A 57,671-nucleotide genomic window follows, 5' to 3' on the forward strand; every position below is an offset into this window, starting at 1 on the left:
CCAGGTTGTTACTGTCTTGGAACTGCTTAAAAGCTGTCACCAAATCACCCTTGTAGCTTTCCCATAGCTGACGCGCTTCCTTAAACTCAGTAGCGTAATGTTCGGCTAAATAACGAAGATGCCCGTTATTGATATTATGTTCTACTTCTAGTTGTATAAGTTCTTCTAGTTGGGCTAAGTGTGCGTCATAGCGTTCTTGAAGCAGAGGATCACGAAGCATCGACACTAGAGGTGGTGTCATACTCATCGTGATTTTAAAGTCGATACCGTCTCGCTTTAAGCCTTCAAATACTTTCAATAAGGGGATGTAGGTTTCTGTGATGGCTTCATAGAGCCATTCTTCCTCCAGCACGTAGTCACTTTCCGGGTGACGAACGAAGGGCAGATGTGCGTGGAGTACAAGCGCGACGTAGCCGATAGCCATAGTGATTTTGGGGTGATACTTGTAAGTTGAAGGTCGAGAGGTTTGGCAGAAATCAACAATATTTTAAGACTTTATGGGGATCGTAAGAATAGTTTTCAATTGAGTTAAATACAGTGTTTATGGGGGTACAACAATGTTGTGCCCCCACCGCATGTTGTTGTTAACTAGTTTTGAATCTCTGTAAAACCTGCCTATTTGTTTATTGTATAATCCTGTAATTAAAATATTTACTCAGGTTCAATGCCTGCGGCTCGTAAGCGTTCTACCAATTTTTCAGCCCGTTGGCGTTCCTGTTCTAGTTGTTGGTTCGCTTGCTGTAACTGTTTTTTCTTCTTATGGCAACATTACTCAATGCCCATCTAGGGTAAAAAAGCGTAATTTATCAAACAAGATAGTTTTTCTGTTTGTATCTATCCATGCTATCGTGACAAACCTTTGCATAGAAGTGCGTAGGCGCAGCCCGTCGTAGACATCACACTTCTTATTCCTCATCCCGGTATAACTCCTGCAAGTCCTGTAATTGAGTCTTCCGGGAAATCCGGCGATATTTTTTACTTTCTAGCTTAGGTTCATATTGACTCTGCCCTTTGCCTTTGCTTTTTAACTTCATAGTAGATTCAGGATCAGCTTGTTGGTGCAGCTGAGTTTGACGGGCGATCGCAGCATCCAAAAATTCTAAATAATGTTCATATCGTTCCCAGTCTCCCCGCACTGCACACTCAGGCTCGTCTCGATGCAGACAATCACTAAACCGACAGCTAGCAACTGCTAACCGCTTTCTGGCTTCTGGGAAATAATGGATTAATTCTTCTGGGATACAATCCATGTCAGGCTGATTAAAGCCGGGGGTATCTGCAAGCATTCCACCGCTAGGCAACTCAAATAATTCTATATGGCGAGTAGTATGACGACCACGAGCTAGTTTGCCAGAAACTTCTCCCACTCGCAACTCAAGAGAGTTAATTAGCGTATTAATCAGGCTGGATTTCCCAACGCCGGAAGGCCCAGCAATTACAGTAATTTTATTGCTCAAATATCTGGCTGCTTGGTCGGTATTTATACCATTTTTGACGCTAATAAATATCGGTTGATAGCCCCAACCAATAAGGCGATCGCTAATTTGTTGCTGTTCTCGCTGTGAAATTAAATCACTTTTATTCAAACATAAAAGCACATCCAAGCCAGTAGACTCAGCTTTAATTAAAAACCGACTCAGTTGATAAGGTTCCAAAGGTGGATCAGCTACGGCAAATACCAATAGAATTTGGTTGACATTGGCGATCGCTGGACGATCTAACTGACTTTGGCGGGGTAAGACATCAGTGATCGCTCCCCGTCCCCCAGCCCAATCTGGCTCTTCTACTACAACGCGATCGCCTACCATCACCTGTTGTCCGATTTTTTTCAGGCGTGTTCTGCGAGTACAGAGGAGAAGGGGGGGATGAAGAAGATGAGGAGGATGAGGAGGATTTTGCTCCCTCATCTTTCCATCCTCTTGATCCAGCTGTACTCGGTAAAAATTAGCCTGTACAGCAAGCACCGTACCTAATAACTGTCCAGTTGCGGCAAAATTTTCCCCTGTCATTGGCCAGCAAATGGACGGCGCACTAACAGGGAAAAATAACTACTACAGTCTGTAATTTGTTCCACCTGATAACCTGCCATTGTCAGACTATCAGGAACCTGCTCAATCGGCTCACCCGGGTCTAGCCAGACTTCTAGCAAACCTCCCAATGGCATTTTCTCCAGACGTAGTTTTGTCCGCACGAAATTAATTGGGCAAGGGGTGCCGCGTAAATCTAGTTGAGCATCGGGAGTTGAAAGAGAAGAGGGCTTCATTACTTAAATAGATTTCCCAAGAATCCTTCTAGACCACCTTTACCAGTGCGATCTCCCTTAATTTTAGCCAGCTTCTCCAACAGTTCCCTCTCCTCTGGGGTAACTTTGTTGGGAATATCAATTAATACGTTCAGCATATGATCCCCACGACTTACGGGATTACCCAAGCGGGGTACGCCGCGATTTTCCAACTTCATCACCGTATTAGGCTGGGTTCCAGCTGGAATGATCAGTTCCACTGGCCCATCTACTGTATCTACCTCTAACCGACAACCTAAAATTGCTTGCAGGTAGCTAACTTTAATTTCCGAAAGAATATTAATGCCATCCCGTTGGAATTCCTCGTCCTCATTCACGAACAAGTAAACGTACAAATCCCCAGAAGGGCCATTACGTTGACCAGCATCTCCTTCACTAGAAATCCGCAAGCGTGTGCCATTATCCACCCCAGCTGGAATGGTAATTTTGAGTTTCTTCGTGACTTGATTTGCGCCCTTACCATCACAGGCATCACACTTATCTTCAATTACCATCCCTGTCCCATTACAAGTGGGGCAAGTTGAGACTTGAGTGAAACTGCCAAAGGGTGTTCTGGTGACACGGCGTACTTGACCCGATCCGCTACAAGTAGAACAAGTCCGAGGGCGGGTTCCAGGTTTAGCACCAGAACCGCTACAAACTTCACAATTTTCTAGATGCGAAATGCGAATTTCTTTTTCACCGCCAAATACCGCTTCCCGAAAATCTAACTTCAGGTCTAGTCGCAAGTCATCACCCCTGGCTGGCCCGTTGCGCCGTCTTTGTTGCGTGGGACTACCCATACCGCCAGCAAAGCCACTAAAAATGCTTTCAAAGATATCGGCAAAACCGCTCATATCGCCAACATCTTGGAAGCCTCCCCCAGCAGCACCTGAGACACCCTCTGGGCCAAAGCGATCATAACGAGCGCGGGTTTCTGGCTCTGAGAGTACCTCATAAGCGCGGTTAATTTCTTTAAAGCGATCCTCCGCCCCCGGTTCTTTGTTCACATCTGGGTGATACTTCCGGGCTAAACGGCGATAGGCTTGTTTGATTTCTTCTTTGTCGGTGTCACGAGAGACACCCAGGATTTCATAATAGTCGCGGGCCATATAGCAAAGGTAAAAGTTAGAAGGAAGAAAGCAGAGGTCAGTAGAACGTCACGGTCACTTGCTACCTTACGGAAAAGCGTTTTGTCTACAGAAATGGAAGAGCAACACAGTATCCGTTTAAAAGGCGGCTTGCCGGAGGTCAGGCAGAAGATAAAATTAATTTTTGTTAATAACTGATTTTACCCTTTACCTTTTACAAAAATCACCGACAAATCTTGAGCAACAGCTGCTTTCCTCGTGGGAGACGACAAAAGCTATAGAAGTTAGGAGCTGGTTGTAAGCCTCTGCTCAGACTTCTCACTGCCGAGTCGGCTGTCTCTTTTACAATTGTGCTACGTAGGAGAGGAAAACCCCGCCCATCAACCAGAGGGGCTAGCCGCACCATTAGGTGTGGAAAACCACCCATATGCAATGAAAGTGTATCTGAACTGGCACACTGCCTAGCTCAAAGTAATTTGCTTCTACAATCTAGCAAACCGCTGAGGTCTTGTGAAACTTCGCTAAATTTATAATCAATATATTTAGATATATTAAAGTGTCTTAATAAAAATCTGCAACTCAGGGATTGGGGATTGGGGATTGGGTACTGGGCACGGGGTTTGAAGAGTTACAGGTGTAGCGAAAGGGTTCACAGGGGAGGAATTTTCGCTTTGCTTCTCTGCTTCTTGCCCAATCCCTGGTACCCAGTCCCCAGTCCCCAACCCCTAATCTATCGCCTCATAATCAGCCTGTGCGGTACTTTCTTCGTCAAAATCAAAGTTGAATTGTGGTATTAGTGTGCCATTCATTGGTGAGTCTATTTCTGAGGTAAAAAGACTAGCTGAAGCCTCCTCAATCTCATCACTTTGGCTGTTAGCTCGATTGTAGACATCAGCACCAATTGCAAGCAGGGTTTGTTGGAAGTCGTCTAAGCGCTGCTTAAATTCCACTGTAGAGATGCTGGAGTCAATCAATGCAGCTTGGAGTTGTGAAACTTTTTCACTGGCCAAGGTTTTCATCTGCTCGCCGATAAAGTTGCCATTATCCTTGATGGTGGATTCGTAACTGAACAATAGATTATCTGCTTGGTTTTTGAGTTCAACCAGTTCTTTACGTTTTCTATCTTCTTCGGCAAACAGTTCAGCCTCTTGGCGCATCCGTTCGACTTCGTTGTTACTCAAGCCACCTGTATTGGTAATCCGAATACTCTGTTCTCTACCTGTACCTTTGTCTTGGGCAGAAACCTTCAGGATGCCGTTGACATCGATTTCAAAAGATACTTCAATTTGCGGTACACCACGGGGAGATGGGGGAATTCCTGCTAGCAGAAACTTGCCGAGACTCTTGTTATCTCGTGACATTGCCCGTTCACCTTGGAGGATGTGAATTTCTACCGAGGTTTGCCCATCAACTGCTGTGGAAAAAACTTGTGACTTACTAGTAGGAATTGTGGTGTTGCGTTCAATGATTTTGGTGAACACTTCACCCAAGGTTTCAATTCCCAAGGATAGAGGGGTGACATCCAATAGTAAGAGATTATCGACTTCCCCACCCAACACACCTGCTTGGATAGCCGCTCCCAATGCTACCGCTTCGTCAGGGTTGATAGAGCGATCAGGAGCTTTGCCATTGAAAAATTTAATCAGCGCGTTTTGGACTGCAGGAATGCGGGTAGAACCACCTACCAAAATAATCCGATCTATGGCTTGTGGTTTGAGATCCGCATCTTTGAGCGCTTGGCTCATCGGTTCGATGGTCGCTTCAATTAAATTAAGTGCGAGTTCTTCAAATTTAGAGCGGCTAAGTTCCATCTCCAGATGCTTTGGGCCAGTCTCATCAGCCGTGATAAACGGCAAGTTGATAGAGGTATTCACCATGCTGGAGAGTTCAATTTTTGCCTTTTCTGCTGCTTCCCGCAGGCGTTGCAGTGCCATCTTATCTTGGGAAAGGTTGATTTTTTCCTCTTGCTGGAAGCGTTGAATCATCCAAAGCACGATCGCATTATCAAAGTCGTCTCCACCTAGTTGATTGTTACCACTAGTCGCCTTAACTTCAAAAACGCCATCCCCTAGTTGCAGGATCGATACGTCGAAGGTGCCGCCTCCTAAGTCGAATACTAAAATTAGCTGCTCTTGGTCTTGCTTTTCCAATCCGAAAGCTAAAGCCGCAGCTGTTGGTTCATTGATGATTCGCAGAACTTCTAGTCCAGCAATAGTACCAGCATCTTTAGTTGCTTGTCTTTGGGCATCTGTAAAATATGCTGGTACGGTGATCACTGCCTGAGTGACCTCCTCACCCAAGAAGTTTTCCGCATCCTGCTTGAGTTTTTGCAGGATCATCGCGGATAGTTCTTGTGGCGTGTAGTTTTTTGAGCGAATTTGGACATCAACGGTATCGTCTCGACCTTTGACACAGTTGTAGGGTACGCGATCGCGTTCTGTTTCAGTGTCTTCCCAACGCCGCCCGATGAATCGTTTAATACTGTAAATTGTATTTTCAGCATTGGTTACGGCTTGGCGCTTTGCCAATTGACCAACCAAGCGATCGCCACTCTTCCCAAATCCCACAATACTTGGAGTAGTTCGTCCACCTTCAGAGTTGGAGATCACAAGTGGTTGACCGCCCTCCAAAACTGCGACGCAACTGTTAGTAGTGCCTAAGTCGATCCCAATAACCTTTCCCATATTTACCAGTATTTTTACTGAGTCTTTCTGCTGTAATATGTTGCGGACTAACTTTTTTGCTAAGAACAAAGGCTAGTGGATAACATCTGTGGAACCCCTGTTGCTGGTAGCAAGAAAGAAGTTGAAATACAGAGATTTATCCAAAGCCTTGTTTTTGTTTAGGTACGCGGTGCTCGTCCTTGCTATAACCCAGGCACTTGAGGTCAGCGAGGCAAGCAATTACAGCTTAACTGTTGGCTGAACTCGACTGATCTTCTGGTGCAAAAGGTGTATCTTCCTTGGGAGCAGCTACTTTGACCATTGCATGGCGTAGCACGCGATCGCCCAAGTAATATCCGCGCACTAACTCTTCTAACACTGTTCCTTCAGGATGTTCATCCGTAGGTTCCCGCATTACTGCTTCGTGCAGGTTAGGATCGAATTGTTGACCTTCGGGACGCATTGGTGATACACCCAAGCGCTTCAAGCTATCTACTAATTGTTTGTAAACGCCTTGGTAACTTTTGTGCATAGTCATTTCGCCATCAGATTGCGGTTTGAGGTGCGATCGCGCCCGCTCAAAATTATCGACCACTGGCAGCAATTCCAAAATCGTATTCCGCTTCACCTGCAACTCTAGGTCTTCTTTTTCTTTGCTAGTGCGTTTGCGGTAATTCTCAAAATCAGCGGCAATCCGCATATATTGAGTACTACGCTCTTCCAGTTGCGTTTTGAGAGATTCAATTTGTTGAGTCAGTTCTGCTGAAGCTGCCGTTTCCACTTCAGTTTTCTGGGTTGCAGCGACGTAATTTTCTGGATTGAGAGTAGCCGTATCCCCCGGTACATTGGTTTGGGCTGCCACTTGCTCTGTAACCTCGCTGTCAGATTCATTGAAATTAACTTGGGCTGGGGAGTCACTCTTCATTGCTTGCTTTACCTCTGTTGGTTCACCTAATTGCTGGCTTAGATTGTTTATCTGTTTATTTTCATCCATCATTGTCTACTCATTCCAGATGCTTTTTATGGCAGTGTATCTCCACAGCTTGCAACCGTCGTCATCCACGACTTGCCACTGAGGCTGATTTTATTGCCGACAGGTTCCTGAAAGTGATGTAACTGTCCTCTTATTGTGACAAATGGTGAACACGTTAGCCCAGACGCCATTAAGGCGGTAACCCGAACGAGTAGTCTACATCTAGGAGTAAGTAATTTGGAAGAGTGGCGCTGAATATAATTCGCCCCTCATCTTATTCATAAGTCAGTTTTTTAATGAATTACTACTTAAAATTTAACCATTTCTCAAAAATTGTCATTCCTTCAAAAGTGCTAAGTGTTGTTAGCGGTAGCGGGGCGTTTAGCCCGTGCTGAGTCAAATTTTTTGAATCTTGACTTTTTAGCTCATGTGGAAAAACTTGACAATTAGCTGAGATTTATAACTACAACAGCGATACAATTGCTGAAGCTGAATACTGACTGGGTTGGCTATCATTCTTTGTTAAAGTAAGAATTGCCTGCTAAGACTTGCCCTTTTTGTCTTTTAGCATCCAAACACTCAAGATAAGCGATTTATCGGCTTTAGCATCAATGCGTGTCCAGCCTGCTTGTTTAAATTGGGCTTCATAATGAGAAGCAAGGGCTTGACTATCTAGCTCAGTTTTCAACGTCGCCTTTGAAATCAAACTATCATTACCAACTCTAGACCCATAGGGGCTTACGCTTATGCTGGTTTTAGGTGGAGCGCTTAATAAAGGCATTGGTGCTATATCAAATCTTTCGGCTGCATTAAGGTTCAGTTGCCGGAATTTATCAGAACATGGGTTGTTTGCATTGTTGTAACTATGACCAGCACTTAAAATAAGAAAACTTTGAGCACGCACAACTTCATAATATTCCTACTATAGATAATAAAGCAATCGCCAAACACTTAGAGGCTTTATTAAGCACAGCAATTTTGGTTTAACAAAATTATTATAAACAGTTAGGATTACGAAATAGGATTCTGAATTTATCGTTAATGGTGGCAGCAGTATTAAGTTTATTGATTGAGCGAGTCTTTTTCACTGAGCATTTAGCAAGAACTTTCAGCGGCGGCTTGGGTGACTCAGAAGTTGGGTGACTCACGACTTTTTTAGTAAATGAGAATTCTGTCTCACAGTAGGGGAATACTTTAAGCAGAGGTTTCCCCTACTCAATTGCTCATTTATGACTTACTCGTCAGCACAACGGCGCAGTACCGCTCTAACTACCAGAACAGAGTTTTCGCCCTTCGGCAACAAGCTAGTGCAATCTGGCTATGTCAATACCGAACAGATGAGGCAGGCGCTAATTGAAAGCCGCAAATCTGGCAGACCCTTAACAGAAGTATTAGAGTCAATCACTGGTCAACAACTATCACCTGAGTTGCTCAGGCAATATAAAAAACAGCAGCTATTTGAACTGAAAATACTATACGGAGTTGAATTCCTCGATCCAGAAGTCAATTCCGTTGGCAACACGATGATGGGGAACCTGATTGAAACCCTTATCCCAGTGGATATCTGTCGTCGCCACCGCTTAGTACCACTATCGAAACACGAAGACCAAACCCCGCCCTCAGTTTTAGTGGCGATGGTTGCTCCAGATAATCTAGAGGCTTCTGATGACCTGAACCGCATCTTGCGCCCCCAAGGCTTGGCGTTACAGCGCATGGTTATTACACAGGAAGACTACCAGCAGCTAATCAACCAATACCTGGATGAAATGGCTGTTCGGCAAAAACACCTAGAACGAGAAAACTCTACAGATATTAGTCAAGATTTAGAAAATCTTGGAAATCTCGATCTTGCGGATGCTCCTGAAGAAATGGAGGCCGATCTAGGGGCAGCGATGAAGGGCGCAGAAGATGCCCCAGTTATCAATCTAGTTAATAGAATCCTAGCTAAAGCCTTACATGAAGGCGTTTCTGACATTCATATCGAACCGCAAGAGGAAAACTTACGCATTCGCTTTCGCAAAGATGGCGTACTGCGTGAAGCTTTCCCCCTAATGCCGAAAAAAATCATCCCGGCGGTGACAGCCCGATTTAAAATCATTTCCAATCTAGACATTGCTGAACGCCGTCTACCCCAAGATGGACGTATCCGTCGGCTGTTTGAGGGACGTAAAGTGGACTTCCGGGTGAATACCTTACCCAGTCGCTACGGGGAAAAGGTGGTGCTGCGGATTTTGGATAACTCCTCCACCCAACTGGGATTAGATAAGTTAATTACCGATCCAGAGACTTTGGATATTGTCAAAGATATGGTTAGCCGTCCCTTTGGGCTAATTTTGGTAACTGGGCCAACTGGTTCTGGGAAAACAACCTCGCTGTATTCTGCACTCTCAGAAAAGAACGATCCCGGAATTAATATCAGTACTGTGGAAGACCCAATTGAGTACAGTCTTCCAGGGATTACTCAAGTACAGGTGATTCGGGAAAAAGGGTTAGATTTTGCTACCGCATTGCGGGCTTTCTTGCGGCAAGATCCAGATGTGCTACTGGTGGGTGAAACACGGGATAAGGAAACGGCAAAAACAGCAATTGAGGCTGCCTTGACCGGTCACTTAGTATTAACTACTTTACACACCAATGATGCCCCAGGTGCGATCGCTCGTTTGGGGGAAATGGGGATTGAGCCTTTCATGGTTTCTAGTTCCTTAATTGGTGTTTTAGCTCAACGTTTGGTGCGGCGTGTATGTTCTGAATGTCGCATTGCCTACACTCCCACAACTGAGGAACTGGCTCGTTATGGTCTATCAGCTTCCTCTAATGTCGGAGTCACCTTCTATAAAGCTAACACCTTAACATTAGATGCGATCGCAGATGCCAAAACCAAAAATCAGCTTTGCCCAAAATGTAATGGGGTCGGCTACAAAGGGCGTTGTGGTGTTTATGAAGTCATGCGAGTCACCGAAAACTTGCAAACTCTGATCAACGAAGATGCACCCACGGAACGCATCAAGGAAGTGGCAATAGAAGAGGGGATGAAAACCTTGCTGGCTTATAGTTTGGACTTAGTGCGTGAAGGTTCCACCACTTTAGAAGAAGTAGAACGAGTGACGTTTACTGATACTGGCTTGGAAGCAGAGTTAAAAGCCAAACGCAAGACTGGTCTTACCTGTCGGAGTTGCGATGCCACATTGAAACAAGAATGGCTGGATTGTCCTTACTGTATGACACCTCGGTTTTAAGACTAGTCATTGGTCATTAGTCATTGGTCATTGGTCATTGGTCATTGGTCATTAGTTGATGCTTAGTAACTTTAAACGAATGACAAAGGACAAATGATAAATAACAAAATTAAAAGGAAGCAGAACTATGGAAATGATGATTGAAGATTTGATGGAGCAGTTGATTGAAATGGGTGGCTCGGATATGCATTTATCCGCAGGTTTGCCTCCCTACTTCCGCATTAGTGGCAAACTCACCCCCATAGGTGAGCATGTATTGACATCTGATCAATGTCAAAGGCTGATTTTTAGTATGCTCAACAATACCCAACGTAAAACCCTAGAGCAAACCTGGGAGTTGGATTGTTCTTATGGTGTCAAAGGTTTGGCTCGTTTTCGGGTCAATGTCTATAAAGAGCGTGGTGCTTATGCTGCTTGCTTACGAGCATTAAGTTCTAAGATTCCTAACTTTGAAAAATTGGGTCTGCCAGATATCGTGCGAGAAATGTGCGATAAGCCTAGAGGACTTATTCTGGTGACAGGCCCTACAGGTTCGGGGAAGACAACTACTCTAGCGGCAATGATTGACTTAATTAACCGCACCAAGGCAGAGCATATTTTAACGGTGGAAGACCCGATTGAATTTGTCTACGAACCAATTAAAAGCTTGGTTCACCAACGGCAACTGGGTGAAGATACCAAGAGCTTTGCTAATGCCTTGAAAGCAGCTTTGCGGGAAGATCCAGATATTATTCTGGTGGGGGAAATGCGCGATTTGGAAACGATTTCTTTGGCAATTTCCGCAGCGGAAACAGGACATTTAGTATTTGGTACGCTACACACCAGTTCCGCCGCCCAAACTGTTGACCGGATTATTGACGTTTTCCCCCATGAAAGACAAACCCAAGTGCGGGTGCAATTGTCTAACTCATTAGTAGGGGTATTTAGCCAAACCTTGGTGTCCAAGAAAAACCCTAAACCCGGTGAATATGGTCGGGTGATGGCTCAAGAAATTCTGATTGTCACTCCCGCTATTTCCAACTTGATTCGAGAAGGCAAAACATCTCAAATTTACTCAGCTATTCAAACTGGCGGCAAATTGGGGATGCAAACTCTGGAGAAGGTTTTAGCCGATTTTTACAAAGCAGGAACGATCTCCTTTGAAGCCGCGATGTCTAAGACTTCTAAGCCAGATGAAATTCAACGTCTCATCGGTGCTGCGACACCGCAGGCAGCAGGTGCAAAACCCGGTGCGGCTGCCAAAGCGCATTAAAAAAAAGGGTTAAGGGAGATGAAAGGGATGAAAAATCCTTGACAATTTTGAATTTTGAATTTTGAATTTATTTATGCCAACCTATATTGCCCGTGTTCGCGACTCCCAAGGAAAATCTCGAACAGAAAAAATTGTTGCCGAATCCTTAGTACAAGCTCGTACTAATCTTAGAGAGCAAGGTTTTGTAGTCCAAGAACTCAAACAATCTCAAGGATTTCAACCAAATTTTGACTTAAAAAAATTCCAGAATTCCTTAGTTAAGGTTTCTGTGAAAGACAAAGCCGTTTTTTCCCGTCAATTTGCCGTTTTGATGAATGCGGGAGTTGCGATCGTTAGAAGTCTGGGTGTACTTTCTGAACAGTGTAGTAACCCTAAACTGAAACAAGCTCTTGTGGAGATTAGCATCGATGTTCAAAGCGGAATGAATCTTTCAGAGTCAATGCGGAAGCATCCTGAGTGCTTTGATGGCTTATATGTGAGTATGATTCAAGCTGGCGAAGTTGGTGGTGTTCTAGACGAAGTATTGAATCGTTTAGCTAAGTTGTTAGAAGATGTTGCCCGCTTACAAAACCAAATTAAATCAGCATTGTCTTATCCAACGGTGGTGGGTTTTATAGCAGTTACTATCTTTCTCGGCATGACCATTTTTCTTATTCCCATTTTTGCCACGATTTTTATACAAATTGGAACTACATTACCACCTCTAACGCAATTTTTGATGGATACTAGTCTATTTTTGAGAAGTCCGAAGGCTTTCATCCTTATCGCTATTCTCGTAGGACTGAAAATTGCCTATACACGGTACTCTAAAACTCCTGTTGGTCGCATAACAATTGATCGTCTTTCCCTGAAGATGCCTTTGTTTGGTGACTTAATTCAAAAATCGTCGGTTGCCCGCTTTAGCAGGACTTTTGGGTCTTTGACTCGTTCAGGTGTACCCATTTTAACTTGCTTAGAAATTGTCCGAGATACATCAGGAAACCAAATAATTGCCAATGCCATAGATGCAGCCCGCTTAGAGATTCAACAAGGAGGTATGATTAGCATTGCTTTACAAAAAGATGCTGTTTTTCCGGCTATGGCAATTCAGATGATTAGTATCGGCGAAGAAACTGGAGAATTAGATGCAATGTTGATGAAAGTTGCCGATTTCTATGAAGATGAAGTTGAGCAGGCAGTAAAAGCAATGACCAGTATTTTGGAACCAGTGATGATTGTCGTTTTGGGGGGGATGGTTGGAACTATTTTGCTAGCGATGTATCTGCCTATGTTTAAGGTATTTGAAACATTGGGATAGGGGATTAAGAGTTAGGAGTTAGGAGTTTAAACTTTTTATTCCTAACTAATGAATTTTATCCTGAACTCCTTACTATTTAAGAAACGGAGTTAGGAGTTAGGAGATTAAACTTTTTATTCCTAACTAATGAATTTTATTCTGAACTGCTTACTCCTAACTCCTAACTAATTTATAAACTATGACTGTGCAAAAATCTCACTACGAAGCGAGTTTGGCAGAGTACAGCAATCATCTAGCTGCGATCGCCTTACTAAAACAACATCGGCCATACTTGGAGATGATTCCCAGTCTGCGCCGTCCAGATGAAAGTGTCATCACTATACCCTTGCCAATTGTCCGTCTTCGCAATACTGCTACAACAGCCCCACAAACGATTTGCTTACCTTGTGATGTGGCAATTTTGATGTGCGATCCAGAGTGGAAAATCAAAACTGGAGCAGAGATTTTGCTTTTTATTCATCGTCCCCATGAAGACTTTTCTGATTTGTTAGGACGTTGGCGACAAACCCAAGTTTGGTTAGACAATGATTATGAGTGGTTGATGCCTCTGTGCCACAGTCATATTTTGAGTGAGGGAGCTAATACTATATTTCCTCTGTTTGTCGTTTTTAGTGAGACTTTAGAACGCATCCAAAGAGGCCTTGTGGGAGCCGAACTCCCATTTATTATGCAAACACCAGATTTGCTCCTTGAGGAGAATTTAACAGATATTTTCTCTCCAGAAATTCCACCAGCTTAAAAAAGTTAGGAGTTAAAAAAGAGGAGTAAATAAGTTAGGAGTTAAAAGTGAGGAGTTAAGAGTTTAAAATTGCAAATTCTGAATAAAGTCAGAGATTTTTAAGTCTCAAGTTTAGGTTTTTAACTCTTAACTCCAAACTCCAAACTCCTAACTCCTAACTATTACCTGACAAATTGGGGCATAATTTCAGCAGCGGTGAATATTCCATAAATGCCGCGTTGGTACAATTGCCTACCAGCTTTGAGATAGCCAAAGGCAGGGCCGCAAACATTGGCTGCCATACTGGTTTCATCTCCCAGAGTAAAGGTATGGGTGGAAATCTTCCCTTCAAAGGTGCGCCCTGTTACCTTAACGTTGGTGCTGAGGGGCTTTTTGGGATTGCGAGTATCGACTACACCACCAACAGTAACGCGATCGCGCCCCACTATTCCCGCTACCTCTAGCATCACATCATCAGCGTGTTCCATATTCGTCAAGGTAAGCACGCCATTAGTTTTATCTAGTAGTGCTTCTACTTGTGCATCAGTCATCGCCCTGGCGGTTTCCACTGTGTAACCAGGCATATGTCCAATGTCTTCCCGAACAGTGGCGCGGTAAGCTTCCCAGTTAGCAATTCCCACCCCAAAGGTGATTTCGACTTGATGAATTTCGGCGTAGCTTTGGGCAGCTAAAGCTGCTGCGGCGGTTAACAGTCCTGGTGTAGCACCACATCCTGTCATATAAGTAATCCCGGCTGCTTCCAGTTCTTCTTTCATCGCCAGTAGTTGTTCTACAGCAGTGGTGCGCTTAATCGCATCCACTAGCACCCCACGCCAACCAGATTTGATAAACTGCTTGGCTACAGAAGGAATAAAGTCATTTGGCAAGTTGGGTAAAGCTAGAAAATACCCATCTACAGATTGAGCTATTTCAATTACATCCTGAATACTTTGATTTGTTAACGTACCAACTGGCTCTAAATGACCTACTGAATCTTGGGACTGGTAGGTGGCGATGCATTCTTGAGTATTTAAACCATCAGGAGCGTAAGCGTAGCCTTTATGATCTGCTGCTGCGACTAAAATCATTTCCTGTTTAGCAGCAAGTACCTTGGCGGCTGCTTGTCCGAGTCCGCCAAAACCTAGTACTCCTATGCGTATCGCTGGCGAAATATTTAGAGAATTTTTGACTTTTTCAGAATTCATAGTCAATTGGTTAAGTTGAATTAAAAGCCTTTAGCATTCGGCATCTCAGCTTCCGGCTTGTAACTGGTGGCTGATGGCTGATCGTTCAAAGCTATAAAGGTTAATTATGATTCATTATCCCGGGTTCTTTGGCTGACTGATGTTTTTTTATATAAGCTACTTGTACAATATCAAAAATTAATTTTCATCAACAAGCTGTAAAACCTGTTGTATAAAGGTTCAGCTACCCAGAATCCTGCTTGGTTAATTAAAGCATCTAACAGAGGTTTCACAGCAGAAATTAGCTTTTGACTTTTAGCTTCAACCAAGATTCCTAAAATCCCTGTGTAGCTGAGATTTACCCTAGCCGCAACCATGCAACCACGACGTTCATCAATCAAAACTTGATCTGCTTTCATTTCCAGTGCTAGAGCAATTGCTTCAGCTTCACCAATATCCAGTTCATTGCTGAATGCTTCAACCAGTATACGATTTTGAACTGGACGAGTTTGAATCCAGATAAAAGTTTGTACTTCAGTTGCACCTGCAACTGGAAAGTTGGGATCAGTTAGTTCTCGGTAGACAGCTTCAGGAATTAGGACTGTTCCATAAAGCTGTTGTAGTAAATGAAGATGGTTAATGGCGGCGAGGTTATTGATGGGGGAAGTATCACGACAACGATCACAGTCTACGCATCGTCCGCAAGTTTTCTATATCTTGTTCAAAATCCTCTATACCGTAATGTACTGAAATTTGACGGCTTGCGAGTAGATGCTGAAATGCTATACGATTCATTTCTGCAAACCGGCTGGCTTGAGCAAGGGTTAACTTTTCTTTTTGAAAGAGCATCACCGCAATTTCCTGCTTCATTTCGCCTTCAGTCATCCGAGTTGCGGCTAGTATTTCATTAGGAATGACGACGTTCATAATTACAATTCTCTCTATGTCTGGGTTGGACTACGAACATAGAATTTAACGCGATCGCCTGCTCATAGGTTGGCTTCATGCAAGAAAACCCAAAATTTGCTTATATTTAAACGTTTTTTAGATTCTGGCGATCGCAGTCTAAAAATCCGTTTACACCCTATCCCAAGTCAATTTACTTCTGCGTATACCCCACCATATTGCTGTAGGCTGACACCGCGCTACATACAATCTACCTGGAAAACCTTAAGAGAATAAGGTAAATCTAACGGTAATGATAAAGTTTTTCAATAAAATTTATATTTTTGTAAATTGCCTTGCTGGCTATATTACCTCTAATGCTTATCTTGAGGACTTTTGCCGCTTACTTGGCAAACTCAGTTATTACCTTGACTAATTGATGAGGTTAAGAGAAACTAACTAAATACTGATGTGTCTACTTATAAAATTAATAATTTTTGTAAAGATTTTGAGATATATATGTTGAAAGATGGAACATTATTTAACAAATGGCAAGTTTGTATCTAAAGTAAAAATGTTCCTACGGCTATATTTATAGCCTTCTGCTAAGGCAGTATAATTCAAGCGTACTTATCGTGGTTGGCCAAGAGCATGGAAACATTAGAGTTCATAATCTATCCAGACGGTCGGGTACAAGAAAAAGTCACTGGCATTGTGGGTAATTCTTGCGCTGAAGTTACAGCAGCAATAGAGGCCCAGCTGGGGCAAGTACTTAATCATGAGCCAACCTCAGAATTTTTCGCCGCTAAGGTGCAGCAATCTAATGTGGCGAATACACACACCACTTACAGCGATTGGTAAGTTTTCACAGTAGTTTAGTGTTATTAATTCAGAACCACCATGTCACACTTTAGCCAAATTAAGACTCAAATCCGTAACCTTGATTCTTTGAAAGATGCTCTGACTGAATTGGGCATAGACTGGAAACCCGGGCCACGAGAAGTACGCGGCTATCGCGGTCAAACCCATCCTGCGGAAGTTAGTATTGAGCAGGAAAATGGCTACGACATCGGCTTTAGATGGAATGGCAAAGAATATGAACTGGTGGCTGACTTGCAATATTGGCAGCAGAACCTGTCTGTAGACGGATTCTTGCGCCAGGTAACACAGCGCTATGCTTATCAAACGGTTATGAAAGAAACTGCTCGTGTTGGTTTTCAAGTCTCTGAACAACAAAAAAATGAAGATGGTTCAATTCGCCTGGTAGTACAGCGCTGGAGTGCGTAATGGCTGATTTTCTACCGTCGCCGGAAGAACAAGAAGACAACCGTTCCGGTTTGGAACCAGAATTAGGGGGTTTTTTACGAGATGCCCCAGAACGTTCTGGTTTAGAGCCGGAATTAGGCGGTATGCTACGCCAAAATGGTGTTTATGTTGACGAAATCACCTGTATTGGTTGCAAGCACTGCGCTCATGTAGCGCGTAACACCTTTTACATTGAACCAGATTACGGGCGATCGCGCGTGGTTCGGCAAGATGGGGACAATGAGGAAATTATCCAAGAAGCAATTGACACTTGTCCGGTTGATTGTATTCACTGGGTTGATTACACTCAATTGAAAAAGTTAGAACAAGAGCGCAAATATCAGGTAATTCCTGTAGTGGGTTATCCGGTAGAACATGCAGTTGTTGCTAGCGAACGTCGGCGTAAAAAGCAAAAGTTAAAGACGAAAAAATCCCGTTATTAAGATAAAAACGTTAAATCAATATAACAAAGGACTGGTATATCCAGTCCTTTCGTTTTTTGTCATATGATTAATTTATGATGTGTAGATTCTGACTTTTCACGGCATGTGGAAAAGGTTATTTTGAGGGTTTCTCAAGCCCTGATTTTTACGTTAGCTATTTTCATTAACTTATAACTATTGAGAATTAGGCTGTGGAAAAAGCCATGCTGTTTCGTGGTTTGAGGACTTACCGGGAAAAGTCAGGTGTAGATCACATCAAATGGGAAAAGGTAGTATTGTTTGATATTTCTGAAACGGCTTTTTCGTAAAGCCTTTTAATTCAAAATTGGCAATTGAAAATCCAAAATTGGTATGACTGCCTTCATTTTAAAATTAGAGGATCGTGTTGTAAAAGTAATTTTTCTACTTTCGCCTCGTCTAACCTAGCAGTTAATCTTCTAGTTTCGTGCAAGTCTCTAGTAGTTTTCGCCAAAGTAAAAGTTGAGCCAACAGAAAAAGCTAAACCCATACCCATAAACCCTTTCACCCAGCTATCCACAGGCAAATGTAGAATGCCAAAGGTGGTCATAGAAATAGAAAGCATAAAAGCTGCCCAAGTTTGAATAATCCAAGCTGCACTGTCTTTTTGAGTACCAATTGTTTGCATATTTCCTACCTTCGATATGGATAATTTATACCAATTCATCATGACGCTCGAACCCGAACAGCGTGTCGCAAACAAGACTCACTAACGTAATTCGTAATTAACAGGCGTCAGATTTCATCTCGGTTTCCAGACTTGTATCTGTAGTTTGATTTTGGAGAATTGGTGTTAACAGTGATTGTATTGATTGGTAGGTTTACTGGTATCAATAGTAAGACCAGTTTGGTAACTGGACTCCAAAAGGCAAGCTCAAGAGCAATTGGAGTAAATAGAAACTGGCACAAGGTTTGTACCAGTTTTACAAGTGGCATCAAACGGACTAGTTCATTTATTGATCTGGAAAAGTCTGTACCTTGCCATCAGGACTGAGAACAACTCGAATTCTGACATCTTGTCCGCGTGTATTAGCGGAAACAAAAGGTTTACCAACTTCAGGCATCCCAGCATTATCAATGAATTCTCTTGCTGCCTTATTAAGGGGAAAAATTCGTTCAATTGTGCCGTCAACACTAACTATCAAACTGTACTCTAATGTTTGTGCTAGTCCAGCGGGTGGTTGCCAACGCTTTCTTAGATATTCTCTAGCTTGTGCTACTTGAGGTGTATCAAATAATGTGCCAGTAGCCACTTCTGTGGATGTAGGGGTTTTGCGTCCATCCCCTAATTGATCGATAAAAGGATTATTTTCCGCAGTTCTAGAGGAGGGAAGTTGTGAAGCAGGTTTGTCTCCAGGAGAAGATTGCTGTAGGGAATTGATTCTTTGCTCTAGCTGTTGTGAGGTTAATGGGGAGGGTTGGGTAAGGTTGCCACCAGTATTATTGGGTATAGTGCCAAGAGAGGGGGAGACTGGTGAGATATTAGTTGGTAAGTTGCTTGCGTTAGAAGATAGCCTGGGTGGCAAATTCCGCAGCTGAGGGAGAGTACCAGCTTGGGGACTTAACCCTGTAGGGTTCTGTCCAAGGTTTGGTAATATGGCAATTTTCTGGCCTGGGATTTTGCTAGATGGTGCGTTAGCGTAGCTCGCCGGAGGCATCGCTCGATTGGTGGGAAGGGTTGAAGTCTTGCCCTGAGGCATTGTCAGTGCATTATTTGGAAATAGAGGTGGCGGTGTAGAGAAACTAGAACTAGGGGCTATTAGGGGTGCTTGGGGCAAAGCGGATGTAGGAAGTGGAGGAGTGGAACCTAGCAAATTATCTGATCGAGTGGTGAGTCCGGGTTGAGGCGTGGGAAAGTTTAGTGAGGATGAAGGTTCTAAAGCAGTCTTTACCGCTGCTGGATCGGCTGTTTTAGCTGTCTGCTGTTGCTTTTCTCTAATATTATTAGCATATTGCCAAGTCACTGGTAAAAAACCTACACCTATTACTAATACTGCGGCAACAGGCGCCCAAGCAGGAAACCTCAGACTCGAACTCGTGTTGTTGAGAGTTGGGAGTGCCATGACATCAGTTGAGTATTCATCTAAAGCACTTGCCAAATCAAATAGTTGCAGCAGACTGAGTTGAATTACGGGACCAGATGAGTGGTTGGCGAGAGAACCGAGAAATAAGTTGTGAGTTAAATAGCTGCTTGGTTCTAAGTATATATTTGCCCCTAGAAACCGGGTACTAAAGGAATTTAATGTTTTTGTTGAGGACTTTAACTCCGGCTCATCCAGTGCTGTGCTTGACTGCTGGGTAGCAAAGAAACTGACTCTAAAGCTTTCTGGAGACTGTTGGAGGAATTGCTGTATGTAGCTGCTGACTGCATCACATAAAGCTTCGAGTTGTTCGCGATCGCCCCGAATTGGAACTCTATTTTCTTCTGGTAGTCGGGGATCATCAAAATGTAGCTCAAAGCTTAGGTGCTTGAGGACAGTTTTCCCCATCCAACGAGACAGAGGTGAGCTTTGCGCGAATACTTCTAGTGTGCAAGTCGGGGGTGTGTAGCGACGAATGACAGAATTTGATAGAGGCATGGCAGGAACTGCGAGGAAGACTATTTGGGATTTTGCAAAAAGTTGAACCAGTTGCTTGCAAAGAAGAGTTGGAAGGGCGGATTCCTCCACTTAGACCTTTGTCAGGTTATTTCCGGGATGAAAACTGGTGTCTAAGGAAGAAGCAGTGCTGATAGTGCATCGCCCAAGAGCTAACGACCATTAAAAGGGTTTTCTGATCGAGCAAACTTTTATGAGCGAATTTTGGTTGAGGAATTTCAAATCTAAAATCTAAAATTTTGTCGAACGGTCTATAAGTGCTAGCCAGAGACGGCGATGCCCACCAGGGGCACTGTAAAAAAGTAAATCTACAAGCAGTTTTAGTGCCAGGTTGGTAAGTAAATCCGTTGAGATTTGCTCGTCCTCTTCCATCCGCTCTTGGTAAGTGTTGCAAAAAGCATCAATATAATCTCCAAGTAAGGCAGCCTGGTGAGGTTCCCGGTTATTTTCTGCCATTTGTTCCAACAGTCCGACAGCGCGGCGAATCAATTCCTGGTGCTGTTTGGCTAGGTAGCAGATGATCAAAACAAGCGATCGCGCTTCTTCGACATCTAGCTTTTTTCGCCCTCCTTGACCTTTGCGTAGGGGATTTGATTGGCGCAGTCGCCATAAAGCTACGCGGTCTGGCACTCTTGATTCTAAATTCAGATCAGTTGCCGCCGAAAGCATTGCCTCTGAACCAATCCCAGTTAAGGTTTCTAGCGCCAACAGCACCAAGTCTAATTGGGTTTTGATATTGTCCCATTGAACTGTGTTTGGGGCTGGAAGCTTGATTAAATCCTCCCACTGGGAATTTGGAGTGGCTGAGTTGGCGGCCGAGTGCATAACTTTTAGCATAGGTGATCAAGCTGATAGAGGATGTTGCTGTTACCCATTTTGAAACCAGACTCTCAAGCATCAAGCTTGGTTTCCCATTGCTATGAGCCAAAGGCTTCAGCTAGATTTTTATGTGGTAAACAGTAGGTATCTTTGTCCTACTCTAGATGAAAATTTATTTTGGACAAAGGAGAAAAGTATCAATTCTAGTTAAGGTTTACCCGACTTTCGCTGCTAGCTCCGTACAAGAGTATAAATAAACTATTGTTTTGAATGTTAACCGCTAATTATCGCTAAGTAATTATTTAGAATACCTCCTAATTTATTTGCAGTTTTAAATTTTGAAATTTCTTGATATTTATTACTTAGTTTTAATTCATACATATTTACTATATAAATCTTTTGCCTGTTTACTAAAGGTGCTTCTTACTGCTTTCCATCATCCCACCCCAGTTTCGTTTGTGTGCAGCCTGTTATTTCAGGACAGGCTGGGCAACATCAGGACGATTGATGCCTTCATGAAACAGATCACAAACTTAAAAATTTTATAAAGTCAGGATTTGAAGATATTGTCCAATTGATTTTTTCCAACTTGGTTGGTACTATAGCTCTAACCGCAAACCATGTACATATCAGAACTAATTTATAAACTTCATGGGTAGAGGTAATAGTTTAGACATTTACGAAAACCCATGCTTAAGTATGGGTTACAGATATTTCACTTAGTAGTAATAGCAACGCAATAATATAACAACTATGAAAAAGCATTTTTTTGCCTTTTCACTGATAGCTTGTGCTGTCGGTGTCACTCTACCAACTCAGGCATTCGCGGTTAAGCTATACGCTGCTGGTAGTTTGCGGGATAGCCTCACAGAAGTAGGTAAATCTTTTAATCAGAAATATGGGATTCCAGTAGAAACGCGATTTGGCCCGTCTGGTTTAACACGAGAATTTATAGAACAAGAATTCTCCAAAACCGGAAAATCCGCAGATGTTTTTGCCAGTGCAGATATTGATAACCCTCAAACACTGTTTGAAGAAGGTTTAAGTGAACCTGTAGTGAACTTCACTAGCAACCGCATGACTGCTGTTGTCAGATCAGGACTTGGTATCACATCAGATAATTTGTTGGACTTTTTGCTAAAACCCGAAATCAAGTTGGGAACTTCGACGCCTGTGGCAGATCCATCTGGTACCTATGCATGGCAGATATTTGACAAGGCCGATCAGGTTACACCTGGTAGCTCTCAAATTCTGAAGGATAAAGCTTTGCAGTTAGTAGGCGGTAATCCTAATGCTCCTATAGTTCCTAATGGCAAAAATAATTTAGTCTATTTTCTCGAAGAAACAAAACAAGCAGATATCTTTTTAGCTTATTACACCAGTGGGAAGACTGCCCAAGCAACAGAAGGTGGTGACAATCTGCAAATAATAGAGTTACCTGACTATTTAGCAACGAAAGCTAATTATGGATTGACTACATTGAAAAACGCCGATCCTGATGGTGAAAAATTAGCTGAATATATCCTCTCACAAAAAGGGCAAGAAATTTTGGCAAAGTATGGATTTAGCGCACCCTCTACCTCTGTTCCCGAACATCAGGGTGCAGGTGGAATTTTACTGGCTGTAGGTGTAGCTTTAATCCTGAATAAAAAACAAGCATTGGTCAAAAAGCAATTAGTAAAACTAGACCACCACAGGTAAAAAACTTATAAAAGTCAAAAGGGGAAATGCACAAGAAGTAGCCAGTCGTAGACAGTAATGTACCAACTTTTTAATAAGGAAACTTGCAAATAGTAAATGTTGGTGGTATTCTCTCTAAAGATTTTGAAGATTACCATTTGCAAGTAAACTTTATAAGGACAAATGGGACGAACTAGTACAGCGGGCGCGTAAATTCAGCTACATCTCAATTAACTAGACAATTGCTTGAGCAACTTGTTAAAGGTAGGCAAACTTTCGCCACGGTGTACTAGCAGCCTTAACATTTATTGCCCCTTTATTTTATGTGAGCGACGGTAACACCACTGCCGCCATCTGCTTGTTCTGCTGGTTCGTAGTTGTTCACTCTAGAATGCTGTTGCAAAAAGGCGTGAACTCCTTGTCGCAGCTTACCAGTGCCGTGTCCGTGAATAATCCAGACTGGGCCTGTCGTTTCCGAGATGGCTTTATCTAAAATGTATTCGGCATCAGCCACCCGTTTACCACGCAAATCTATGGTATTTTGGGAAGTCCGAATCTCTGGAACACTTTGCGGTGGTGGCGTTACTACTGCTGGAGCTGGTTTGGGTTTGACGACTGGTTCGGGTTTTTGACCATCTAAAGATTCTACGTCTTGCAACTTCACAGTCATCTTCATTAGTCCAAAGCGAACACTTAACTCGCCATCTTGATCCGGGGCGGTTATGACATCTGCTGTCTGTCCCAGTTTGGGAACACGGATGCGATCGCCTATTTTGGGCATAAACCCAACTTTTGGTTTTGCTGGCGTTACTGGCTGATATTGTTGACCAATCTGATTTAAAGCATTGGTTGCTTGCTGCGCTTCTTGGGCTGTGGGCGTACCTTTCTGTAAACGGTGGATAACTTGGGCAATTTCACCTTTTGCTTGGGCGATCGCTTGCTGCACTGCTACTTCCTGTGAAACCCGCAAACTGCTTTCCCTCTCCTCCAAACTTGCGGCTTTTGCGGATACTTCTTTGTATAAACGTTCCGCTTGCTGCAACAAATTTTGTGCTTCCGCAGCTTTGGTTTCCTGACGGCGGCGTTGCGCTTCTAACCCAGCAATTACCTGGTTGACTTCATCTGTGGCTTCTCCCACTTGAGTTTTCGCCTCTTCTACCACTTCTGGTTTCAATCCCAAGCGCAAGGCAATGGTTAAGGCGTTAGAACGTCCGGGTATGCCCCACAGCAGACGGTAAGTAGGCGAGAGAGTACTTTCATCAAATTCTACAGAGGCATTTTCAAACCGCTCATCTTCGTATTTCAGGGCTTTTAGTTCGCCAAAGTGAGTGGTAGCAATAGTTAGCTGGGCATGGTTGGCTAGATATTGCAACAAAGCGATCGCTAAGGCGCTACCTTCCACTGGATCAGTACCTGCGCCAACTTCATCAAGTAAAACAAGTGCTGAGTTAGAAATAGGAAGTTCCCCCTCTGCTTCTCCACTCCCCAATGCTTCTAAAATCCGACTAATCCGGCGGATGTGCCCAGAGAATGTGGATAAACTTTGCTGTAAGGATTGTTCATCGCCAATATCTGCCAGCACTTTATCAAACCAAGGTATTTCTACTGGTTCGCGGGCGGGGACAAATAAACCCACTTTGGCCATCAATGCTGCTAACCCCAAAGTTTTTAAGGTTACAGTTTTACCGCCAGTATTTGGCCCAGTAATCGTCACTACCCGAATTTGCGGACTAATCAGTAAATCTACAGGAATTACTGGTTGCCCTTGTTCATGCTGTTGCTGCCACACTAACAGAGGATGTCGTAACTTCCGCAAGGTAATGATTTCACGTTCTTGACGCTGGATAAATCGCGGGGGATTTGCTCCTAGCCAGTAACTATATCGTGATCTAGCGGTTGCCAGATCCAAAGTGGTAGCGATCGCTAACAATCTCTCTAAATCTGGTTTGACTGCGGCTACTTGTTCTGTCAAGGCACGGCGAATCGCTTCTTCTTCCGCTTGCTCTCTGCGGATGATCTGCCGCAGTTGGTTGCCTAGAGGCACTACTGAATTTGGTTCTACGTACAGCGTGGCACCGCTGGTAGAGGTATCGTGGACAATGCCGGGGATGGCATCTTTTTGGGGTGCTTTTACGGGGATGACAAAGCGATCGCTCCGTTGCGTAATCAGCTGTTCTTGAACTGCCCCAGATTTTGCCTGTAAGATATTTTGCAGCTTTTGAGTGATTTGGCTGCGTAATCGCCGCAAGTCTGTGCGAATTTCTCCCAGTTTTTGACTGGCGCGGTCAGTTACCTGGGCCCGTTCATCAATACAGCGGTGAATTTCCTGTTCTAGTTCTGGATAAGTCCGCAAATCGGCAACCAAATCAGTCAGTATCGGCAAACCTTCCTGATTGTCAATGACACGGCGCAAATTTCTGGCACCAGCGAGGGTGGTGGCGATCGCTAATAGTTCATCCCCTGTCAAAATTCCACTGCGTTCTGCTCGTTCTAAGGAATCGCCAATATCTTGAATTCCCTCAAATGACAGTCCCGTGGTGAGGCGACTTTCCAGTTGGTAGACTTCTTTGGTTTGCTCTAACAACTGTTCGCTTTGGGACTGAGAATCGGGTATTTTTAGATGACGCGCAGCTGTCGCCCCCAGCTTAGTTGCCGCAAAGGTGGCAAGGTGCTGGCAGAGGCGATGCCATTCTAATAGTTCTAAGGTTTCAGATTGGATCAAGGTTTCAACATCTAATCTGAAATTATCGTAACAATTCTAGCTCCTAGATGGATAAATCTTAAGGGGGAAAATTTTGCTTTAGTCAATTGTTGAGAGCTATTTTGCCCTTCATCTGCTTAAATTATTATGTATTCTTTGATACCTTTATCTCATTTTAGTTTTTTTCTTCAAAAAAAGTTAAACATTTTTGTTGACTCCATATAACCATATAATGCGGCTATATCTCTGAAAAAATAGAGATTTTTAGTAATAACTGATACAACAAACTATATGTCCTTAGAAACTATCTCAACACCAACTATCATCGAAAACAATACAGAAACTGATTAAGCAGCGACTATTTCCTGTACTAGAACGTAAGGCTGAACGATGAGGGTATGAAATCGCTTGTCGCGATCGCCATTCCATTCTCCCACCTGTACTGTCGTGGGTTTAGTAATCAATTGCTCATCAATCCACTGTTGCACCGATGGAATGTTATCACTGGCGATCGCTACTCCAACATCCAGCAAGTTTAGCTCAAGTGCCACCAAAATTACTGCATCTCGTTGTACATGAGGAATTAGCCACTCCCACTCTGCCTCATCCAAAATTTCTGTTAATTCTGCTCTTAAATCCGACATCATTTCCCAATTTGTCTTGGCTAACAACCTATTTTACATTAATTACAGACGCGATTAATCGCGTCTCTACTCCTAACTTTTGTACAGACGCGATTAATCGCGTCTCTAAACTTCTGATTTCATTTCATCAATTTCAAATAAAGACACAATTACTCCGGCGATTGGAATAGATATAAAAACACCTAATAATCCTGCTACTCTAGCGCCTAATAGTAAAGCAAAGAATACTACTACAGGATTAAGATTCAGCGCACCTTGCATAATTCGAGGCGCAATCAAGTTGTCTTGTATTTGCTGAAGGACAATACAAGCTATCAAGACTTTCAATGCTAACCAAACACCTTGAGACAACACAAATAAAGTTACTGTGCTTACTGCTAATGTTGCTCCTATGCCAGGAATTATATCAACAATTCCGATGATTACTGACAATATCAAAGCAAAAGGTACTTTTAATAATAAAAAAACTAAGAAAGTCGTAATTGTGAGAAATGCACTTAATAACAACTGACCTCTAAAAAATCCGAGAAATGAGCGTTTGATTATATTTGTAAATCTATTGCGGCGCTTTTCTGGTACTATTTTTATGATAAAATTCCACAGCTTGTCTCCATCTAGTAACATAAAAAAAGCCACAACGGCAATCAATATAAAGGTAAGAAAATTCGTCATAAATCCTTGTAAAACAGCCAAGCTAGTAACAAGACTAGATACAGCTTGGTTTCGTAATTGTTCTTGTATAAAACTCAAATCTATCTGCAAATTACGGTTTTGCAAAAACCCTTCTAGTCGCTCTAATAGAGGTATCAAAGAATTTACAAAGTTAGTTATACTGTCAATTAATTGTTGTCCTTGAGATAAAACCGTTAAGCCTACGGTAATGATCAGACTGCTAATAATTACAATACTGAGTAAGAAAATGACACCAACAGCTACACTGTGGGGCAAAAAACGCCGCAGCCATTGTACAGGATAGCTGAGTAAAAAAGCCAAAATTGCAGCAAATGTAAAAATAACAATGACCGCTTCAAAGTAAGCTAAAAGTTGTACAATTGCCCAGCCAGAAGCAACTAAAAGCAAAAAGCGGACTAACGCCAAATTATTTAATCGCTCCCAAAAATTCTTGGCTTCAAAACCGCTCATATGCTGTTTAAGGTGAAATTGATGGTAGATTTGCCTAGCAACTGCATTTAAGCATAAAGTCTGACTTCATTGCTAGAGCGCATTGACCTTAAACATGCAGAGGCTAAGAGGCGTAGTTTACCGCCGTAGGCATCGCTACTTCCCTAAAGCGTATATCTAAGCTTGTCTGATTCATCGTCCTAAATCATGCATCTCGTTAATTACCGTGGCACACTTTTGTGTCAATGCTTCCAATTCCTCTTTATTAGTGGAACTAGGAGCATCAATCAAGTTACCAATTCTCACAGTGATGGGAACTGCGCGAGGTAGGGACGATCCTTTTTGTAAAATCCCCTCAGTACCCCAAACACTCACTGGCAATATTGGGGCTTTTGCTTTCGCCGCCAGCAGTAGTGCGCCTCTCTTGGGGTCTGTAATTCGACCATCTGGGGTGCGGGTGCCTTGCAAGAAAACACCGACAGCCCAACCGTTATCGAGATATTGTAGGGCAAAACGGATAGCATTGCGATCGGTATTTCCCCGACTCACCGGGTAAGCACCGTATAATTTAATCGCTTGCGCCAAAATGGGGATATTAAATAACTCTTCCTTAGCCATGTATGCCACTGGACGACGTACACAGTTGGAGACAATTGGCGGGTCAAAGTAACTAGCGTGATTACTCACTACCACCAACGGCCCTGATTGGGGGACATTCTCCGCACCATAAATCTGGCCTTGAAAGTAAGCGTGAAGCATGGGGCTGACGACCGACCATTTAAAGGCGTAGTAAAGTGCCAGACTAATAAACGGTTCGCGGTTTCTGTCCACAGAAGATAATGCAAATCAAACTGAATTTAGCATAAGCGATCGCAAGACCCAGAGCAAACGCAAAAAAGCTGTAGATGTAAATTGCTTCACGCATCTGGGAACACTAAATCTGGAAATCTTTAGGATTTAGCAGTATGGTTAGCACTACAGTCAATATTCATGGATATCGCATCAGTGAAGAACTGTACAATGGTTCGAGAACCCTAGTTTATCAGGGGTATCGAGAAACTGACTCCTTAAAAGTAGTGATTAAACTACTGAAAAATCCTTATCCCAGTTTCAACGAATTAGTGCAGTTTCGCAATCAGTACACCATTGCCAAAAATCTTAACTCACCCCTAATCATCCAAACTTACAGCCTAGAACCTTACCAAAATGGCTATATGTTAGTGATGGAAGACTTTGGGGGAATTTCCTTAAAGGAATGGAGAGTTACCAAAAGCGTAGAATCTTTAATGGAGTTTTTACAGATAGCGATCACACTATGCAACATCTTAAATATACTATACCGCGAGCGGATTATTCATAAAGACATTAAACCCAGCAATATTTTAATTAATCCCGAAACAAAACAAGTTAAATTAATTGACTTTAGTATCTCATCTCTATTACCACGAGAAACTCAAACGCTGCTCAGTCACAATGTGTTAGAAGGGACACTTGCTTATATTTCTCCAGAACAAACTGGAAGGATGAATCGGGGGATTGACTACCGCACAGATTTTTATTCTTTAGGTATAACTTTTTATGAGTTACTAACAGGTGAGTTACCGTTTAAATCAAATGATGTGATGGAGATGGTACATTGTCATATTGCTAAAAAAGCCACTCCTTTAGAGCAATTTAAAATTCCGCTAGTGATTTCAGATATCGTCATGAAATTGATGGCAAAAAATGCTGAAGACCGCTATCAAAGTGCATTAGGAGTTAAATTTGATTTAGAAAATTGTTTACATCAGCTAAAAGAAACTGGCATAATTGAGAGTTTTCCAATTGCACAACGAGATGTGTGCGATCGCTTTATTATCCCGGATAAACTTTATGGACGAGAAACAGAAGTAGAAATTCTACTGCAAGCATTTGAGCGAGTCAGCCTCGGCGCAACAGAAATGATGCTGGTTGCGGGTTTTTCTGGTATTGGTAAAACCGTTGTAGTTAACGAAGTTCATAAACCGATTGTGCGTCAACGGGGTTATTTTATCAAAGGGAAATTTGACCAATTTCAGAAAAATATTCCTTTTTCGGCATTTGTACAAGCGTTTCGGAATTTGATGGGGCAATTGTTAACTCTAAGCGATGTAGAAATTCAACAATGGAAAACCAAGATTTTAGAGGCTGTAGGTGATAACGGACAAGTAATTCTTGAAGTAATTCCAGAATTATCAAGAATTATTGGTCAACAATTACCTGCTCCAGAATTATCAGGAAGTGCAGCACAAAATAGATTTAATTTATTGTTCCAAAAGTTTACCCAAGTTTTTACAAGTAAAGAACATCCATTAGTGATATTTTTGGATGATTTGCAATGGGCAGATTCGGCATCGCTGAAATTGCTACAATTGTTGATGGAACAGACAGGACATTTATTAATCTTGGGTGCGTATCGGGATAATGAAGTATCACCGACTCACCCATTCATCCTAAGCGTAGATGAGATCCTTAAAACTGGGGCAGTGGTGAATACCATTACGCTGCAATCATTAAGTCTGGTTGATATGAATCAGTTGGTGGCGGATACGTTGAATTGCGATCGCTCCCTGGCTCAACCGTTGACCGAACTGGTATATCAAAAAACCAAGGGTAATCCCTTTTTTGCAACTCAGTTTCTCAAGGCGCTCTATGAAGAGGAACAAATTACTTTTGACTGGGAAGTACGGCATTGGCAGTGTGATATTGCCCAAGTCAGAGCTTTAGCGATCACCAATGATATCGTCGAGTTTATGGCATTGCAATTGCAGAAGTTGCCGACACAAACTCAGGATGTATTGAAGTTGGCAGCTTGTATTGGAGCAGAGTTTGATTTGGCGACATTGGCAATCGTGTTCCAGCAGTTTCCTGAAGATACGGCTGCTGCACTGTGGAAAGCATTACAAGAAGGTTTAATTATTCCGAATACGGAAATCTATAAGTTTTTTATTCAGTCTGACAGTGCGTTAGTTTCTGATGCAGCAGCTAATCCAACTTATCGCTTTTTGCACGATCGCGTTCAGCAAGCGGCGTATTCCCTGATTCCAGAAGAGCAAAAGCAAATCACCCACCTCAATATTGGACGTTTGCTGCAACAAGCAACCAGTGGGAGTGAACAGGATAAGCAGATTTTTGCGATCGTTAACCACCTTAACAAAGGGATATCTCTGATTGAGGATGAGACCGAGCAACAGGAACTCGTACAGTTAAATCTGATGGCTGGACAGAAAGCTAAGGGTGCAACGGCTTATGGGGCGGCTTTAAACTATTTCAACACGGGCATTTCTTTGTTGAGGGGCAATTGTTGGCAGACCCACTACACTCTGGCCCTGGTTTTGTATGAAGGTGCAGCTAATTGTGCTTACCTCAATGCTAACTTTGAACAAATGGAGGAGTTCGCTGAGGTTGTACTTACTCATGCTCGCTCTTGGCTTGATCGGATTAATGTTTATAACACGAAGATTCGGGCTTGCATGGCTCAAAACCAGCTTTTAGAAGCGTTGCAGTTGGCACGATTCGTGCTGGAACCCCTGGGGGTGCATTTGCCAGAACAGCCTACCCCAGCAGACATCAAGCAGGCACTCCAGCACACCCAAATCCAACTGAGCAACAGATCGATGGAATCTTTGCTGCATTTACCCAAAATGACTGCACCGGACAAAAAAGCCGCAATAATGATTCTATCCACCATCATGTCGCCTGCCTATCAAGCTGCCCCAAACCTGATGCCCCTGGTGGTCTTTGCCCAGTTTGATCTATCGGTGCAGTACGGAAATGCACCTGAATCGATTCATGGCTACGGTCTGTATGGGTTAATGTTGATTGCCATATTGGGTGATATTGAAGCGGGCTATTGCTTTGGGCAACTGGGGATAAACCTCCTGCAACACCTTCACTCACCTAGGCTTATTGCTGATGCCTTTTTTGACTTTAACTGCTTCTTCAAACACTGGAAAGAACCTGCAAAAACCTCCCTGGCAGGACTACTACAAGCTTATGCCAGTGGATTAGAAGTTGGTAATCTTAATCTTGCAGCACTTAGCCTGCTGGTGTATGACCATAATGCTTATTTTACTGGTTACGAACTGTCTTCCCTGAAGCTAGTGATGGATGAACATCGCAAGGTGATGCAGCAACTGCGCCAGCGTACCTATCTCCACACGCAAAGTCTCTACCATCAGGTAGTCGTAAATCTTTTAGGGGCGGTGACAGAGCCAGCTCGGTTGGTTGGCGAATACTGCGATGAGCGTGAAATAATTCAGCTTTACCAGAAAACGGGTGAAGTAACCGCACTGCACCAAGTTTATTTCAATAAACTGATACTTTGCTACCTGTTCCAAGACTATGAACAAGCGTTGGAAAACGCCAATAAAGCAGCCCAGTATTTGCATGGAATGGCAGGACTGATGAGTGTTCCGCTTTTCCACTTCTACGATGCGCTAGTACAATTAGCGCTTTATCTAGATGCCAGCGAAACAGACCAATCAAGCATTATAGAACGGGTTGCTACTAATCTGGAAAAACTCAATGGGTGGGCAGTTTATGCACCGAGTAATCAGGCTCACCGTTGCGCCTTGATTGTCGCAGAACGGTGTCGGATATTGGGGGCTAGAGCCGAAGCAATAGAAAACTACGATCGCGCGATCGCCCTTGCCAAGGAACACGAATACCTCAACGAAGAAGCTCTCGCCAACGAACTCGCCACCAAATTCTATCTCGAATGGGGCAAAGAACGCATTGCCAAAGATTATTTGATTGAAGCCTACTATGCTTATTCCCGGTGGGGAGCAAAAGCCAAAATTACCGATCTAGAACAACGCTATCCCCAATTACTTCAAGTCATCCTGCAACAGCAACGACTCAACCTCAACCCCCAAGAAACTCTTGCCTTTCATGGGATCTCATCTACCTGCACCAATACCACTGGCAGCACCAATATTTCCGACGTTTTAGATTTTACCTCTGCCTTGAAAGCGGCTCAAGCTATTTCCAGTTCTCTGGAATTAGATACACTCATTGCCAGTCTCACCCGGATTATCTTAGAAAACTCTGGCGCTAAAAAAGCTGTACTGCTGCTTCCTCAAGAAAACACTTGGCAAGTCCGAGCAATTACCTTGATTCATCATCAGAAAATCCAAACCATACTTGACCCACAATTACTAGATACTTGTCAAGATATTCCCATAAAAATTATCAATTATGTCAAACATACTCAAGAAACCATTGTTATAAATAATTGCCAAACAGATATTCCTGGGGTGATTGAGGAATATATGCTAGAGTATCAACCTAAAAGTATTTTATGCACACCAATTATTAATCAAGGGTATTTAGTGGGGATTCTTTACTTAGAAAATAAACTTACAAGCGAGGTATTTACTAACGAACGTCTGCAAGTTATCAATCTACTTTCTTCCCAAACTGCAATATCCTTAGAGAATGCTCGACTTTATCAACAAGCTGGGCAAGCATTACAAGATTTACAACAGGCACAATTACAAATCGTCCAGAGTGAGAAAATGTCAGCACTGGGTAACTTAGTAGCAGGGGTAGCACATGAAATGAATAATCCTTTGGGGTTTATTTATGCCAGTCTTCAACAAGCTAAACCCAGCTTTACGGATATTGTTGAACACTTGAAACTCTATCAATCAAGTCTTCCCAATCCCGGTAATGAAATTCTCGACCATGCCCAAAAAATCGACTTGGATTATAGCTTAGAAGATTTACCCAAGATGATTGATTCTATGACAATGGCGTGCGATCGCCTTCACAACATTAGCACTAGTTTAAGAACATTCTCCCGCGCTGATAAAGATTATAAAGTGCAGTTTAATATCCACGAAGGTATTGACAGTACGATTTTAATTCTCAAACATCGTCTGAAAGCAAACGAACAACGTCCAGCAATTGAAGTGATAACTGATTATGCGAGTTTGCCCCAGGTTGAATGTTTTCCTGGACAATTGAATCAAGTATTTATGAACATCCTAGCAAATGCTATTGATGCGCTGGATGAATCAAATACGGGACGGAGTTTTAAGGAAATTAAGTTAAATCCCAACCGAATTACAATTAAAACCTCCCTAGAAAATGAAGGCGTGAAAATTGCTATTGCTGATAATGGGAAGGGGATGAATGAATTAGTAAAGCAAAAGCTTTTTGACCACTTATTTACTACAAAAGCTGTGGGTAAAGGGACGGGATTAGGATTAGCGATCGCCAAGTCTATCGTCGAAGAAACCCATAGTGGCAAATTGAGTTTTAACTCTGTTATCGGTGAGGGTACAGAATTTGTAATTGAAATTCCACTATAAACTTTTACTCTTGTTGGTAAACAACTGCATATATCCGGGAACAATAAAGAAAGGAAGTCTTGAAGATTTAACAGTATGGTTACCACTCTAGTTACTATTCCCGGATATCAAGTTAACGAACAACTTTACAATGGTTCGAGAACCCTAGTTTATCGCGGTTATCGAGAAACTGACTCCTTAAGAGTAGTGATTAAACTGCTGAAAAATCCATATCCGGGTTTTAGCGAATTGGTGCAGTTTCGCAATCAGTATACCATTGCCAAAAATCTCAACTCACCTCTAATTATCCAAACCTACAGCCTAGAACCTTACCAAAATGGTTATGTGTTGGTGATGGAAGACTTCGGGGGAATTTCTCTTAAAAAATGGGGAACAAGGTCAAGTCTAAGAAATCTTACGGAGTTTTTACAGATAGCGATCGCCCTGTGCAATATTTTAGATATACTTTACCACGAGCGCATTATTCATAAAGATATTAAGCCAGCCAATATTTTAATTAATCCAGAAACAAAACAAATAAAATTAATTGACTTTAGTATTGCATCTCTACTACCACGGGAAATTCAAACACTAATCAGTCCCAATGTGTTAGAAGGAACACTCGCTTATATTTCCCCAGAACAAACAGGAAGAATGAATCAGGGGATTGACTACCGGACTGATTTTTATTCTTTGGGTGTAACTTTTTATGAATTACTCACAAAAGAGTTACCCTTTAAGTCCAAGGATATGATGGAGTTGGTGCATTGTCATATTGCAAAACTTCCTGCTCCTTTGGAGGCATTCAAAATTCCTAAATCGATTTCAGATATTGTCATGAAATTGATGGCGAAGAATCCCGAAGACCGCTATCAAAGTGCATTAGGACTGAAATATGATTTAGAAAATTGTTTAATTCAACTTCAGTCAACTGGCAAAATTGAGAGTTTTCCAATTGCACAAACAGATGTGTGCGATCGCTTTATTATCCCTGATAAACTCTATGGAAGACAAACAGAAGTAGAAATTCTACTCCAAGCATTTGAGCGAGTTAGCCTGGGTGCAACTGAAATGATTCTGGTAGCTGGTTTTTCGGGTATTGGTAAAACTGCGGTTGTTAACGAAGTTCATAAACCTATTGTTCGTCAACGTGGTTATTTTATCAAAGGGAAATATGATCAATTTCAGCGAAATATTCCCTTCAGTGGATTTGTGCAAGCATTCCGAGATTTAATGGGGCAATTGCTCACAGAAAGCGATACTCAAATCCAGGAATGGAAAAGTAAGCTTTTAAAAGCTGTCGGGGAAAATGGACAGGTAATTATTGAAGTAATTCCGGAATTAAAAAGAATTATTGGTATCCAACCACCAGCACCAGAATTATCAGGAACTGCGGCACAAAATCGCTTTAATTTATTGTTCCAAAAGTTCACTCAAGTCTTTACTATTGCCGAACATCCATTAGTAATATTTTTAGATGATTTGCAATGGGCAGATTCAGCATCGTTAAAGTTAATGCAGCTATTAATGACTGATACAGGGCATCTTTTGATCATTGGTGCGTATCGTGATCATGAGGTCAATCCAGTACATCCGTTAATGTTGACCTTGAATGAAATCGAAAAAGCACTCTTCACGATTAATACGATTACTTTAGCACCACTGAGTCAAGTACAAATAAATTACTTAGTTGCTGACACACTTAAGTGTTCAGAAAATTTAGCTCTGCCTCTTTCTTTATTAGTATCTCAAAAAACTCAAGGTAATCCGTTTTTCGCTACACAATTTCTTAAAGCATTGCATCAAGATGAACTGATTGAGTTCAGCTTTGAGTCAGGCTGTTGGGAATGTGATATTACACGAGTGACTCAGCAAGCGGTGACAGATGATGTTGTTGCTTTTATGGCATTTCAATTGCGAAGACTGCCGTCATCAACTCAAAATGTATTGCAGTTAGCTGCTTGTATTGGGAATCAGTTTGATTTAGAAACTTTAACTATTGTTTCAGAAAAATCAGAGATAGAAATAGCAGCTTGTTTGTGGAAAGCTTTACAAGAAGGGTTGATTTTGCCTACTGATGATATTTATAAATTTTATGTTGGTCAAGAAAGTCAAGCAGTTACTCAAGAAATTTCTCAGACTGTCAAATACAAGTTTTTGCACGATCGCGTCCAACAAGCTGCATACTCTCTTATCCCTGAAAAGCAAAAAAAAGCTACTCATCTACAAATAGGCAAACTATTACTTCAAAACACACTTGACATCAAAGAGGAAGACAAAACTTTTGAAATTGTTAATCAGTTAAACATTGCATTAATACTAATTGTTGATCCGATTGAACGAAAACAACTCGTCAAATTGAATTTGAAAGCAGGTACGAAAGCAAAATTGGCAACTGCTTATACATTAGCAGTTGAATATTTAACAATAGGTTTACAACTTTTACCTTACGAGTGTTGGCACAGCCAGTACGAGCTAACACTAGTACTATATCAATCCATTACAGAAGTACTTCGTCTCAGTGGTGACTTTGAACGCATGGAAAGCTATGCAACCGTCGTTCTACAGCAAGCAAAAACCCTCCTCGAACAAATTCCTATCTACAATGTCAAGATTCAAGCCTACATGGCGCAGGCGCAGCATAAGAAAGCTTTGCAAATCGCAGTGACTGTTCTTCAATCAATAGGAGTGGAACTGCCTCAACAAGTCAATCAAACTGATATTGAGTGTGAACTGGAGCAAACAAAACGTCTTTTGGCAGATAAAGCAGCGACAGATTTACTGGAACTGCCAAAAATGACTGATGTGACTATCCTGGCAGCAATGCAAATTTTATCGAGTATTATGTCAGCTGCCTATCAAGCAGCTCCAGCATTGTTTCGAGTAATTGTCTTTAAACAAGTTCAACTGTCAATCCTCTATGGTAATGCTCCAGAATCTACCTATGCCTATGCTAGCTATGGACTTATACTCTGCGGTGTTCTAGGAGAAATTGATACAGGATATGAATTTGGGGAAATGGCATTACTGTTGCTTAACCATTTAAATGCTTTCAAACTGAAATCAAAAACTCTATTTGCAGTGAATTGTTTTATCCGACATTGGAAATCGCCTGTTAAAGAAACTTTAAATCCTCTTTTGCAAGCCTATACGAGTGGTTTAGAAACCGGAGATATTGAATATGCTGTAATGTCTGCCTATGTTTTTGGCAGATATGCCTATTTGAGTGGTCACGGGTTACACGAATTAGCCCAAGCTATGGGAAACTATGGCACAATTATGCATCAACTTAAGCAAACCACCTATTTGAATTTCAACAGCATCTATTATCAATCAGTTTTAAATTTATTAGGAATGGCAGACAACCCTTGTTTTTTAATTGGGGAAATTTATGATGAAGTCACAATGTTACCTCTGCATCATGCTGGCAATCAAATTAGTATTATTTGTCAGCTTCATTTTTGTAAATTACTTTTGTGTTATCTTTTTGGTAAATATAAAGAAGCACGAGAAAATGCAGGCATTGTAGAGCAATATTTAACCAGTGTGACTGGATTAGTGCTAATTCCAACATTTTATTTTTATGAATCTCTGACTAATTTAGCCTTATATAAAGACTGCTCGATGGTCGAGCAGAAATTAATTATTGAACGAGTAACTGAAACTAATAAAAAGCTAAAACAATGTGCACAGAATGCACCGAAGAATTATGCTCACAAATCCAACTTGGTAGAAGCTGAAAGCTTTCGGATATCAGGACAGAAAACTGAAGCAATAGAATTGTATGATCGTGCCATTTCTCTTGCTAAAGAAAACGGCTACATCCAAGAAGAAGGACTGAGCAACGAACTCGCAGCCAAATTCTACCTCGACTGGGGTAAAGAAAAAGTTGCCCAAGTATATATGCAAGAAGCATACTACTGCTATGCTCGCTGGGGAGCAAAAGCCAAAACCAATGATTTAGAACAACGCTATCCCCAATTGCTGCAACCCATACTGCAACAGCAAAGAATTAACCTCAACCCCCTAGAAACTATTGCCTTTCGTGGGACTTTTTCATCTACTGACACTTCTAGCACTAGTAGCACCAATATTTCCAATGTTCTAGATTTTACCTCTGTCCTTAAAGCCTCTCAAGCTATCTCCAGTTCTCTGGAAATAGATCAACTTATTACCAGTCTCACCCGCATTATCCTAGAAAACTCTGGCGCGAAAAAATCTGCACTAATTCTTCCTCAAGGAGAGGACACTGCTGTGCGGGGGTTCCCCCCGTTGAAGCAAGTGTCCGGTGATACTTGGCAAGTTAAGGCAATTACCTTTATTAATCATGGATCAAATTCTCATATTGAGATACAAACTATTCTTAATTCACAATTACTAGATACTTGTGAAGATATACCCACAACAATTATCAATTACGTCAAAAATACCCAACAAACAGTTGTGATCGATAACTTGCAAACAGATATTCCTGGTGTAATTGGGGAATATATGTACCGAACAAAACCCCAGAGTGTATTATGTACCCCAATTATTAATCAAGGACATTTGGTAGGTATTATTTACTTAGAAAATAAACTGACTCCAGGAGTGTTTACCAGCGATCGCCTTAGCGTGATTAACTTACTTTGTACTCAAGCTGCAATATCCCTGGAAAATGCTCAATTGTACACTGATCTACAGGGCAGTCAAGCTCGTTTCCATCACCTAGCGGAGAATGCTCCCGGGATGATTTATCAATTCCAGCTCTCACCAGATGGTATATCCAGATTCAACTACGTTAGTACTGGTTGTCATGAAATTTATGAAATCCCACCAGAGCAAGTGGTGGCTGATGCTAGCAGCTTAATATCTGCGGTTCCCCCAGAGGACATGGCACATTATCAAGAGTCTGTTATCATTTCGGCTCAAACTTTAGAGCCTTGGCGATATGAAGGACGAATTATCACCCCTTCCGGTAAAGTAAAATGGATTCAAGCTGTATCCCGTCCAATTAAACAAGCTGATGGCACAATTATTTGGGATGGCTTGTTGTTAGATGTCACAGAACGCAAACAAGCTGAAGCTGCTGTTTTTCAAAAATCCCAAGAATTGAAAGAAGCTTTAGAAGAATTACAACAGGCACAACTGCAAATTGTTCAAAGTGAGAAAATGTCGGCACTGGGTAATTTAGTTGCCGGGGTAGCTCATGAAATGAATAATCCTTTGGGGTTTATTTATGCTAGCCTCCAACAAGCTAAACCTAGCCTTGCAGATGTTATTGAACACTTGAAACTCTATCAATCAAGTCTCCCAAATCCAGGTGATGAAATTATAGACCATGCCGAAGAAATCGACTTGAATTATAGCTTAGAAGACTTACCCAAGATGATTGATTCAATGGTGATGGCATGCGATCGCCTCAAAAATATCAGCACCAGTCTCCGCACTTTTTCCCGTGCTGATAAAGATTACAAAGTGCCGTTTAATATCCACGAAGGTATCGATAGTACGATTTTAATTCTCAAACATCGTCTGAAAGCAAATGAACAACGTCCAGCAATTGAAGTGATAACTGATTATGGTAAATTGCCCCAAGTTGAATGTTTTCCTGGGCAATTAAATCAGGTATTTATGAACATCCTAGCAAATGCCATTGATGCGCTGGATGAATCAAATACCGAACGGACTTTTGAGGAAATTAAGACCAATCCTAACCTAATTACAATTAAAACCTCTTTGGAAAATGAAGGCGTTAAAATTGCTATTGCTGATAATGGGAAGGGGATGAATGAATCAGTAAAGCAAAAGATTTTTGACCACTTATTTACTACAAAAGGTGTGGGTAAAGGGACGGGATTAGGATTAGCGATCGCCAAGTCTATTGTTGAAGAAACTCACAATGGTAAATTGAGTTTTAACTCTGTTTTGGGTGAGGGTACAGAATTTTTCATTGAAATGAAGTTCTAAAAGGATGTTTAAAAAGTATTTTTGTTTTTGGTAATGTCAGAGCTTCTCTGCCTGTGGGAGAGAGGTTTGGAGAGGGGTTTATAGTGTTATTTGCGACTTTTCAAACATCTTCTCAAAAAATTAAATAGGTAAATCAGCAGCACTCTGAATGTTTTCTAATATTAAGTCAGGGCTACTACGTTTAATCAAGCCAGTTAGGACTTTACCAGGGCCAATTTCCACTACTCGCTGGATACCGTTGGCTGGTAATTGCAGAGAAATTTCCCGCCATCTTACAGAACCAGTCATTTGTTTGTTGAGGCGCTGCTTTAAAATCTCGGCATCAATAGACGGAATTGGTTCTACATTAGACAACACTGGCACAGTAGCCGACTGAAATTCCACAGATTCTAGAATGTCTTGGAATTGGGCAGCCGCTGGTGCTATTAAATGTGAGTGAAATGCTCCAGAAACTTTTAGAGGAATAGCACGCTTTGCTTTAACTTCAGACATCACTGCTTGTACAGCCTCAGTCGTACCTGAAATTACCACCTGAGCCGAACTATTGTCATTTGCTAGCACCACATCAGGCGTTTGGGCAATGACTTTTTCTAACTGTTCGCGGTCAAAGTTCATCAAAGCCGCCATCATACCACCGACGGCGCTATCCATGAGTTCTGCACGACGCTTTACTAGATATAAACCAGCCGACCACTCAAAAACACCCGCTATGTAAAGGGCAGTATATTCTCCTAAACTGTGTCCAGCAACTAAATCTGGCTGGTGTCCTCGTTCCCGGAGAAGGTCAGCAAGAATGCTTTCTACCACATAAAGAATTGGCTGAGTGTATAGCGTATGTGATAACTTTTCTTCTTCGTTTTGACAGATTTCGGTTACAGACCAGCCCAAAATTTCCTTGGCTTGGACAAATTTGTTTTTAGCGGCAGGTATATCTAATAAGTCTATTCCCATTCCCAGTGCTTGCGAACCTTGCCCGGGAAACACCCATGCAGTTTTAGTCATTGGTCAATTGTCATTGGTCAGTGGTCATTGGTCAATTGTCATTGGTCAATTGTCATTGGTCAATTGTCATTGGTCATTAACAAAGGACAAATGACTAATGACATAGACGCGCCAGCGGTGAAGCAGCGCGGTCTTGGGGGTTTCCCCCATGAGCGACTGCTGTTAGCGCAGCGTTAGCGTTCGCGCAGCGTCTCGTAGAGAGGAACGAGCGTCACCCGAAGGGCTTCCTGCAGGGTAGGACAAAATATTTACCTTCCCCATTGAAAAATTGCCGCACCCCAGGTAAGACCGGCACCAAAGCCGGATGTAGCAACGATGTCATTGGGTTTAATCTTATCTTGCCGCACTGCTTCATCCAAAGCTAAGGGAATGGAAGCAGCAGAGGTATTGCCGTATTGAGCGAGATTGCTGATAACTTTATGTTCTGGGACATTCAAGCGTTGGGCAACAGCATCGATAATCCGCTGATTGGCTTGATGTAACAGCAGCCAATCTATTTGGTCAACACTGAGGTTGGCTTGAAACAAGGCTTTATCGATGATTTCTGGGACTTTTTGAACAGCAAAGCGGTAGACTTCTTTGCCGTTCATAGTAATAGGTTGGTAAGTGCCTTTAGTGATATTTACATCGGGGAGCAGTTCTTGAGAAGCGCCTGCATAGGCAAGGTTGAGGTGATGGTTTTGAGTGCCATCACTTTTGAGTGCAAATCCCAATAAGCGATCGCTTTTGTCAGCCTGCAAAACTACTGCCCCGGCACCATCACCGAACAATACACAAGTACGCCGATCTTCCCAATCTACCCAGCGAGAGAGGATATCTGCCCCTATCAAAAGTACATTTTGGTAGACGCCTGTTCTAATATATTGAGCTGCCGTAACCAGACCAAACACAAAGCCGGAACAGGCAGCGGTCAAGTCAAAGGCTACTGCATTGGTGGCTCCCAATTGAGCCTGTATTTGACAAGCACTACCAAATAAATCATCAGGGGTGGAAGTCGCTAGCAAAATCAGGTCTAGGTCTTCTGGTTTGATTCCCGAAGCTGCGATCGCCTGACTGCTGGCGGCAGTAGCGAGTACACTCAAAGACTCAGATGGCAGCGCTAATCGCCGTTGACGAATTCCCGTTCTTGTGGTTATCCACTCGTCTGATGTTTCAACTAGTTCACTCAATTTCTGGTTGTGTAAGAAAGTTGCTGGTACTGCCGAGCCACTTCCGGTAATTGCTACACCTAAATTTTGCACACCTAATCTCCCGAGCTAACAGCTTTTTGTCCTCTCTTACAAAGTTCTGATCCAAGGAAGCCTTGGCTCAGACTTTGCACCTTGTCCTTTGTCCTTTGCAAATGACCAATGACTAATGACTAACCGCTCTTGCGCTCTAGGATATATTGGGACTGAATTCGTTGTAGCACCTGGTTGTCAACGGCTTCTTTGGCCATGCGAATTGCATTAAAAATTGAAGGTGCTTGTGAACTACCGTGACCGATAAAACAGACTCCTGCCACGCCTAGCAGCAAGGCACCACCATGTTCTGCGTGATCCATTCGCTGCTTAACCCGCTTCAGGTTTGGTTTTAAGAATGCTGAACCAATTTGACCGTGCAATCCTTGGGGTAATTCTTCCCGCAGAATTTGCAAAATCACTTCTCCAACGGCTTCAGCAAATTTTAACAATACATTGCCAACAAAGCCATCGCAGACAATCACATCAAAGCGACCAGAAAGCACATCACGCCCTTCGGCATTGCCAATAAAATTAATTTGGGAATTTTCACGGAGCAATTGGTGGGCGCGGACGGTTGCATCATTGCCCTTAGAGTCTTCTTCACCGATATTCAACAAACCCACCTTAGGTTCGGTTGTACCCAAGACATACTGACTGTAAGCTGAACCCATGACGCCAAACTGCTCTAAAAACTTCGGACGGCAATCTACATTCGCGCCGACATCAAGTACCAGCACTGGCTTCCCAGCTATAATCGTGGGAAAAACTGTGCCAATTGCTGGGCGGTCAATTCCCGGCAATCGTCCTAAGCGGAGTAAAGCTGATGCCATAGCTGCCCCAGAGTGACCGGCAGAAAATACGGCATCTGCCTGCTGCTGCTTGACTAAATCCATTGCCACATTGATAGAAGCCTTGCGTTTACGTCTAACTGCGTTTAAAGGCTCCTCATCCATAGCGATCGCTTCCTCAGCAGTTACGATCTCTACCTGCCCTAAATTCGTTTTTGGCGGCAAGGCAGCTTTTATTTGTTGGGGATCACCAACTAACAATACATCTACACCCAATTCTTCCCGTGCTCGCAGTGCGCCAGCAACAATTTCACCGGGTGCGTGATCCCCTCCCATTGCGTCAATTGCGATCCTTACACGAGTCGATCCCATTGCTCAGAGCTTTTAGAAACCTTACAAATTTTACCAGATGGCTTTGCCGAAAAAGCTTAACTTTCAACAGAGCCAAATTACTTCTGTTACTATTGCAACAATTTTTGCTGGCAAGCTCAAGATAGCACGAATTGTTTGGGGATTAGGGATTGCGGATTGGGCACTTGTACTGAGCAGCGTCGTAAGGCCTGCGGCATAGCTTCTCTACCAGACGCTCTTGCGTTCGCTTAAGGCGCAGCCCAAGGTAGAGAAGTATTGGGCATTGGTATTAGTTATTTCCCCCCCTGCCCTCTTGTCCCTCTGTCTCCCTTACTACCTACTCCCCAGTACCCAGTACCCAGTTAACTAGCGTCCGAACGCCGTAGCCAGTTGCCCCCGCGCCGTTGTAGCCATTTTCTTTATCTGTCCACACTGGACCGGCAATATCTAAGTGCGCCCAAGGGGTTTCTTTGACGAATTGTTTGAGGAAAAGGGCAGCAGTAATTGCACCACCCGGACGCGGCCCTGTATTTTTCATGTCCGCGATACCAGACTTTAGCCCTTCAAAATATTTTTCTTCCATTGGCATCCGCCAAATCTTTTCCCCAGAAGTTTGGGCAGCTTTCTCTAGCTGGGAAGCTACACCATCATCGGGAGTATACAAACCAGCAATATCGTCACCCAAAGCAATGACGTTGGCACCAGTCAGGGTGGCTAAATCGACGATCGCATCTAATCCCAATTTTTCGGCATACACCAAGGCATCTGCTAGGGTTAAACGTCCTTCAGCGTCGGTGTTGTTCACTTCGATTGTTTTGCCGTTTGATGCTGTGAGAATGTCTCCAGGGTGCATGGCGCGACCGCTAATCATGTTTTCAGCTACCGCCGAGATAAAGTGAACCTCAACATCTGGCTTTAGTTGAGCAATTGCTTTTGCCGCACCCAAGGTAGCAGCTGCACCGCCCATATCCATTTTCATGGTTTCGATGCCGCTACCAGCACCTTTAATATTGAGTCCGCCGGAATCGAAGGTTACACCTTTGCCAATAATTGCTAGTTTCTTTTGGGGTGTACCTTCTGGCTTGTAAGTCAGGTGAATGAATTTAGGTGGTAACTCGGAAGCTTGGGCTACTCCCAAAAAAGCACCCATACCCAACTTTTCACAGTCTTCTCGTTCCAGAATTTCCACTTGTAAACCGTACTCGTTAGCGATCGCTTGAGCAGTTTCTGCCAAAGTAAGCGGTGTTACCGCGTTAGCTGGTGCTGCTACTAACTGCCGTGCCAAATTTACCCCTGACACAATTTGATTGGCGCGGCTGATGGCTGTTTCTTGCCCACCGAATCCTAGTAAATCTACAGTTTCTATTTGTGATCCTTTCTCTTCTGGTTCTGATTTAAAGCGAATATCTTCGTAAAGCGCCAGTTCCACACCTTCTGCGATCGCTTGGGCGCTGGCTGCTGGATCGTTATTCCACAATGGAAAACTAAATCCCAGAATTTTGCTTTTTTGCTTTTTTCCTACCCTGGCTACAGCAGCAGCAGCGCGGCGTAAAGTGTCGAGGTTTAGTGCATCTGGTTTACCCAAACCTACCAGAATCAATTTACGCACTGGGCTAGCAGCATTCACACGGGTAAAGATGGTACTGTTGGCTTTAGCTTTAAATTCCTCTTCAGCAATTAGTTCTTTTAAGACCCCGGAAAACTTTTGATCTAAAGTTGCCAATTCTCCGGTTAACTCTACTGCATCTTCAAATAATCCAATTGCCAAACTATCACCTGCCCACTCTAGCAAAGGCTTATCACTAGGTTGAATTCTCATTTTGGGATTTTGTGTAAATATTCCTTCTTGTACCAGTATTGCTCAAAATTCTTGTTTCAGACCAAGGGGAGTAGGGATGGGGCATTGGCATTGGGGGAGCAGGGGTTATACCAATTTTCTATGAAGTTGCACTTAATAACGAGGTGATGATATAATCCCATCCACAAATAGAAGCGTAGTTTACCGCCGTAGGCATCACTTCTGCTGAGATGGAACCCTTGAACCTGTTTTAACTGCCGCCTTAATTCATCTTTAGGCCTCTTGCTTGTTTACCATCAAATTTTCTTAGCACCTTGGTATCAAGAAATGGAAAAGTATTTAGTCACTAAAGAAGAGATTGAGTCTTATGAAGGACTAGAAAAAACACATTTTCTCAACTCCAATGCTCGCAGACTGAATAAGTCTTTAGGAGATTTGACAGGTTTAAAAAATATCGGTTTTCACATCATTGAAGTACAGCCTGGACGTGAATCAACGGAGCTTCATATGCACTATCACGAAGAAGAGTGCGTATACGTTCTTGAGGGAGAAGCTGAGGCAACAATTGGAGAAAGCGTTTATCCAGTTAAAGCAGGAGATTTTATTGGATATCGCGCTGGTGGTAAGCCGCACAAGCTGAAAAACACGGGCAATTCTATATTCAAATGTATAGTAGTTGGTCAAAGGCTAGACCATGATATCGGTGACTATCCAAATTTGCAAAAGCGTGTATATAGGAGCAAAGGCTTAAAGTGGAATCTAGTCGATATGGAAAATATAACTGAACCAGTAGCAGGTAAGAAAGCATAACAGGTAGAATGCATTTCCTTAATCGAAACTTCGATTACCCGCGCCTCACCATCTCACAAAGTTGAGTAATGTAAAAATTGTTCTGCTGAATTAAGCAGATATTTAGCTAATTAGTATAAATATCACTCATTAACGAGGCTTTGATACTCATTAATCCACCTCAAAACTTCATTAATGAGTCTTTGATACTCATTAATCCACCTCAGAACTCCATTAATGAGTCTTTGATACTCATTAATCCACCTCAGAACTCCATTAATGAGTCTTTGATACTCGTTAATCCACCTCAGAACTCCATTAATGAGTCTTTGATACTCGTTAATCCACCTCAGAACTCCATTAATGAGTCTTTGATACTCATTAATCCACCTCAGAACTCCATTAATGAGTCTTTGATACTCGTTAATCAAGCTAGGAACTCCACTCTTTTACCTCCTCTGCCCCATGCCCAATGCCCCAATTGCATTTGTATCAATGTCAAATTTCTTAGCGATCGCTGTGATTATATGTTGCTCAACTGGTGTAATCTGATTGTCAAGCTGGGCAATTTTGTAACACTGAGCCAGCAAGGGGATGGCAAAATCACGATTTAGCTGATTGAGCAGTATATCAAAAGACTTAAGTGATTTGATATTTTGGGCAATGGTATCCAACGAGTTATGACTGAGGTTTACAGCTTGTAATTCTGGCAAAATTTCTTTCAAAGTCTTGTCTGGATGGCTAGCTAAGATCATGTGAACTAAGATTTGATCCATGACGGCTTCTTGAGTGATCGCACTTTGGAGATACTTTTCACTTTCGGCTTTTAACGTTGCCAATGTCTGTGGCGATGCCAAAGAAGTTGATTCATCCAGCTTGGCTTCGTAAAATCGACAAGCAGCATACCCCAATGAATAGATCATCGTCGCATTTGAACTAGCTGCGATCGCTGCACCCGCCAAAGGCACATTTCGCAGCAAGCCTAATCCCGCAGCTTTCAACAGACGACTTCCACCCAAAGCCAAACCAAAAATTGCCAAAACTTCACCTTTACGAGCAGGATCTTTTAAATCTAGCCCGTAGACAGATGCAATCTGATAAAGCATTTCTGACTGCAATTTGGTTGTGGCTGTTAAATCAATTGCCAACAACGCCACTGCTACTCCTGGCAAAATACTCGTGGCTAGTCCAACTGTGCCTGCTTGAGTTGCTTTTTCTATCATGATTCGGTGAGCAATCTGGCTAGGTGATTCATTTGGATACTGTTTCTTAAGCTTGTTTACCGCCACTTCTGCTTTTTCCAAATCGACAAGATCAGTATCACTAATTAGCCAATTTAGATTTAACACTCCAGATAGTTTTCTAATCAGCCAATTTTCGCTAAGGCTATTCACAACCTGACCGCTGGTTTGAGTTGTTTGCTCAATTAACTTGTGTGTTTGTTTCGCCGTTGCTTCTCCCACCCCTACTGCTGTATCTAAAACTGCTTTGCCAGTCTGAGCAACAGTTTCAACAAAAGACTCTAATACAGACGGTTTATTTTCTACTGATGATTGAGCCTGGATTTTTACTTGTGAAGTTTCTCTGGGTGAATTAACTAATTTATTCACCTCTATTTCTTGGGGTTTGTCTGCCATTACTTGACACCATCCTGTAAAGCCTCTCTCTTTAAACTTATAGCGAAGTATGAGCGGCTTGACATCTCCCAACAAGTACAAGTTGCTAGAGCCAATAGGAATTATTCTGAGACTTCACTATAAATGTGCCAAGGGTGACCAAAAAATAATTTCGATGCAAGCCTCTAAATTGATTTATAGAGAATGAAAAATATGTATTTCGAGACGCATAGCGTCAGAAATACTACGTCCATACTTCAAGCCCCATTGTTAAAAATGAGCGAACTGACAGAATCTGGCGCAAGTTCAATAATTATTGCGATTGCAGATGAAGCTATCAATGAATTTTAGGGAAGACTGAGGTTACATCCTTATTTTCCCTATTTTTCTGTACTAATTATGAATGAGCAACCGAATTCAATGCCTCCCCTGCGCCGAAGTCTCACTTCACAAGAAACTTGGGGGTTTGGTTTTAGCGGTTTGCTTTTGTGGTTAGGGACGGCTCCTGCTATACATGCTGCACTAGGCCCGCAGGCGCTCTGGGTGTGGTTGCCTGGAACCATCATTGGCATACTGCTCAACCTGCAAGTTAAGCGGTTAGGGACATATTTCCCAGAGGTCGCTGGAGGCACCCCAAACTATATGACTCGCTTGCTCCAGCGATTGCCAAACTTGGCTCGCTATGGGGCGATTGGCTACCTGCTCGGCTGGGTCTCTGTTCCGTCCATAGATGCGATTATTCTGACCGATTTAATCAAGGCGAATCTGACTCCACTGGGTATTACCTGTCCAGAGACTCTACTCAGAATCGGGTTTACACTTCTGCCCTTTATCGTTGCCTTTAGTGGAACTCGCACGCTAGGCATTTTGCACTCTTTCTTTGTATTTCCGGCGATCGGATTTCTTCTCACCTTTTGTCTCCAAGGCATTGGTTGGTTGAGTTTTGCCCCTACTAGCCCTAGGGTGCTGCCCGATCTGGGAGCAGGCATTTCCCTGATCGATTGGATGAAATGGTTCTTTATCGCTGTCTATGCGGTTTATGGTTGCGAGACGACATCTTCATTTGTGGCAGATAGCCTCCAACCCAGCGTTACTCTACGGTGTTTGCAGGTGACTGCTGGATTGATTCCGATTGTCTATCTCGGTGGATCATGGGTTTTAATGCGGTTAGCCACAGCCCCCGGATTAGGTGATAGCGCTTATCTCAATCTAGTGGCAGCAGCCCAACCCTTCTGGGGCGGATTCGCCCCCGCTCTTGTTACCTTTCTAATTACCTCAGGGTGTCTCCTTAGCTCTGCGACCGCTGTTTCTAACTGTCCCCGAATTTTGTATCAGTTAGCCAAAGATGGCTACTTACCGCCCGTATTTGCCGTGTTGTCTCGCCGGGGAGTGTTTGAACCCAGTTTAATTTGTACCCTCGGGCTGAGTCTAATTTGCTTGGGGTGGGGCGATGTAGAACGGGTTGTGATGGTGACGGGCACCGGCTATCTGACTTCGATGATGGCAATTCACTTAGGTGAGTGGGTCAGTCGGCGGCGACCAGCAGCCCGATGGCCCTGGTGGTCGCTGAGTTTCTTTGGCATTGAAGCGATTGTTTTGGTAGTGGGCGGATTGGCATGGGGCTGGCAGGACTTAGCCATTGGATTGCTCCTGCCTGGGCTGGTGAGCATAGCAGGCACTCAATTACCGCGCTTGAATGTCTCCCTGTTCCATCCCGATGGGTGGATGCAACGGTATCACCAGCAACCCCATACCAGCAAAACAGATTGGTTGGCATTTCAAGTGATGATCTTAATTGGCTTAGTGTGCAGTGCGGTGAGTATTGGCTGGTGGGTGAGGGCGGGTTTAGATCAGGTGGGTGTGGGGCAAGATGTCGCGTTGTTTAGCATTTTGTTAGTGACGGTTGCCTTCGTGGGAGTGGCGATCGCCTGTTGGACTAGTTTGCCCCAAATTGCCGCCATTACTGAAGCCCGAGAACAGGTCGAACGCACACTGCTGGATTTGCAACAAGCCCAAACGCAACTCGTGCAGGCAGAAAAAATGTCAGCATTGGGTAATTTAGTTGCTGGGGTTGCTCACGAGATGAATAATCCTTTGGGCTTTATTTCTGCTACTCTCCAACAAGCTAAACCCACGATTGCTGATATTATTGAACACTTAAAACTCTATCAAGAAAGTTTAATCAAACCGGGTGATGACATTAAAGACCATGCCGAAGAAATTGACTTGGATTATAGTTTAGAAGACTTGCCCAAAATGATTGATGGAATGGTGATGGCCTGCGAACGCCTGAAAAATGTCAGCACCAGTCTCCGCACTTTCTCGCGTGCAGATAAAGATTATAAAGTACCTTTTAATATCCATAAAGGCATTGATAGCACAATTTTAATTCTCAAACATCGTCTGAAAGCAAATGAACAACGTCCAGCCATTGAAGTGATAGCTGAGTATGGAAACTTACCTGAATTAGAGTGTTTCTCTGGGCAATTAAATCAGGTATTTATGAATATTCTAGCGAATGCTATTGACGCATTAGAAGAAGCAAATTCTGGGCGGAGTTTTATAGAAATTAAGGATAATCCCAACCAGATTATAATTACAACCTCAGTGGCAGATAACAACGTAAAAATATCAATTGCTGATAATGGTAACGGAATAAGTGAAGGAGTTAAAGAAAAAATATTTGACCATTTCTTTACTACAAAAGGAGTCAGTAAAGGTACGGGTTTAGGACTGGCGATCGCTCAGTCTATTGTGGTAGAAAAACATAACGGTTCACTGGTTGTGAATTCTACACTTGGTAAGGGAACTGAATTTATCATTACCTTACCAATTCTGACTCAGACTCAAAATTAACTGTTCAGAACCCTTGGTAGGGTCTAAATTGGCAAGCCATACTTCACCTCGCTGAACCCTCATTTCAAATCTTCTTGTCTAAGAAGTTCTGCATATTCATCTAATCCTGCTTCAGCTAGTTGAATTTATGTGTAGCACACTTTTTACCTTTTAACTCCACCTATATCAGCTTTACTTTCTAAAAAGTCGTTAGCCTTGAGAATGTCATAGAGATTAATATCTTGCTCTAACAAACAAGCGTGTCCACAATTAGGCAACACCACAATCTTGGTATTTGGTAAAATATTCGCTATCCGCTTCACCTCTGTTACAGAAGGCAAAAGGCGATCGCTAGCACCGGCAATTAGCAAAACTGGTTGAGTTAACCGACGTAACTGTTCCTCATCAATATTAAACTCTCGCAGTAAAGACAACCGCCAATGAACGGTTTCTGACGGGACAGAACGCATAGTTTTCAACAGTTCATGGCGATCACTTTGAGAAATGCGTGGCAAAGATGCTAGAAACGGCAACAACCCTAGTGCGCCAACATCATACAACCCTGATGGCACTAAGTAAGTAAGTTGGGATGCCCAATTTAACCAAGGGCGAAGATGAAAAGACGAAGCTGGGTTAATTAAGATAATTCGCTTAAATAACTCCGGTGCTTGGATCGCTACCTTCATTGCCAAGCAACCACCAAAGGACTCACCACACAAATAAACTGGCCTCTGGGAGCTTTTTTGTAATTCGGCGTGAATCAAGTCCAATACACTCTTAGCTAGCACATCCCAAGTGTTCAGATCTTTGCGTGGAAGCGCTAAACAACGGACATCAAAGCCAGTTTCTAATCCAGCGGTTTGCGATCGCAATAGTTGACCTGTTCCATCCATTCCTGGCAAATATACCAACAGGGGATACTCTGGTTGTACTCGTTTAGGAGTCAGGAAACAAGGGTTTAGCTCAACTTCTGTTATAGTCATTGGTCACTAGTCAATGGTATAAATATTTTGAAATGCTGATTGTTACTTATAAAAGCTTCGGTGTTTTTGATTCTAATAGCAACCTTGACGCAGTAAGTTGCTAATTTCGCCGTGACAGTGTTCCGTCAGTTCAGCCACAACAGTTCTCGCCTGTTTACCGTGATATTTTTTCTGCTGTTGGAGTGTAATCCAATAAGGACGACCGATTAACACAGCAACCCGCCGATAAATTACTAGAGGATGCCAACCACCTTGGTTAAATAAAGGTTCTGAAGGGTCAAACACACTCAAAAGCCTTAAGGGGAAGCCATTCGTGTTTACCTCTTCTAAAGAGGCGATCGCAATCGGCAAAATAGCTAGATCCTGTACATCCGCTCGCAATGCCAAATGGGCAAATCCCCGCTGAAATTCACCCACTTGGTTTGGCTGGGTAAATTTCACCATAGGTTCAGTCCCTTCTGGAAATACTCCCACCATTTGCCTGGACTGCAACAGCATCTGCGACTGCGAAAAAAAGCTTTGCTGGCGGTTTTGAGTTTCCTCCAAAGGAAAACACCCCAATTGTCCGGTAACAATCTCCCGCATTACTGGCACTTGTCCCATATAGTGATGGCAAGCAAAGCGAATCGGACTCGATAACGCCGCCATTAAAATCAGTGCATCCATAAAGCTGCGGTGATTGCTGACTACCAATACGCTGGCATCCTGGGGAATGCGGTCTTCGTAATAGCGAAACATTTGCGTTGAAAGTGCCGCCATCAAAGCGCTAGAAATCTCCAGGGGCCTATTTAGACTCATACCTTATCAATATATTTTTCCGGTAAATATGGCAGTTTATCTAAAATTAATTTTTACATTTCTTTACTATTGCCATCACCGTCTTAAGATAGAAATGTCTAATCCACAAAACCAGCTAGATTTTCTGCGTTCTCGGTTCTGTATTCCTGATCACAAGAATCTTTAATAGTAACTATTAAAAAAAACTATGATTAGTTAATTTCCATCTTTTATACAAAAATGATCTGAATTGATGCATATTACAAAACAATTCTTGACCTGAGAAATTTGCTAATATTAAGGTAATCTTGGAAAAAATAGGAATAATATTGTATAATGTCGTGGTTTTGCCGACAAAAGCTAAGATGTGAAACGTTTTAATAAGTTGATTTTTATTCTACATGAATTTAGTGAATAAAACAGAAAAGACATTTGCACTGACAACACCGCTATATTATGTAAACGATGTCCCCCATATAGGCAGTGCTTATACAACAATCGCAGCAGATGTAATAGCGCGATTTCAAAGGCTGCTGGGGCATCAGGTATTACTGATTACAGGTACAGATGAACATGGGCAAAAAATTCAGCGATCGGCAGAAAGTTTAGGGAAAGCACCACAAGATTTTTGTGATGAAATTGTCCCTAGCTTCGTGAGTTTATGGCAGTTACTAGACATTCAATATGATCGCTTTAGTCGGACTACTGCTGCTCGTCATGAAGCGATCGTTAAAGAATTCTTTGAGCGAGTCTGGGAATCTGGTGATATCTACCAGGGACAACAACAAGGCTGGTACTGCGTATCCTGCGAAGAATTCAAAGAACAACGGGATCTGCTAGAAGGACACCGTTGCCCGATTCATACTAATAAAGAAGTTGAGTGGCGAGACGAGCAAAACTATTTTTTTTGCTTATCCAAATATCAAACTAAGCTGACAGAATTTTATCAATCTAGACCGGATTTTATTCAACCAGAAAGTCGGCGTAATGAAGTCCTCAGCTTTGTAAATCAAGGGTTGCAAGACTTTTCAATTTCGCGGGTGAATCTCGATTGGGGTTTTCCAGTACCAGTTGATCCAAAGCACACCCTTTATGTTTGGTTTGATGCGCTGCTAGGTTATGTAACGGCATTGCTAGAACCAGATGCAGAACCGACTTTAGCAAATGCTTTAGAAAGATGGTGGCCGATTAACTTGCACCTAATTGGTAAGGATATTCTGCGCTTCCATGCTGTTTATTGGCCAGCAATGCTGTTGTCGGCTGGCTTACCCTTGCCAGAGCAAGTATTTGGGCATGGCTTTTTGACTAAAGACGGGCAGAAGATGGGCAAAAGTCTGGGTAACACCCTTGATCCTGTGGCGTTAGTTCAGCGCTATGGTAGTGATGCCGTTCGTTATTACTTCCTTAAGGAAATCGAATTTGGCAAGGATGGAGATTTTAATGAAGTTAGGTTCATTAATGTTCTGAATGCAGATTTGGCGAATGATTTAGGTAATTTGCTCAATCGCACCTTGAGCATGGTGAAGAAATACTGCGCTGACAATAATGTTCCATCAATCGGCAATGAGGGAATTCCTGACGAAAATCCTTTGAAAAAAATTGGTTTACGTCTAGGGGAACATGTAAAACATGCATATAAAGAGCTAGCTTTCAGTCAAGCCTGCGAGGCCATCCTTTCACTGGCGCAAGCCAGTAATAAGTTTATTGATGAACAAGCTCCTTGGTCATTATATAAACAGGGACAGCAGGAGTCCGTGGAAAAAGTTCTCTACGCAGTTCTAGAATCAGTTAGACTAGCAGCTTATCTCCTATCCCCAATTATTCCGAACATCAGTAGCGATATTTATCAGCAGCTGGGCTTTGGAACAAACTTTAACGATCAAATACAAAGTTCAGTTACTGCTCCTTTTGCCATCCATGCGACATGGGGGATACTATCTAGTAAGCAACAGTTGGGTACACCCCAACCGATTTTTAAGCGAATAGAACCCCCGAAAAACGATTAGTCCTTATCAAACTCTGATTTTGTTCAATTTCTAATTCTCTTGTAAAAATTTATCGGGGCTTAACTTATATTAGCCCCAGAACATTATCATAAGCCGCTGTGACTAGCATGTAAAAGTTGGTAATTTGTATCAAAAATAACAAGGATAAAAATTGAGGTATGACAACAATGTTGAATAATTTGGAAAACGATTCAATATTTACGCCAGAACAAGTTTTAGAGAATCGGGGCAGAGTCGCCATATTTATTGATGGCTCAAATCTATTTTACGCTGCACTCCAACTAGGGATTGAAATCGATTACACGAAGCTGTTGTGTCGATTAACAGGAGGTTCTAGACTACTGCGGGCTTTTTTCTACACAGGTGTAGATCGGACAAATGAGAAGCAACAGGGGTTTCTGCTGTGGATGCGTCGCAATGGTTATCGAGTTATTGCGAAGGATTTGGTACAGCTACCAGATGGCTCTAAAAAAGCTAACCTGGATGTAGAAATAGCAGTAGACATGATGGCACTTGTAGATTCTTATGATACCGCAGTTTTAGTCAGCGGTGATGGGGATTTGGCATATGCGGTAAATTCAGTCAGCTATCGCGGCGTGCGGGTAGAAGTGGTCAGTTTGCGTTCGATGACCAGCGACAGCTTAATTAATGTAAGCGATCGCTACATTGACTTAGAAGCGATCAAAGAGGATATTCAAAAAACCCCTCGCCAAAGCTATCCATATCGGCCGTTATCTGGTATTGGTTTTTTGGAAGACCCAAGAACTAGTGAAGGACATATAGAAATCCAAGAATAATGGCGCATCAATTTCATAGAATGAGGAGAGAGGGGGTAAGAAAAATTCAAAATGACGCTCTCTACAAGACGCTGCGCGTAGCTTGCTTCTTTGCAGGAGTACGCGGACTCGCTAACGCTGCGCTAACAAAATTCAAAATTCAAAATTTCTCCTCTACTCCTTCCTTCCTGATTTTTCCTTTGACCTTTTTGTTGGTATTTGGTTTAGTTGCCTGTGGGGGTAAATCCCCCCTAGCTTCTCAACAAAATACTGCGGGTTCATCTGACCAAAATAGCAATTTAACTTTCTTTGATGTCACCCTAGAACAAGCAGATGAAGTGGGACGACCGATTTGGAAAGTCAGGGCTAAAACCGCAAAATACACCAAAGAAAAACAAATTGGTCAGGCTGAAAGTCCTTATGGTGAACTATACCAAGATGGTAAAGTGGTTTACCAAATCAAGGCAGATGTCGCAGATATTGAACAAGATGGGAAGCAGTTGTTTCTTAAAGGTAAGATATTTGCCACAGACCCTAGTAATGGGGTTGTGTTGCAAGGTAATGAATTAGAATGGCGTCCCAAAGAAGATTTGTTGATTATCCGTAACCAAATTAACGGTAGTCATAAACAACTACAAGCAGTGGCGCAGGAAGCACGAGTTAAAACCCGCGAACAGCGCATGGAATTTTCTGGAGGGGTAGTAGCAAATTCCACTGATCCCCAGTTAAAAGTTAGAACCGAGCATTTAATCTGGAATATTAAAGAGGAAAAACTGATTGGCGATCGCCCCATACAAATTGACCGCTACAAAAATAATAAAATTAGCGATCGCGGCAAGGGAAATTCAGCCGAAGTCAACTTAAAAACGAAAATTGCCACTATTCAACAGAATGCTCAATTAGAATTACTAGACCCACCAGTGCAAATAGCTAGTAACTCTATGATCTGGAATATGAACGCAGAAACTGTGACTACAAATTCCCCCGTGCGTATGTTCCAGCGTGTTGAAAATCTTACCGTGACTGCCAATCAAGGTGAAATGAAAATACCGCAAAAAACGGTTTATTTAACAGGTAACGTTAACGCTATTGGTCAGCGTCGCCAGTTTTTGAAATCTAATACATTAACTTGGTATTTAGACAATAAGTTAGTTGAAGCTCAGGGAAATATAGTTTATCGGCAAGTTGACCCACCGTTAAATTTTACGGGTGAAACAGCCGTTGGTAATCTGCAAACAGAAAATATTGTTGTCAAAGGTGGCAGTTCTAGCGGTAGGGTAGTAACAGAGATTATTCCCCAAGAAAAAGTCAATCGTCAGTAGAGTAGGGACTTTCACCCAGAAATTTTGGGTTGGTCGAGTACTAGGCTAGGATCTTAGTACTACAAGTCCTTTGATAACCCATGAATGGATCAAACCGATTAGGCAAGGAATCCATGCCAATATCCCAACAAGCAGAACATTCCCACCATCATGAAACAGACCACGAGCATACAGATCATACTCATGGGACTGGAGAGTCGGCTCATCCTCACGTCCATAGTGAAGAGTCTTTACGGCGAATTGTGAATCGATTATCGCGTATAGAAGGACATGTTCGTGGTATTAAGGCAATGGTGCAGCAAAGTAGCCCTTGTCCTGATGTTCTACTGCAAATTGCCGCAGTGCGGGGCGCATTGGATCGGGTAGCGCGAATTGTTTTGGATGAACATTTAACTGAGTGTATTGCTAGAGCCGCACAAGAGGGTAATATTGATGTTGAAATTAAACAGTTAAAAGCTGCTTTGGATCGATTTTTGCCTTAAGAATTAGAAAAATAAAAAATAAACTAGCACAACAAGACATTTTCAAGAGATAGGAGATTTGGTGTATTGACTCAGACAGAGGGTTCTTTATGCGAAAATTAACACAAGTGTTTCACAGTCATAGCTGATGGTTTGCGCGGCTCAAAAGCAATGCCTACGGCGGTAAGCTACGTATTTTCGTCAAAACCCTGGAGGATGAATCTCTCAACCAACCAGACTTTAATATGATATACAGCCGCGATAGTGATTAGCTAGACTATGAACCTAGAAAAATATCATTTTCACTACTTTTTAATTGGCAAATTCAACAAACCACTAATTCTTTTTCTACATGGTTTCATGGGTAACATCAATGAATTTGATGAAGCCATAAAATTACTATCTGACGATTTTGATTATTTAACACTTGACCTCCCCGGACACGGCAAAACTCAAGTTTTGGGTGAGGACGAGTACTATACAATCGCAAACACTGCTCATGCTTTAATTAACTTATTAGATGAGTTAAAAATTCCCAAATGCTTTTTAGTTGGTTACTCAATGGGTGGGAGATTGGCTTTATACCTCACCCTATATTTTCCAGAACGTTTTCATAAAGTTGTGCTAGAGTCAGCTTCCCCTGGTTTACCAACACAAGCAGAACGATTAGAACGAATTAAACTTGATAGGCAAATAGGCAAGAAGTTAACAAGAAGCCTTGAAAAAAGCGATTTTGCCCTTTTTCTATCAAATTGGTATAATCAGACTATTTTTGGTCATATAAAAAATCATCTAGAATATAACCGAATGCTAGAAAGTCGGTTACAGAATAATCCCAAGGAATTAGATAAATCACTTCGCTTCATGGGTACTGGATTCCAACCTTCTTTATGGGAAAAGCTACAAGATAATAAAATATCTATGCTTTTGCTAGTCGGTGAATATGATGATAAATTTATAGCGATTAATACAGAAATGGCTAAACTATGTGAATTTGCTAAGTTAAAAATAATTAGTAATGCTGGACATAATATTCACTTTGAAAATACCTTGGCATTTGTGGAAAATATCAAAAATTTTTTGGATGCAGCAAGTTAAAAATTAGAATAACCTTACTGCTTTTTTTTTGCTGCCTTGTTGGAAGGAGTTGGGGATGGTGTCAGATTCGGGGCTGTTGGTTGATTAGCTGCGGTTAATTCCTCTTGCAACATTTTCTGATAAACCTTAGGTAAAGAGTTACTAACAGAATTAGTTTCTATCCCATATCCTAGACTTGTCCAGATGGGAGAGAGTCGCCGCAAAACATCATTTAACTTTCCCTGACGCAACAATTGAGAAATATCAGTTCCCCAAACTTTAGAATCACTCAACCAACGGTAAACTACTATATCTTGATATTCTGCTTCAAAACTATAATTAGTCCAAAACATCATCCGCATCGGCTTTGGGTGATAACGAGGAGCTAAACGATACCAAGTAATGTTGATAATTTGATATCTGCCAGCAGCCGTAGAACAATTACCTGTGTTGGGGCCTGTGATAATTGTGACGCATATATCAGGATGTCGGCTAAGGTCGTTGACTTGCTGTCCACCATACAATAGCGAATAGGGACGATTACCACTGGCTTCACTCGCGGAGATGGTTCGCATTAAAGCGCGGATATAGGGGTCGCCCTGTTTCATCACCAAAGGCGGCTGTTTATCTTCAAAGATGGGATCGGAAGGCGATCGCAAATCTCCAATATACCATTGCAACAAATACACAAAGCC

Annotated in this window: 41 protein-coding genes and 2 pseudogenes (1 of these 43 only partly in view); 18 read left to right on the forward strand and 25 right to left on the reverse strand. The window is 42.4% G+C overall.

The window, feature by feature from the left end; genetic code table 11:
- The 7 genes from V7L29_RS04080 to V7L29_RS04110 form a co-directional block, all read right to left on the reverse strand.
- A protein-coding gene (locus V7L29_RS04080; RefSeq protein WP_334734621.1) for a glycoside hydrolase family 57 protein crosses the window boundary here: on the reverse strand, nt 1-424 show its start. 1,166 nt of this gene lie to the left of the window's left edge; 424 of the gene's 1,590 nt are visible here — the first part of the coding sequence; the start codon lies at nt 422-424; its stop codon lies off the left edge, out of view.
- A gap of 481 nt (nt 425-905) precedes the next feature.
- The gene (gene rsgA, locus V7L29_RS04085; RefSeq protein WP_334734622.1) at nt 906-2,009 is read right to left on the reverse strand and encodes a small ribosomal subunit biogenesis GTPase RsgA; all 1,104 of its coding nucleotides are present in this window, start codon (nt 2,007-2,009) and stop codon (nt 906-908) included.
- Entirely contained in the window at nt 2,006-2,263 is a 258-nt protein-coding gene (locus tag V7L29_RS04090) for a sulfurtransferase TusA family protein (protein ID WP_334691670.1), read from the reverse strand. Before V7L29_RS04090 ends, rsgA begins: the two co-directional genes overlap by 4 nt.
- Entirely contained in the window at nt 2,263-3,393 is a 1,131-nt protein-coding gene (gene dnaJ / locus V7L29_RS04095; RefSeq protein ID WP_334691671.1) for a molecular chaperone DnaJ, read from the reverse strand. The genes V7L29_RS04090 and dnaJ overlap by 1 nt, the downstream gene beginning before the upstream one ends.
- 704 nt (nt 3,394-4,097) lie before the next feature.
- Nucleotides 4,098-6,056, reverse strand: a complete 1,959-nt coding sequence (gene dnaK, locus V7L29_RS04100; protein WP_334734623.1) for a molecular chaperone DnaK — start codon at nt 6,054-6,056, stop codon at nt 4,098-4,100.
- A 226-nt stretch (nt 6,057-6,282) separates the two neighbouring features.
- A complete protein-coding gene (gene grpE / locus V7L29_RS04105) occupies nt 6,283-7,032 on the reverse strand; it encodes a nucleotide exchange factor GrpE (protein WP_334691673.1) in 750 nt (249 codons plus the stop codon).
- A 517-nt stretch (nt 7,033-7,549) separates the two neighbouring features.
- Entirely contained in the window at nt 7,550-7,912 is a 363-nt protein-coding gene (locus tag V7L29_RS04110; protein ID WP_334691674.1) for a hypothetical protein, read from the reverse strand.
- A 325-nt stretch (nt 7,913-8,237) separates the two neighbouring features.
- Here V7L29_RS04110 and V7L29_RS04120 point away from each other — a divergent pair, with 325 nt between their 5' ends.
- The 4 genes from V7L29_RS04120 (at nt 8,238) to V7L29_RS04135 (ending at nt 13,532) form a co-directional block, all read left to right on the forward strand.
- The gene (locus tag V7L29_RS04120; protein ID WP_334691675.1) at nt 8,238-10,244 is read left to right on the forward strand and encodes a GspE/PulE family protein; all 2,007 of its coding nucleotides are present in this window, start codon (nt 8,238-8,240) and stop codon (nt 10,242-10,244) included.
- Nucleotides 10,245-10,344: 100 nt separating this feature from the next.
- The gene (locus V7L29_RS04125; protein WP_442944129.1) at nt 10,345-11,496 is read left to right on the forward strand and encodes a type IV pilus twitching motility protein PilT; all 1,152 of its coding nucleotides are present in this window, start codon (nt 10,345-10,347) and stop codon (nt 11,494-11,496) included.
- A gap of 73 nt (nt 11,497-11,569) precedes the next feature.
- Complete coding sequence (locus tag V7L29_RS04130; RefSeq protein ID WP_334691677.1) at nt 11,570-12,793, forward strand: type II secretion system F family protein; 1,224 nt, start codon at nt 11,570-11,572, stop codon at nt 12,791-12,793.
- Nucleotides 12,794-12,971: 178 nt separating this feature from the next.
- Nucleotides 12,972-13,532, forward strand: coding sequence for a hypothetical protein (locus V7L29_RS04135; protein ID WP_334691678.1), 561 nt, complete (start codon nt 12,972-12,974; stop codon nt 13,530-13,532).
- 161 nt (nt 13,533-13,693) lie between these two features.
- Here the strand turns inward: V7L29_RS04135 and bioU are convergent, their stop codons facing one another.
- The 3 genes from bioU to V7L29_RS04150 all read right to left on the reverse strand — a co-directional run bounded on the left by bioU (nt 13,694) and on the right by V7L29_RS04150 (nt 15,622).
- Complete coding sequence (gene bioU / locus V7L29_RS04140) at nt 13,694-14,716, reverse strand: (S)-8-amino-7-oxononanoate synthase BioU (protein WP_334734624.1); 1,023 nt, start codon at nt 14,714-14,716, stop codon at nt 13,694-13,696.
- A gap of 170 nt (nt 14,717-14,886) precedes the next feature.
- Nucleotides 14,887-15,114: a DUF3368 domain-containing protein gene (locus V7L29_RS04145; protein ID WP_334691680.1), complete on the reverse strand. Its 228-nt coding sequence runs from the start codon at nt 15,112-15,114 to the stop codon at nt 14,887-14,889.
- Nucleotides 15,115-15,376: 262 nt separating this feature from the next.
- Entirely contained in the window at nt 15,377-15,622 is a 246-nt protein-coding gene (locus tag V7L29_RS04150; protein ID WP_334691681.1) for a UPF0175 family protein, read from the reverse strand.
- A gap of 609 nt (nt 15,623-16,231) precedes the next feature.
- On the opposite strand from V7L29_RS04150, the gene V7L29_RS04155 reads away from it, so the two are divergent.
- From V7L29_RS04155 to V7L29_RS04165, 3 genes are read left to right on the forward strand one after another with little or no spacing between them, the layout of a single operon-like run.
- The gene (locus V7L29_RS04155; protein WP_334691682.1) at nt 16,232-16,441 is read left to right on the forward strand and encodes a DUF2997 domain-containing protein; all 210 of its coding nucleotides are present in this window, start codon (nt 16,232-16,234) and stop codon (nt 16,439-16,441) included.
- 39 nt (nt 16,442-16,480) lie between these two features.
- Entirely contained in the window at nt 16,481-16,867 is a 387-nt protein-coding gene (locus V7L29_RS04160; protein WP_334734625.1) for a DUF1257 domain-containing protein, read from the forward strand.
- A complete protein-coding gene (locus V7L29_RS04165) occupies nt 16,867-17,328 on the forward strand; it encodes a ferredoxin (RefSeq protein WP_334734626.1) in 462 nt (153 codons plus the stop codon). Before V7L29_RS04160 ends, V7L29_RS04165 begins: the two co-directional genes overlap by 1 nt.
- Before the next feature lie 361 nt (nt 17,329-17,689).
- Here the strand turns inward: V7L29_RS04165 and V7L29_RS04170 are convergent, their stop codons facing one another.
- From V7L29_RS04170 to V7L29_RS04180, 3 genes are all read right to left on the reverse strand, one after another.
- Nucleotides 17,690-17,974 (reverse strand): YiaA/YiaB family inner membrane protein, encoded by a 285-nt coding sequence (locus V7L29_RS04170; protein ID WP_334734627.1) that lies wholly within the window; start codon nt 17,972-17,974, stop codon nt 17,690-17,692.
- A 325-nt stretch (nt 17,975-18,299) separates the two neighbouring features.
- Nucleotides 18,300-19,925, reverse strand: coding sequence for a DUF4335 domain-containing protein (locus tag V7L29_RS04175; protein WP_334734628.1), 1,626 nt, complete (start codon nt 19,923-19,925; stop codon nt 18,300-18,302).
- Between the two features lie 249 nt (nt 19,926-20,174).
- On the reverse strand, nt 20,175-20,780 hold the full coding sequence (locus tag V7L29_RS04180; protein ID WP_069069205.1) for a DUF3038 domain-containing protein: 606 nt from the start codon (nt 20,778-20,780) through the stop codon (nt 20,175-20,177).
- Nucleotides 20,781-21,515: 735 nt separating this feature from the next.
- Here V7L29_RS04180 and V7L29_RS04185 point away from each other — a divergent pair.
- Nucleotides 21,516-22,463, forward strand: a complete 948-nt coding sequence (locus tag V7L29_RS04185; protein ID WP_334691687.1) for a molybdate ABC transporter substrate-binding protein — start codon at nt 21,516-21,518, stop codon at nt 22,461-22,463.
- Nucleotides 22,464-22,758: 295 nt separating this feature from the next.
- Here V7L29_RS04185 and V7L29_RS04190 read toward each other — a convergent pair whose 3' ends face one another.
- From V7L29_RS04190 to V7L29_RS04205, 4 genes are all read right to left on the reverse strand, one after another.
- Nucleotides 22,759-25,164 (reverse strand): endonuclease MutS2, encoded by a 2,406-nt coding sequence (locus V7L29_RS04190; protein ID WP_334734629.1) that lies wholly within the window; start codon nt 25,162-25,164, stop codon nt 22,759-22,761.
- A gap of 326 nt (nt 25,165-25,490) precedes the next feature.
- Nucleotides 25,491-25,787, reverse strand: coding sequence for a DUF2288 domain-containing protein (locus V7L29_RS04195; protein WP_334734648.1), 297 nt, complete (start codon nt 25,785-25,787; stop codon nt 25,491-25,493).
- A 105-nt stretch (nt 25,788-25,892) separates the two neighbouring features.
- Nucleotides 25,893-26,930 carry an AI-2E family transporter gene (locus V7L29_RS04200; protein ID WP_334734630.1) on the reverse strand — a complete coding sequence of 346 codons (1,038 nt, stop codon included), beginning with the start codon at nt 26,928-26,930 and terminating at the stop codon, nt 25,893-25,895.
- Between the two features lie 171 nt (nt 26,931-27,101).
- Nucleotides 27,102-27,740: a lysophospholipid acyltransferase family protein gene (locus tag V7L29_RS04205; protein ID WP_334691690.1), complete on the reverse strand. Its 639-nt coding sequence runs from the start codon at nt 27,738-27,740 to the stop codon at nt 27,102-27,104.
- Nucleotides 27,741-27,874: 134 nt separating this feature from the next.
- Between V7L29_RS04205 and V7L29_RS04210 the strand changes: the two genes are divergently transcribed.
- Together V7L29_RS04210 and V7L29_RS04215 are read left to right on the forward strand one after the other, a co-directional pair.
- Nucleotides 27,875-33,244: an ATP-binding sensor histidine kinase gene (locus tag V7L29_RS04210; protein ID WP_334734631.1), complete on the forward strand. Its 5,370-nt coding sequence runs from the start codon at nt 27,875-27,877 to the stop codon at nt 33,242-33,244.
- Between the two features lie 75 nt (nt 33,245-33,319).
- Nucleotides 33,320-39,172, forward strand: a complete 5,853-nt coding sequence (locus V7L29_RS04215) for a trifunctional serine/threonine-protein kinase/ATP-binding protein/sensor histidine kinase (RefSeq protein WP_334734632.1) — start codon at nt 33,320-33,322, stop codon at nt 39,170-39,172.
- 120 nt (nt 39,173-39,292) lie between these two features.
- On the opposite strand, the gene fabD is transcribed toward V7L29_RS04215, so the two are convergent.
- The 4 genes from fabD to V7L29_RS04235 form a co-directional block, all read right to left on the reverse strand.
- Nucleotides 39,293-40,174 carry an ACP S-malonyltransferase gene (gene fabD, locus V7L29_RS04220; RefSeq protein WP_334734633.1) on the reverse strand — a complete coding sequence of 294 codons (882 nt, stop codon included), beginning with the start codon at nt 40,172-40,174 and terminating at the stop codon, nt 39,293-39,295.
- A gap of 248 nt (nt 40,175-40,422) precedes the next feature.
- Nucleotides 40,423-41,415 (reverse strand): beta-ketoacyl-ACP synthase 3, encoded by a 993-nt coding sequence (locus V7L29_RS04225; RefSeq protein ID WP_334691694.1) that lies wholly within the window; start codon nt 41,413-41,415, stop codon nt 40,423-40,425.
- Between the two features lie 119 nt (nt 41,416-41,534).
- On the reverse strand, nt 41,535-42,557 hold the full coding sequence (gene plsX, locus V7L29_RS04230) for a phosphate acyltransferase PlsX (protein ID WP_334691695.1): 1,023 nt from the start codon (nt 42,555-42,557) through the stop codon (nt 41,535-41,537).
- 316 nt (nt 42,558-42,873) lie between these two features.
- Complete coding sequence (locus tag V7L29_RS04235; protein WP_334691696.1) at nt 42,874-44,355, reverse strand: leucyl aminopeptidase; 1,482 nt, start codon at nt 44,353-44,355, stop codon at nt 42,874-42,876.
- 306 nt (nt 44,356-44,661) lie between these two features.
- Here V7L29_RS04235 and V7L29_RS04240 point away from each other — a divergent pair, with 306 nt between their 5' ends.
- Nucleotides 44,662-45,144 (forward strand): cupin domain-containing protein, encoded by a 483-nt coding sequence (locus tag V7L29_RS04240; RefSeq protein ID WP_334691697.1) that lies wholly within the window; start codon nt 44,662-44,664, stop codon nt 45,142-45,144.
- Nucleotides 45,145-45,572: 428 nt separating this feature from the next.
- Here V7L29_RS04240 and V7L29_RS04245 read toward each other — a convergent pair whose 3' ends face one another.
- A complete protein-coding gene (locus V7L29_RS04245) occupies nt 45,573-46,760 on the reverse strand; it encodes an EcsC family protein (RefSeq protein ID WP_334694309.1) in 1,188 nt (395 codons plus the stop codon).
- Between the two features lie 399 nt (nt 46,761-47,159).
- Between V7L29_RS04245 and V7L29_RS04250 the strand changes: the two are divergent.
- Nucleotides 47,160-48,332: pseudogene (locus tag V7L29_RS04250) on the forward strand (APC family permease); the annotation flags it as partial.
- A 399-nt stretch (nt 48,333-48,731) separates the two neighbouring features.
- A pseudogene (locus V7L29_RS04255) lies at nt 48,732-49,595 on the forward strand (sensor histidine kinase); the annotation flags it as partial.
- 143 nt (nt 49,596-49,738) lie between these two features.
- Here V7L29_RS04255 and V7L29_RS04260 read toward each other — a convergent pair.
- Nucleotides 49,739-50,557: an alpha/beta fold hydrolase gene (locus tag V7L29_RS04260; protein ID WP_334734634.1), complete on the reverse strand. Its 819-nt coding sequence runs from the start codon at nt 50,555-50,557 to the stop codon at nt 49,739-49,741.
- Between the two features lie 72 nt (nt 50,558-50,629).
- Nucleotides 50,630-51,355 (reverse strand): lysophospholipid acyltransferase family protein, encoded by a 726-nt coding sequence (locus V7L29_RS04265; protein ID WP_334694312.1) that lies wholly within the window; start codon nt 51,353-51,355, stop codon nt 50,630-50,632.
- Nucleotides 51,356-51,735: 380 nt separating this feature from the next.
- Here V7L29_RS04265 and metG point away from each other — a divergent pair, with 380 nt between their 5' ends.
- From metG to menH, 5 genes are all read left to right on the forward strand, one after another.
- On the forward strand, nt 51,736-53,340 hold the full coding sequence (gene metG / locus V7L29_RS04270) for a methionine--tRNA ligase (RefSeq protein WP_334734635.1): 1,605 nt from the start codon (nt 51,736-51,738) through the stop codon (nt 53,338-53,340).
- A gap of 167 nt (nt 53,341-53,507) precedes the next feature.
- Nucleotides 53,508-54,137 (forward strand): LabA-like NYN domain-containing protein, encoded by a 630-nt coding sequence (locus V7L29_RS04275; RefSeq protein WP_334694340.1) that lies wholly within the window; start codon nt 53,508-53,510, stop codon nt 54,135-54,137.
- A gap of 20 nt (nt 54,138-54,157) precedes the next feature.
- On the forward strand, nt 54,158-55,438 hold the full coding sequence (lptC, locus tag V7L29_RS04280; protein WP_334734636.1) for an LPS export ABC transporter periplasmic protein LptC: 1,281 nt from the start codon (nt 54,158-54,160) through the stop codon (nt 55,436-55,438).
- A gap of 80 nt (nt 55,439-55,518) precedes the next feature.
- Nucleotides 55,519-55,920 carry a metal-sensitive transcriptional regulator gene (locus V7L29_RS04285; RefSeq protein WP_334694315.1) on the forward strand — a complete coding sequence of 134 codons (402 nt, stop codon included), beginning with the start codon at nt 55,519-55,521 and terminating at the stop codon, nt 55,918-55,920.
- 258 nt (nt 55,921-56,178) lie between these two features.
- Complete coding sequence (menH, locus tag V7L29_RS04290) at nt 56,179-56,997, forward strand: 2-succinyl-6-hydroxy-2,4-cyclohexadiene-1-carboxylate synthase (RefSeq protein WP_334734637.1); 819 nt, start codon at nt 56,179-56,181, stop codon at nt 56,995-56,997.
- Between the two features lie 14 nt (nt 56,998-57,011).
- Here the strand turns inward: menH and V7L29_RS04295 are convergent, their stop codons facing one another.
- Complete coding sequence (locus V7L29_RS04295; protein ID WP_334694317.1) at nt 57,012-57,665, reverse strand: glycoside hydrolase family 24 protein; 654 nt, start codon at nt 57,663-57,665, stop codon at nt 57,012-57,014.
- Nucleotides 57,666-57,671: the final 6 nt, after the last annotated feature.

This window comes from Nostoc sp. (genome assembly GCF_036916575.1).
Classification (GTDB): Bacteria; Cyanobacteriota; Cyanobacteriia; order Cyanobacteriales; family Nostocaceae; genus Nostoc.

What these genes read in the sequence shown, in the direction of transcription:
- rsgA (WP_334734622.1), bottom strand. Translation starts at nt 2,009, where the DNA reads ATGACAGGGGAAAATTTTGCCGCAACTGGACAGTTATTAGGTACGGTG.
- V7L29_RS04090 (WP_334691670.1), bottom strand. Translation starts at nt 2,263, where the DNA reads ATGAAGCCCTCTTCTCTTTCAACTCCCGATGCTCAACTAGATTTACGC.
- dnaJ (WP_334691671.1), bottom strand. Translation starts at nt 3,393, where the DNA reads ATGGCCCGCGACTATTATGAAATCCTGGGTGTCTCTCGTGACACCGAC.
- dnaK (WP_334734623.1), bottom strand. Translation starts at nt 6,056, where the DNA reads ATGGGAAAGGTTATTGGGATCGACTTAGGCACTACTAACAGTTGCGTC.
- grpE (WP_334691673.1), bottom strand. Translation starts at nt 7,032, where the DNA reads ATGATGGATGAAAATAAACAGATAAACAATCTAAGCCAGCAATTAGGT.
- V7L29_RS04120 (WP_334691675.1), top strand. Translation starts at nt 8,238, where the DNA reads ATGACTTACTCGTCAGCACAACGGCGCAGTACCGCTCTAACTACCAGA.
- V7L29_RS04130 (WP_334691677.1), top strand. Translation starts at nt 11,570, where the DNA reads ATGCCAACCTATATTGCCCGTGTTCGCGACTCCCAAGGAAAATCTCGA.
- V7L29_RS04135 (WP_334691678.1), top strand. Translation starts at nt 12,972, where the DNA reads ATGACTGTGCAAAAATCTCACTACGAAGCGAGTTTGGCAGAGTACAGC.
- bioU (WP_334734624.1), bottom strand. Translation starts at nt 14,716, where the DNA reads ATGAATTCTGAAAAAGTCAAAAATTCTCTAAATATTTCGCCAGCGATA.
- V7L29_RS04145 (WP_334691680.1), bottom strand. Translation starts at nt 15,114, where the DNA reads ATGAAAGCAGATCAAGTTTTGATTGATGAACGTCGTGGTTGCATGGTT.
- V7L29_RS04150 (WP_334691681.1), bottom strand. Translation starts at nt 15,622, where the DNA reads ATGAACGTCGTCATTCCTAATGAAATACTAGCCGCAACTCGGATGACT.
- V7L29_RS04155 (WP_334691682.1), top strand. Translation starts at nt 16,232, where the DNA reads ATGGAAACATTAGAGTTCATAATCTATCCAGACGGTCGGGTACAAGAA.
- V7L29_RS04160 (WP_334734625.1), top strand. Translation starts at nt 16,481, where the DNA reads ATGTCACACTTTAGCCAAATTAAGACTCAAATCCGTAACCTTGATTCT.
- V7L29_RS04165 (WP_334734626.1), top strand. Translation starts at nt 16,867, where the DNA reads ATGGCTGATTTTCTACCGTCGCCGGAAGAACAAGAAGACAACCGTTCC.
- V7L29_RS04170 (WP_334734627.1), bottom strand. Translation starts at nt 17,974, where the DNA reads ATGCAAACAATTGGTACTCAAAAAGACAGTGCAGCTTGGATTATTCAA.
- V7L29_RS04175 (WP_334734628.1), bottom strand. Translation starts at nt 19,925, where the DNA reads ATGCCTCTATCAAATTCTGTCATTCGTCGCTACACACCCCCGACTTGC.
- V7L29_RS04180 (WP_069069205.1), bottom strand. Translation starts at nt 20,780, where the DNA reads ATGCTAAAAGTTATGCACTCGGCCGCCAACTCAGCCACTCCAAATTCC.
- V7L29_RS04185 (WP_334691687.1), top strand. Translation starts at nt 21,516, where the DNA reads ATGAAAAAGCATTTTTTTGCCTTTTCACTGATAGCTTGTGCTGTCGGT.
- V7L29_RS04195 (WP_334734648.1), bottom strand. Translation starts at nt 25,787, where the DNA reads ATGTCGGATTTAAGAGCAGAATTAACAGAAATTTTGGATGAGGCAGAG.
- V7L29_RS04200 (WP_334734630.1), bottom strand. Translation starts at nt 26,930, where the DNA reads ATGAGCGGTTTTGAAGCCAAGAATTTTTGGGAGCGATTAAATAATTTG.
- V7L29_RS04210 (WP_334734631.1), top strand. Translation starts at nt 27,875, where the DNA reads ATGGTTAGCACTACAGTCAATATTCATGGATATCGCATCAGTGAAGAA.
- V7L29_RS04215 (WP_334734632.1), top strand. Translation starts at nt 33,320, where the DNA reads ATGGTTACCACTCTAGTTACTATTCCCGGATATCAAGTTAACGAACAA.
- fabD (WP_334734633.1), bottom strand. Translation starts at nt 40,174, where the DNA reads ATGACTAAAACTGCATGGGTGTTTCCCGGGCAAGGTTCGCAAGCACTG.
- plsX (WP_334691695.1), bottom strand. Translation starts at nt 42,557, where the DNA reads ATGGGATCGACTCGTGTAAGGATCGCAATTGACGCAATGGGAGGGGAT.
- V7L29_RS04235 (WP_334691696.1), bottom strand. Translation starts at nt 44,355, where the DNA reads ATGAGAATTCAACCTAGTGATAAGCCTTTGCTAGAGTGGGCAGGTGAT.
- V7L29_RS04240 (WP_334691697.1), top strand. Translation starts at nt 44,662, where the DNA reads ATGGAAAAGTATTTAGTCACTAAAGAAGAGATTGAGTCTTATGAAGGA.
- V7L29_RS04245 (WP_334694309.1), bottom strand. Translation starts at nt 46,760, where the DNA reads ATGGCAGACAAACCCCAAGAAATAGAGGTGAATAAATTAGTTAATTCA.
- V7L29_RS04260 (WP_334734634.1), bottom strand. Translation starts at nt 50,557, where the DNA reads ATGACTATAACAGAAGTTGAGCTAAACCCTTGTTTCCTGACTCCTAAA.
- V7L29_RS04265 (WP_334694312.1), bottom strand. Translation starts at nt 51,355, where the DNA reads ATGAGTCTAAATAGGCCCCTGGAGATTTCTAGCGCTTTGATGGCGGCA.
- metG (WP_334734635.1), top strand. Translation starts at nt 51,736, where the DNA reads ATGAATTTAGTGAATAAAACAGAAAAGACATTTGCACTGACAACACCG.
- V7L29_RS04275 (WP_334694340.1), top strand. Translation starts at nt 53,508, where the DNA reads ATGTTGAATAATTTGGAAAACGATTCAATATTTACGCCAGAACAAGTT.
- lptC (WP_334734636.1), top strand. Translation starts at nt 54,158, where the DNA reads ATGAGGAGAGAGGGGGTAAGAAAAATTCAAAATGACGCTCTCTACAAG.
- V7L29_RS04285 (WP_334694315.1), top strand. Translation starts at nt 55,519, where the DNA reads ATGAATGGATCAAACCGATTAGGCAAGGAATCCATGCCAATATCCCAA.
- menH (WP_334734637.1), top strand. Translation starts at nt 56,179, where the DNA reads ATGAACCTAGAAAAATATCATTTTCACTACTTTTTAATTGGCAAATTC.